This window comes from Microbacterium sp. Y356 (assembly GCF_059445355.1).
The window spans coordinates 335550-392086 of the sequence record NZ_JCAIUE010000001.1; the positions used below are offsets into that span (position 1 = coordinate 335550).

57 protein-coding genes (2 of these 57 cut by a window edge) are annotated in these 56537 nt (G+C 64.5%); 24 read left to right on the forward strand and 33 right to left on the reverse strand.

The genetic code is table 11. From position 1 onward, the window contains the following. Positions 1–45 carry the 3' portion of a MerR family transcriptional regulator gene (locus AC1C2Q_RS01730; RefSeq protein WP_495448764.1) on the forward strand. The gene continues 1077 nt to the left of window position 1, outside the view, so the window shows 45 of its 1122 coding nt (coding positions 1078–1122); its start codon lies off the left edge, out of view; it ends in the stop codon at positions 43–45. 14 nt (positions 46–59) lie between these two features. Then, positions 60–1259 (forward strand): MFS transporter, encoded by a 1200-nt coding sequence (locus AC1C2Q_RS01735; RefSeq protein WP_495448765.1) that lies wholly within the window; start codon positions 60–62, stop codon positions 1257–1259. Positions 1260–1294: 35 nt separating this feature from the next. Here the strand turns inward: AC1C2Q_RS01735 and AC1C2Q_RS01740 are convergent, their stop codons facing one another. From AC1C2Q_RS01740 to AC1C2Q_RS01785, 10 genes are all read right to left on the reverse strand, one after another. Beyond that, positions 1295–2188 carry an LLM class flavin-dependent oxidoreductase gene (locus AC1C2Q_RS01740; RefSeq protein WP_495448766.1) on the reverse strand — a complete coding sequence of 298 codons (894 nt, stop codon included), beginning with the start codon at positions 2186–2188 and terminating at the stop codon, positions 1295–1297. Continuing rightward, complete coding sequence (locus AC1C2Q_RS01745; protein ID WP_495448767.1) at positions 2185–4452, reverse strand: LLM class flavin-dependent oxidoreductase; 2268 nt, start codon at positions 4450–4452, stop codon at positions 2185–2187. Before AC1C2Q_RS01745 ends, AC1C2Q_RS01740 begins: the two co-directional genes overlap by 4 nt. A gap of 197 nt (positions 4453–4649) precedes the next feature. Beyond that, on the reverse strand, positions 4650–5189 hold the full coding sequence (locus AC1C2Q_RS01750) for a histidine phosphatase family protein (protein WP_495448768.1): 540 nt from the start codon (positions 5187–5189) through the stop codon (positions 4650–4652). Further along, on the reverse strand, positions 5186–6265 hold the full coding sequence (locus AC1C2Q_RS01755) for an ABC transporter ATP-binding protein (protein WP_495448769.1): 1080 nt from the start codon (positions 6263–6265) through the stop codon (positions 5186–5188). Before AC1C2Q_RS01755 ends, AC1C2Q_RS01750 begins: the two co-directional genes overlap by 4 nt. 2 nt (positions 6266–6267) lie before the next feature. Next, on the reverse strand, positions 6268–7944 hold the full coding sequence (locus AC1C2Q_RS01760) for an ABC transporter permease (RefSeq protein WP_495448770.1): 1677 nt from the start codon (positions 7942–7944) through the stop codon (positions 6268–6270). Beyond that, the gene (locus AC1C2Q_RS01765; RefSeq protein WP_495448771.1) at positions 7944–8987 is read right to left on the reverse strand and encodes an ABC transporter substrate-binding protein; all 1044 of its coding nucleotides are present in this window, start codon (positions 8985–8987) and stop codon (positions 7944–7946) included. The genes AC1C2Q_RS01760 and AC1C2Q_RS01765 overlap by 1 nt, the downstream gene beginning before the upstream one ends. Before the next feature lie 7 nt (positions 8988–8994). After that, complete coding sequence (locus AC1C2Q_RS01770; RefSeq protein ID WP_495448772.1) at positions 8995–9792, reverse strand: metallophosphoesterase family protein; 798 nt, start codon at positions 9790–9792, stop codon at positions 8995–8997. Further along, positions 9789–10460 carry a tyrosine-protein phosphatase gene (locus tag AC1C2Q_RS01775; protein ID WP_495448773.1) on the reverse strand — a complete coding sequence of 224 codons (672 nt, stop codon included), beginning with the start codon at positions 10458–10460 and terminating at the stop codon, positions 9789–9791. The genes AC1C2Q_RS01770 and AC1C2Q_RS01775 overlap by 4 nt, the downstream gene beginning before the upstream one ends. Positions 10461–10637: 177 nt before the next feature. After that, entirely contained in the window at positions 10638–11456 is an 819-nt protein-coding gene (locus AC1C2Q_RS01780) for a MurR/RpiR family transcriptional regulator (RefSeq protein WP_495431672.1), read from the reverse strand. A gap of 70 nt (positions 11457–11526) precedes the next feature. After that, complete coding sequence (locus tag AC1C2Q_RS01785) at positions 11527–12204, reverse strand: DsbA family protein (protein WP_495448774.1); 678 nt, start codon at positions 12202–12204, stop codon at positions 11527–11529. 115 nt (positions 12205–12319) lie between these two features. Between AC1C2Q_RS01785 and AC1C2Q_RS01790 the strand changes: the two genes are divergently transcribed. Then, on the forward strand, positions 12320–12931 hold the full coding sequence (locus AC1C2Q_RS01790; protein WP_495448775.1) for a Pr6Pr family membrane protein: 612 nt from the start codon (positions 12320–12322) through the stop codon (positions 12929–12931). Here the strand turns inward: AC1C2Q_RS01790 and AC1C2Q_RS01795 are convergent. Next, entirely contained in the window at positions 12925–13872 is a 948-nt protein-coding gene (locus tag AC1C2Q_RS01795) for a LysR family transcriptional regulator (RefSeq protein ID WP_495448776.1), read from the reverse strand. The two genes, AC1C2Q_RS01790 and AC1C2Q_RS01795, sit on opposite strands and share 7 nt — an antisense overlap. A 72-nt stretch (positions 13873–13944) precedes the next feature. On the opposite strand from AC1C2Q_RS01795, the gene AC1C2Q_RS01800 reads away from it, so the two are divergent. The 3 genes from AC1C2Q_RS01800 (at position 13945) to AC1C2Q_RS01810 (ending at position 17030) form a co-directional block, all read left to right on the forward strand. Then, a complete protein-coding gene (locus AC1C2Q_RS01800) occupies positions 13945–14889 on the forward strand; it encodes a DMT family transporter (protein ID WP_495448777.1) in 945 nt (314 codons plus the stop codon). A gap of 73 nt (positions 14890–14962) precedes the next feature. Continuing rightward, positions 14963–16387, forward strand: coding sequence for a threonine synthase (gene thrC, locus AC1C2Q_RS01805; RefSeq protein WP_495448778.1), 1425 nt, complete (start codon positions 14963–14965; stop codon positions 16385–16387). Between the two features lie 10 nt (positions 16388–16397). Further along, entirely contained in the window at positions 16398–17030 is a 633-nt protein-coding gene (locus tag AC1C2Q_RS01810; protein ID WP_495448779.1) for a GyrI-like domain-containing protein, read from the forward strand. Here the strand turns inward: AC1C2Q_RS01810 and AC1C2Q_RS01815 are convergent. Genes AC1C2Q_RS01815 through AC1C2Q_RS01830 form a run of 4 tightly spaced genes read right to left on the reverse strand, consistent with a single transcriptional unit; the run spans position 17023 to position 19914 of the window. Further along, positions 17023–17415, reverse strand: a complete 393-nt coding sequence (locus AC1C2Q_RS01815) for a DUF1304 domain-containing protein (RefSeq protein WP_495429356.1) — start codon at positions 17413–17415, stop codon at positions 17023–17025. The two genes, AC1C2Q_RS01810 and AC1C2Q_RS01815, sit on opposite strands and share 8 nt — an antisense overlap. Before the next feature lie 30 nt (positions 17416–17445). Further along, complete coding sequence (locus AC1C2Q_RS01820) at positions 17446–18324, reverse strand: CPBP family intramembrane glutamic endopeptidase (RefSeq protein WP_495450525.1); 879 nt, start codon at positions 18322–18324, stop codon at positions 17446–17448. Positions 18325–18338: 14 nt separating this feature from the next. Then, complete coding sequence (gene trmB / locus AC1C2Q_RS01825) at positions 18339–19064, reverse strand: tRNA (guanosine(46)-N7)-methyltransferase TrmB (protein ID WP_495448780.1); 726 nt, start codon at positions 19062–19064, stop codon at positions 18339–18341. A 16-nt stretch (positions 19065–19080) separates the two neighbouring features. Continuing rightward, entirely contained in the window at positions 19081–19914 is an 834-nt protein-coding gene (locus tag AC1C2Q_RS01830) for a DUF3097 domain-containing protein (protein ID WP_495448781.1), read from the reverse strand. Between the two features lie 123 nt (positions 19915–20037). Between AC1C2Q_RS01830 and AC1C2Q_RS01835 the strand changes: the two genes are divergently transcribed. From AC1C2Q_RS01835 to AC1C2Q_RS01850, 4 genes are all read left to right on the forward strand, one after another. Further along, entirely contained in the window at positions 20038–22080 is a 2043-nt protein-coding gene (locus tag AC1C2Q_RS01835; RefSeq protein ID WP_495448782.1) for a TPM domain-containing protein, read from the forward strand. Between the two features lie 67 nt (positions 22081–22147). Then, positions 22148–22882 carry a PspA/IM30 family protein gene (locus tag AC1C2Q_RS01840; protein WP_495448783.1) on the forward strand — a complete coding sequence of 245 codons (735 nt, stop codon included), beginning with the start codon at positions 22148–22150 and terminating at the stop codon, positions 22880–22882. Positions 22883–22942: 60 nt separating this feature from the next. After that, on the forward strand, positions 22943–23740 hold the full coding sequence (locus tag AC1C2Q_RS01845) for an arginase family protein (protein WP_495448784.1): 798 nt from the start codon (positions 22943–22945) through the stop codon (positions 23738–23740). Next, complete coding sequence (locus AC1C2Q_RS01850; RefSeq protein ID WP_495448785.1) at positions 23737–24168, forward strand: Fe-S oxidoreductase; 432 nt, start codon at positions 23737–23739, stop codon at positions 24166–24168. Before AC1C2Q_RS01845 ends, AC1C2Q_RS01850 begins: the two co-directional genes overlap by 4 nt. A 55-nt stretch (positions 24169–24223) precedes the next feature. Here AC1C2Q_RS01850 and AC1C2Q_RS01855 read toward each other — a convergent pair whose 3' ends face one another. The 3 genes from AC1C2Q_RS01855 to AC1C2Q_RS01865 are packed head-to-tail and all read right to left on the reverse strand — an operon-like array spanning position 24224 to position 25923. After that, a complete protein-coding gene (locus AC1C2Q_RS01855) occupies positions 24224–24694 on the reverse strand; it encodes an SIP domain-containing protein (RefSeq protein ID WP_495429363.1) in 471 nt (156 codons plus the stop codon). A gap of 48 nt (positions 24695–24742) precedes the next feature. Further along, positions 24743–25450, reverse strand: coding sequence for a tyrosine-protein phosphatase (locus tag AC1C2Q_RS01860; RefSeq protein WP_495429364.1), 708 nt, complete (start codon positions 25448–25450; stop codon positions 24743–24745). Further along, a complete protein-coding gene (locus AC1C2Q_RS01865) occupies positions 25447–25923 on the reverse strand; it encodes a carboxymuconolactone decarboxylase family protein (protein WP_495429365.1) in 477 nt (158 codons plus the stop codon). Before AC1C2Q_RS01865 ends, AC1C2Q_RS01860 begins: the two co-directional genes overlap by 4 nt. Positions 25924–26082: 159 nt before the next feature. Between AC1C2Q_RS01865 and AC1C2Q_RS01870 the strand changes: the two genes are divergently transcribed. From AC1C2Q_RS01870 to AC1C2Q_RS01895, 6 genes are all read left to right on the forward strand, one after another. Beyond that, positions 26083–27003 carry an alpha/beta fold hydrolase gene (locus tag AC1C2Q_RS01870; RefSeq protein ID WP_495450526.1) on the forward strand — a complete coding sequence of 307 codons (921 nt, stop codon included), beginning with the start codon at positions 26083–26085 and terminating at the stop codon, positions 27001–27003. Positions 27004–27110: 107 nt separating this feature from the next. Continuing rightward, positions 27111–28628: an ABC transporter substrate-binding protein gene (locus tag AC1C2Q_RS01875; RefSeq protein ID WP_495448786.1), complete on the forward strand. Its 1518-nt coding sequence runs from the start codon at positions 27111–27113 to the stop codon at positions 28626–28628. Positions 28629–28634: 6 nt separating this feature from the next. Continuing rightward, positions 28635–29585, forward strand: coding sequence for an ABC transporter permease (locus AC1C2Q_RS01880; RefSeq protein WP_495429367.1), 951 nt, complete (start codon positions 28635–28637; stop codon positions 29583–29585). Continuing rightward, positions 29585–30451 carry an ABC transporter permease gene (locus tag AC1C2Q_RS01885; protein ID WP_495448787.1) on the forward strand — a complete coding sequence of 289 codons (867 nt, stop codon included), beginning with the start codon at positions 29585–29587 and terminating at the stop codon, positions 30449–30451. Before AC1C2Q_RS01880 ends, AC1C2Q_RS01885 begins: the two co-directional genes overlap by 1 nt. Continuing rightward, positions 30448–31239, forward strand: a complete 792-nt coding sequence (locus AC1C2Q_RS01890; RefSeq protein WP_495429369.1) for an ABC transporter ATP-binding protein — start codon at positions 30448–30450, stop codon at positions 31237–31239. Before AC1C2Q_RS01885 ends, AC1C2Q_RS01890 begins: the two co-directional genes overlap by 4 nt. Further along, the gene (locus AC1C2Q_RS01895) at positions 31236–32048 is read left to right on the forward strand and encodes an ABC transporter ATP-binding protein (RefSeq protein WP_495448788.1); all 813 of its coding nucleotides are present in this window, start codon (positions 31236–31238) and stop codon (positions 32046–32048) included. The genes AC1C2Q_RS01890 and AC1C2Q_RS01895 overlap by 4 nt, the downstream gene beginning before the upstream one ends. On the opposite strand, the gene AC1C2Q_RS01900 is transcribed toward AC1C2Q_RS01895, so the two are convergent. Genes AC1C2Q_RS01900 through AC1C2Q_RS01910 form a run of 3 tightly spaced genes read right to left on the reverse strand, consistent with a single transcriptional unit; the run spans position 32008 to position 34151 of the window. Continuing rightward, positions 32008–32619, reverse strand: coding sequence for a GNAT family N-acetyltransferase (locus AC1C2Q_RS01900; protein ID WP_495429371.1), 612 nt, complete (start codon positions 32617–32619; stop codon positions 32008–32010). The two genes, AC1C2Q_RS01895 and AC1C2Q_RS01900, sit on opposite strands and share 41 nt — an antisense overlap. 5 nt (positions 32620–32624) lie before the next feature. Continuing rightward, the gene (locus AC1C2Q_RS01905; protein WP_495431675.1) at positions 32625–33353 is read right to left on the reverse strand and encodes a uracil-DNA glycosylase; all 729 of its coding nucleotides are present in this window, start codon (positions 33351–33353) and stop codon (positions 32625–32627) included. A 9-nt stretch (positions 33354–33362) separates the two neighbouring features. Further along, the gene (locus tag AC1C2Q_RS01910; RefSeq protein WP_495448789.1) at positions 33363–34151 is read right to left on the reverse strand and encodes an SDR family oxidoreductase; all 789 of its coding nucleotides are present in this window, start codon (positions 34149–34151) and stop codon (positions 33363–33365) included. A 137-nt stretch (positions 34152–34288) separates the two neighbouring features. Between AC1C2Q_RS01910 and AC1C2Q_RS01915 the strand changes: the two genes are divergently transcribed. Beyond that, positions 34289–35611, forward strand: coding sequence for a bifunctional o-acetylhomoserine/o-acetylserine sulfhydrylase (locus tag AC1C2Q_RS01915; RefSeq protein ID WP_495429373.1), 1323 nt, complete (start codon positions 34289–34291; stop codon positions 35609–35611). A gap of 138 nt (positions 35612–35749) precedes the next feature. Next, a complete protein-coding gene (gene metX / locus AC1C2Q_RS01920) occupies positions 35750–36958 on the forward strand; it encodes a homoserine O-acetyltransferase MetX (protein WP_495429374.1) in 1209 nt (402 codons plus the stop codon). A 1-nt stretch (position 36959) separates the two neighbouring features. Here the strand turns inward: metX and AC1C2Q_RS01925 are convergent, their stop codons facing one another. The 5 genes from AC1C2Q_RS01925 to AC1C2Q_RS01945 all read right to left on the reverse strand — a co-directional run bounded on the left by AC1C2Q_RS01925 (position 36960) and on the right by AC1C2Q_RS01945 (position 41264). Then, entirely contained in the window at positions 36960–37586 is a 627-nt protein-coding gene (locus AC1C2Q_RS01925) for an NUDIX hydrolase (protein ID WP_495429375.1), read from the reverse strand. A 26-nt stretch (positions 37587–37612) separates the two neighbouring features. Beyond that, the gene (locus AC1C2Q_RS01930) at positions 37613–38791 is read right to left on the reverse strand and encodes an MFS transporter (RefSeq protein WP_495450527.1); all 1179 of its coding nucleotides are present in this window, start codon (positions 38789–38791) and stop codon (positions 37613–37615) included. 72 nt (positions 38792–38863) lie between these two features. Then, positions 38864–39181 (reverse strand): thiamine-binding protein, encoded by a 318-nt coding sequence (locus AC1C2Q_RS01935; RefSeq protein WP_495448790.1) that lies wholly within the window; start codon positions 39179–39181, stop codon positions 38864–38866. Positions 39182–39213: 32 nt separating this feature from the next. Next, positions 39214–40437 (reverse strand): hypothetical protein, encoded by a 1224-nt coding sequence (locus tag AC1C2Q_RS01940; protein ID WP_495448791.1) that lies wholly within the window; start codon positions 40435–40437, stop codon positions 39214–39216. Continuing rightward, on the reverse strand, positions 40434–41264 hold the full coding sequence (locus AC1C2Q_RS01945; RefSeq protein ID WP_495448792.1) for an ADP-dependent NAD(P)H-hydrate dehydratase: 831 nt from the start codon (positions 41262–41264) through the stop codon (positions 40434–40436). Before AC1C2Q_RS01945 ends, AC1C2Q_RS01940 begins: the two co-directional genes overlap by 4 nt. Positions 41265–41313: 49 nt before the next feature. Here AC1C2Q_RS01945 and AC1C2Q_RS01950 point away from each other — a divergent pair, with 49 nt between their 5' ends. Further along, complete coding sequence (locus AC1C2Q_RS01950; protein ID WP_495448793.1) at positions 41314–42381, forward strand: NADH:flavin oxidoreductase/NADH oxidase; 1068 nt, start codon at positions 41314–41316, stop codon at positions 42379–42381. Positions 42382–42422: 41 nt separating this feature from the next. Here AC1C2Q_RS01950 and AC1C2Q_RS01955 read toward each other — a convergent pair whose 3' ends face one another. From AC1C2Q_RS01955 to guaB1, 3 genes are all read right to left on the reverse strand, one after another. Next, on the reverse strand, positions 42423–43484 hold the full coding sequence (locus tag AC1C2Q_RS01955; protein WP_495429380.1) for a hemolysin family protein: 1062 nt from the start codon (positions 43482–43484) through the stop codon (positions 42423–42425). Then, complete coding sequence (locus tag AC1C2Q_RS01960; RefSeq protein ID WP_495429381.1) at positions 43481–44800, reverse strand: hemolysin family protein; 1320 nt, start codon at positions 44798–44800, stop codon at positions 43481–43483. The genes AC1C2Q_RS01955 and AC1C2Q_RS01960 overlap by 4 nt, the downstream gene beginning before the upstream one ends. 130 nt (positions 44801–44930) lie before the next feature. Then, positions 44931–46400, reverse strand: a complete 1470-nt coding sequence (gene guaB1 / locus AC1C2Q_RS01965) for a GMP reductase (RefSeq protein ID WP_495429382.1) — start codon at positions 46398–46400, stop codon at positions 44931–44933. A 155-nt stretch (positions 46401–46555) separates the two neighbouring features. Here guaB1 and AC1C2Q_RS01970 point away from each other — a divergent pair, with 155 nt between their 5' ends. Together AC1C2Q_RS01970 and AC1C2Q_RS01975 are read left to right on the forward strand one after the other, a co-directional pair. Further along, the gene (locus AC1C2Q_RS01970; RefSeq protein ID WP_495448794.1) at positions 46556–50239 is read left to right on the forward strand and encodes a multifunctional oxoglutarate decarboxylase/oxoglutarate dehydrogenase thiamine pyrophosphate-binding subunit/dihydrolipoyllysine-residue succinyltransferase subunit; all 3684 of its coding nucleotides are present in this window, start codon (positions 46556–46558) and stop codon (positions 50237–50239) included. Between the two features lie 2 nt (positions 50240–50241). After that, positions 50242–51150, forward strand: coding sequence for a diacylglycerol kinase (locus tag AC1C2Q_RS01975; RefSeq protein ID WP_495450528.1), 909 nt, complete (start codon positions 50242–50244; stop codon positions 51148–51150). Here the strand turns inward: AC1C2Q_RS01975 and AC1C2Q_RS01980 are convergent. From AC1C2Q_RS01980 to AC1C2Q_RS01990, 3 genes are read right to left on the reverse strand one after another with little or no spacing between them, the layout of a single operon-like run. Continuing rightward, the gene (locus AC1C2Q_RS01980; protein ID WP_495448795.1) at positions 51147–52439 is read right to left on the reverse strand and encodes a GNAT family N-acetyltransferase; all 1293 of its coding nucleotides are present in this window, start codon (positions 52437–52439) and stop codon (positions 51147–51149) included. The genes AC1C2Q_RS01975 and AC1C2Q_RS01980 overlap by 4 nt on opposite strands. A gap of 43 nt (positions 52440–52482) precedes the next feature. Beyond that, positions 52483–52728 (reverse strand): zf-HC2 domain-containing protein, encoded by a 246-nt coding sequence (locus tag AC1C2Q_RS01985; protein WP_495429385.1) that lies wholly within the window; start codon positions 52726–52728, stop codon positions 52483–52485. Further along, the gene (locus tag AC1C2Q_RS01990; RefSeq protein WP_495429386.1) at positions 52725–53330 is read right to left on the reverse strand and encodes a sigma-70 family RNA polymerase sigma factor; all 606 of its coding nucleotides are present in this window, start codon (positions 53328–53330) and stop codon (positions 52725–52727) included. The genes AC1C2Q_RS01985 and AC1C2Q_RS01990 overlap by 4 nt, the downstream gene beginning before the upstream one ends. A gap of 105 nt (positions 53331–53435) precedes the next feature. On the opposite strand from AC1C2Q_RS01990, the gene aroA reads away from it, so the two are divergent. The 3 genes from aroA to bcp are packed head-to-tail and all read left to right on the forward strand — an operon-like array spanning position 53436 to position 56327. Continuing rightward, positions 53436–54761 carry a 3-phosphoshikimate 1-carboxyvinyltransferase gene (aroA, locus tag AC1C2Q_RS01995; protein ID WP_495448796.1) on the forward strand — a complete coding sequence of 442 codons (1326 nt, stop codon included), beginning with the start codon at positions 53436–53438 and terminating at the stop codon, positions 54759–54761. Beyond that, positions 54758–55840 carry a ribosome small subunit-dependent GTPase A gene (gene rsgA, locus AC1C2Q_RS02000; RefSeq protein WP_495448797.1) on the forward strand — a complete coding sequence of 361 codons (1083 nt, stop codon included), beginning with the start codon at positions 54758–54760 and terminating at the stop codon, positions 55838–55840. Before aroA ends, rsgA begins: the two co-directional genes overlap by 4 nt. A gap of 10 nt (positions 55841–55850) precedes the next feature. Then, a complete protein-coding gene (gene bcp / locus AC1C2Q_RS02005) occupies positions 55851–56327 on the forward strand; it encodes a thioredoxin-dependent thiol peroxidase (RefSeq protein WP_495429389.1) in 477 nt (158 codons plus the stop codon). A gap of 11 nt (positions 56328–56338) precedes the next feature. Here the strand turns inward: bcp and AC1C2Q_RS02010 are convergent, their stop codons facing one another. Then, positions 56339–56537 carry the final stretch of a hypothetical protein gene (locus tag AC1C2Q_RS02010; protein WP_495448798.1) on the reverse strand. 224 nt of this gene lie beyond the right edge of the window, so 199 of the gene's 423 nt are visible here — the last part of the coding sequence; the start codon falls outside the window, past its right edge; the stop codon is at positions 56339–56341.

Here is a 56537-nt window from a genome sequence, read left to right on the forward strand (position 1 = left end):
GCCCAACCTGACTTCGCTGCGCTGGTCATGCCGCGCCACGTATGAGACCGCAGGGCGCCATGAGACCGCAGCGGATGCCGAGAGGGTTCAACGCCTGGGTTACGGCAACAGTCGGCTCTGAACTCGGTGCCAGTGTCCTCGCATTCGCCTTGACATGGACAGCATCCGGATACGGCCCACACGTCGCATCCGCAGTTCTCACGCTGACTGTGGCACCCGCGGTGCTCCTGGGACTTCTTGGCGGCGCTGTCGCTGACAGGTTCGGACCGCGCCTCGTCATGATCTTCGGCACGATTGCGATGCTGGTCATCAGTGCATGCCTCGCCATCGCCGTCATGTTCTGGGGTGTTCCTCCTGCGCTGTTGATGATCACCGCGGCGCTGATCGGCACCATCGCGGCATTCCATCGCCCGGCTGCGGGTGTCTTCCCACGGCTCTTCGTCACAGACGAGGCTCTCGGAGCAGCCATGGCGCGCGTGGGCATGGCGAGCCAACTCGCGCGCACGATCGCGCCACCCCTTGGCGGGCTGCTCATCGGCGTCATCGCGTTGAGCAGTGTCGCGTTGCTCGACGTACTGGCGGGTGTTGTGATGCTGTCGACGCTCCTGCTGATCCGCCCGCCTCGGGAACGGAAGCCGGAGTCCGAGGCAGTCACGCTCAGCGGGATCATCGCGGGCATCACAACGGCCAGAGCCACCAATGGTGCGCCAGCGCTGTTGGTATGCGTGGCGATCGTCGCAGGCGCAGTGATCCCGTCGGTTCTGCTCGGGATTCCCCTTGCCGCCCGAGAGCGAGGATGGTCAGCGTCCGAGGCGGGACTGATCGAAGCAGGCTGGATCGCCGGCGGTCTCATTTGTGGCGCATGGTTCGCATGGCGAGGCACCGCGTCCAAGGCGTGGCGTCCAATGGCGGCGGGCCCACTGATCGTCGCAGTTGGACTTGGAATCCTCGCGATCGCATCGAGTTGGATCTCTGCTGCGGCAGGCACAACACTGGTCGGGGTAGGGGTCGTAGTGTTCACCGCGCATGTCTTTCCGACATACATCCTGCTCGCGCCGCCGTCGATGGTTTCACGGTTCCAAAGCCTGCTGATATTCGTACAACTGGCCCCGCAACTCGTCGTGACCCCCTTGATCGGCGTCTTCGTCGCGGCCGCTGGTACCGCACCGATGATCGCGGCGTCAGGATTGATCGCGACGGTCGCCTCGCTCGTGGTCGTCACGGACAGGACGCTGCGAGCGTTCTCCACGGGCGGATGAGATGCGAGGCATCCCCATCGGACGATGGAGAGCGCTCAGCGCTGCGCGGCGATGAGTTCCCTTGCCGCTGGCGCGACCTCGGCGGCGTAGTACTCGATGGTGTTCGGATCATCGGCCACGAGGATGAAACCGGTGATGCCGTAGTCGTGAGTGAGGGTCGCGGCCTGCTCCGCCCAGTCTTTCGGCGGCCCGGAGAACAAGCCGCGGCTGGATGCCGTGAACTGGCCCGAGATATTCAGCAGCCGCCGCACCGCGCGCGGATTACGACCGGCACGTTCGGCTCCCTCGTCAATGTACTTGTTCATTTCGATCAGGTCTGAGGGCCCACCCTGCATGTATGCCAGCGAGGGAAGCCACCCGTCCCCGGCTCGCCCTGTGAGCCGCAGCATCCGTGGTTTGTATGCGCCGATCCACACGCCAATGTCGTGAGCGGGAGCCGGTCCCCGTTTGGCGCCGTTGGCCTGATAGAACTCGCCGTCGACGCGGACACCGCCGCGCTCCTCCGCATCCCAGATACCGCGGATGATCTGGATCGCCTCGTCCAGCGCTTGTACGCCCTGCCCAGGAGTGAGCCGGCGTCCACCCATCGCCTCGATAGCGTCCCAGAATCCGCCGGAGCCGATACCCAGTTCGAATCGACCGCCGCTGAGCAGATCGAGGCTCGCGGCGCTGCGGGCAAGCACAGCCGGCTGCCGCAGCGGCAGGTTGAGCACGTTTCCGCTCACACGGATGTGCTCGGTGCGGGCCGCGACGTACGACAACAGCGTCCAGGTGTCATGAAATCTCGGCTGGTACGGGTGATCTTGGAACGTGACGAGGTCGAGCCCCGCCCGATCCGCGACAACCGCCAGATCCACGGCCTGCATGACCGGCTGGTTGGTCGGTGTGATGAAGACCCCGAACAACGGGTCGTGTCCGTAATCCGTCATGATGCGCTCCGTACTTCGTTGTCGACGACGTTGAAGTTGTCATTGAACAGGTTGTCGGGATCGTACTCAGCTTTAAGACGACGAAGCCTGGCGAGGGTTCTCGGCGGGAAAGCGTCTTCGATGCGCGCAGGGTCCTGGTCGGTTTCGAAACTCAGGTAGAGCCCCTCGAAGTGCGGGTACAGCTCCGCCCACTGCGCATCCAGCCGTTCCCGCCGCGAGGCGAGGGCCACGACGGAGAAGTTCGCCGACCGGTGGGCATACGCCGTGGCATCCGGATCGACGTCAGAAATCGCGCCGCCGACGGAGCGCACCTGGAAGAAGTGGGTTGCTCCACTGTGGATGAGCCGCGACGCCGATCGGGCGAATTCGGGCGTGATGTGCTCGATGAATCCCGAGCGGGAAATGGGCTCGCCTTGGCCCTGGTTGCTCTGCCCAGCCGCGTTGGACATGACTGCGCGGTAGGTCGTCAGCTGCACCGACTGCTGATGCAGGAGCGAGATATTGGCGAATGGCTGCAGTCGCTGCACGATCACTTCCGGATCACCGGAGTCGACCATCGTCATCACCGATGCGATCGCCGGCTCACCAGGGCGCGGGGCACCGAGAATGAGGAAGCTCGTAGTGTCACGCGGTGCAGCCTCGACCGTGGCTCCCCATTTCTGCAGGAAGTCCGCGGTGTCACCCGCATCCATTACGAACTGGGCCCACCCGACATCGGCGACCTCGTCGACCTCGAACTCGAATGCCGTGACGATGCCGAAGTTCGCACCGGCGCCGCGGACGGCCCAGAACAGGTCCTCGTTCTCGGTGGCATTTGCTCGCACCACCGCGCCGTCCGCCAGCACGATCTCGACCTCACGCAGATGGTCGATGGTGAGTCCATGCTCGCGCCCGAGGAACCCGATACCGCCGGTCGTGGCGAGCCCGCCGACGCCCACTCCCCCGTAATCTCCCGAGCTCAACGCCCAGCCATGCTCGGACAGCACGGCAGCGACATCCATCCATCGCGCTCCGGGTTCGATCCGAACGAGGCGCGCCTCGACGTCGAGCACCTCGATTGCGTTCAGCCGGGACACGTCGATGACGATGCCATCACGGTTCGTCGAGCGTCCGCTGATCCCGTGTCCCCCACTGCGGATTCCGAGCGGGAGATCAGGATGCTTCCGCGCGAAGCGGATGGCGTCGACAACCCCCGCGGTGTCGCGCGGCTGGATCACGAGTCCGGGTGCACCTCCTCGCAAGTAGGTGGAACGCACCGCCCCATAGCCCACGTCGCCGGGCTCGATCACGTGATCGGCAATGCTCACTGGCACTTCTTCGTATGCAATGCCAGGTGCACGACGTGCGCGCACGGATGCGCGCCGTATCTTGCCACCGGCGAGGCTGCCCGGCAACGCAAGATCGGCCGCAGTACGAAGGCCCGGGATCACTTCCTCGGCGAACTGCTGCATCGTCGCCGGATCATCCGTTTCGAGGATGAATGTGCCCGCCCCATCGTCTACGACGAACGGCAGCAGCTCCTCGACCCACTGTGTGCTGGGGCCGACGAGGAACCCCGTTCCCGAGGAGCGGAAGTCGCCGGAGATGTTCACCAGTCGACGGATCTCGCGGGGATCCCGTCCCGCCTGCTTCGCCGCTTCGTCGATCGCCTGGTTCGCGGCCGCGAACTGGCCGGGGATCATTTCCGCGGCTGATGACAGCCAGCCATCAGACTCGCGACCGACCAGCCGCAGCAACTGCTGATCCAGGCCGGCAAGCCAGATCGGCACCTCATGTGCCGGCTCCGGACCGCGAGGCGTGCCCTCGACGCGGTAGTAGTCACCGGAATATCGCAGGTTTCCCTGCTCGGAAGACCACATGTTGCGGATGATCTCGACGACCTCTTCGACCGCGTCTGCGGCCTGAGTCGTCGTAAGTATGTGATCAGATCCCCGCGCATCCCACGCCGTCCCCGCGCCAAGCGCCAGCGAGAAGCGACCTCCGGACAGGAGATCCAGGCTTGCCGAGGCGCGCGCAGTCACCGCCGGAGTGCGAATGGGCGTGCTCATGACGTTCGCGGAAATGCGGATGCTGTTGGTGCGGCCCGCTATCCACGACATGAGCGTCCACGCGTCGAGGAGCTCAGGTTGATCGGGTTCCTCCCGCACCGTGACGATGTCGTAGCCGTACCGCTCGCTCAAAACTGCGCGCTCCACCACCGCGCCTGAGGATGCAGATGCCGGGTTGATCAGCGTGCCGAATTCCAGCGGATGACCGTAGTTCATGAGGAATGTACCTCGTGCGAGACGATGTGAATCAGAGCGATAGGCATGTATTCAGTTTCTTGAGAGGGCGGCAACTTCGCGGGCTTGCGCGACGATCAGCTATTGATCTCAACAGTTCCAGCCCTCGCGTATTCCATGTCCGCGCATGCACTACCGAGGACCGATCTCCGAATGCATCGTCGCGCGGGGCCACCCGCTTAGTTCTCCAGAATCTGCGCCGAACACGCGCCGTCAATCCCGGCGGTGAGCATCACAACCTGCCCATTGAGGATGCGCGGGCAACTGGCACCCGTGGCCGCTTCCACGCCAGCACGGATGAAGGTGCCGTGAGCAACGACCACGGTCAGCCCTTCCCTGCCGAGGACTGATTCCAGTGCCGCTCGTGCACGCTGCTGGAGGTCATCCCATGACTCTGCGCCTGGGTAGTCGCCCGACACCCAGCGCTCGCTCGCCTGACTCACCAGCATCCCCTCGGCGTCGCCGAAGTCGCGTTCCACGAAGGCGTCATCGATCTCGAGGCCGGGCACACTGATGCGGGACTGGATGATCTGAGCCGTCTCAACTGCCCGCTGTAGTGGGGAACTCACGATTCGGTCCCAGCTCCCCCGCGCCAGCAGACGACCGGCCACGTCTGCCTGATCACGTCCGTGATCGTCCAGAGGGATGTCTGTGCGACCCTGCAGCCGCCGCTCCTGATTCCACGCGGTGCGGCCGTGCCGCACGAGCGCGACCGTCACGACGCCACCGAATTCAGAGCGGCCGCATGCGCGCCAGTATCGCGAGGATAAAGATGGGCCGATCGAATACTCATCGACACACGATCGCCCACGGCGAGGCGGACGCCCGTCGTCTGTGCCCGGAGCTTCAGTCCGCGCCACTCAACGACGATGTCGCTCCCATCGCGCAAGAACAGAGCAGAGCGCACCGTGGCGTCGCCTGCACCGTCAAGACGCACGTCGATATCGGCTGGCATGATGGCGGCACTCACCTCACCGCGCATCGTCTGTGTGGTCGAGTCGAGCGGAAAGTGAAGCGGATGCTCTGTAGCGGCGAAGCCCGTCGCATCCGCTGTTCCCTCCACAATGGTTGCGTCGGAGAGGAACTTCGCGACGAATGCCGACGCGGGTCGAGTCAGCAGAGCCTCGGGAGTGTCCACCTGCTGGATCCGCCCTGAGTCCAGCACCACGACACGATCCGCCAGCGCGAGAGCCTCAGATCGATCGTGGGTCACATGCACGACCGTGAGTCCCAGCTCGCGCGTGAGAGTGCGCAACTCCAGACGAAGCCGGTCGCGCAGCGGCTCGTCCAAGGCCGAGAGAGCCTCGTCAAGCAGGAGTACACGCGGCTGCGCCACCAATGCACGCGCCAGTGCGACCCGCTGCCGTTGCCCGCCGGAGAGTGTCGCGGGGTCGCGTCGCTCATATCCGGCCAGACCCACGAGTTCTAACGTCTCCGCGACACGGCGAGTGCGCTCGGGCTTTCGGACACCGGCTCGCCGCAGCGGGTAGTCGACGTTACGGCCGACGCTCCAGTGCGGCCATACGGCGTGCTGCTGAAACACCATGCCGAGTGAGCGCGACTCTGGCGGCACGAATGCGTCACCGCCGGCGACCTGCTTCTCGCCGATGCGGATGCGACCGCTCGTCGGCGACAGAAACCCTGCAACGGTGCGAAGCAGTGTGGTCTTGCCAGACCCGGACGGACCCACGAGGGCGAGAAACTCACCATCGGCGATCTCCAGATCGATGTCGGCCAGACCCTGCGCCCCGGACGGGTAGCGCATGGAGACGGAATCGAGAGTGACGGATGCCACGATCAGCCTTTCGCGATGGCGGAGCGGCCGGTGACCACTCCGATGAAGGCGACGCCGAGGACGGCGACGACGAGGGACAGGGCAGATGCCGTGTTGAACGCACCCGATTGCTGCAGGTTGAAGATCGCCACGCCGAGCGTCTGCGAACCAGGGGAAAGCAGCAGCACCGAAAGGGTGAGCTCGCGCACCGCGGTCACCGCGACGATCACGGCACCTGAGATTGCCGCAGGCAGCGCCAGTCGAGACGAGATGTCGATCAGGGATCGCAGACGACCAGCACCGGAGATACGGGCTGCCTCTTCCGCGCTTGTCGGCGTGCCGGCCAGCGGCGCGGTCACCGACTGCAGCACGATCGCGGTGAACGAGGTTATGTATGCGCACAGGATCAGCCACGGCGTGTTGAACAACCCGATGCGCGGGGCGAGCACGAGCCACGCGACCGCGAGGACGATTCCGGGGATGGCCTGGGGCAGCATCGTGAGCGCATGCAGCGCACGTGAACCACGCACGCGGGTGCGAGTCGCAATGACACCGATTCCGAGGCCGAGCGCACCGCAGATGATCGCGGCGAGCGTCGCCAGCATGATCGAGTTGGATGCTCCGGCGAGCGCGTTCGCGGAGGTGACCGCCGTGACGAGGTGATCGAGTGTGAGGTTCTCGAAGGTCACGGGAACGCCCGGCGCTTTCAAGAGGGTCTGGGTGAGCAGGGCGAGCAGCGGCAGCACCGTGACCGTGAGCACAACGACCCACATCGTCAGGCTGACAGGTCTGCGGGCCCGGCCGAGTTCGAGCTCCTGAGGTGGGGATGCCGAAGCATCCAACTCCCACCCTCCCCTGCCGATGAGTAGATCCAGCAGCAGCCCAAGGAGCGCAATCACAAGAAGGACGACGCCGATCGCGGAAACGACAGCCAGCGGATCGTCGACCGTGCCCGATTGCAGGAACCGGTAGACGAGTGTCGCAAGCGTGGTGAACCGTTCCGGCAGGCCGATGATCGACGGGATCCCGAAATCAGCGAGGTTACCGACGGCGACGAGCACAAACGAAGACAGCAACGCGGGGCGCAGCAGGGGCACCGTGATGGCGAACAGGCTGCGCAGTGGCCCCGAGCCCGCAATGCGGGCGGCCTGCTCCAGGTCGGCAGGCACGCGGCGCAATGCCGCCGTGACGATCAGCATCACGATCGGATAGCTGTGCACAGTCAAGAGGAGGATGACGCCGTCTGCGCCGTAGATCGACCAGAGCGGGCCACCGAACATGTCACGCCACCAAATGTTGATGGGTGCTGTTGGGCCGGCAATGCCGAGCCAAGCGATCGCCCCGACAAAAGGTGGCATGAGCAACGGCGTCATCGCCAGCAGACGCAACGCACGTCGCCCGACGAGGTCCGTACGCTCCAACAGGATCGCGAATGCCGCGCCCACCACCATTGCCGCCGCGGCGGACGCGACCGCAGAGACCAGACTGTTGACGCTCGCCTCTAGCACCTCATCATCGAGCAGGATCCCGAATTGACTGCCCGCGAAGGCGAGCACGAGGATCGCGCCGAGAGGGACGAGCACGACGGCCGCAACTGCCACCCAGAGCACAATCGCCAGCGCGCTGATGCCGTCCGGACGCGCGGAACCGCGGGCACGGCGTTGCGCCGTGCCCGCGGTCGTGGTGATGCTCGTGCTCACTAGAGGAAGAGCGACCGGAAGAGCTCGACCGCGCTGTCCTGGGTGGACTGGATGGTCTCCAGCTCAGGGCTGAGGATGGCGATCTCGTCCATCGCCGGCGCGCCCTCAGGCGTTCCCGCGTCAGCGCGCACCGGCAGGTAGGACTGCGCGACCGCGAGTTCCTGTCCGGCCTTGCTCACGAGGAAGTCGACAAACGCCTGCGAGGCTGCCTCATCATCGGTGTCAGCGAAGATGCCGACCGGCTGCGAGACGTACGGCACGCCCTCCTCCGGGTAGGACACGGCGATGGGTGAGCCCTGGGCCGCGAGCTCGCGCACCAAGTAGTCGACCACGACACCCACCGGCTGTGCACCGGTGGCGACGGCCTGCGAGACAGGGCCATTGCTGTCGGCAATGACCGGACGGTTCTCGGAAAGGGCGGTCAGCCATTCCTCACCCAATGCGGGCTCGTCAAGCCACACAGCTGCGTTGTACGCCGCGGCACCCGAGACATCCGGGTTCGGCATGACGATCTTGTCTGCGTACTCAGCGTCTGTGAGCTCTGCCCACGAGGTCGGCGGCGCCTCGATCATGCCGGTGTTGTACGCAATGACGGTGGGGATGATCCGGGTGCCGACGTAGAAGCCCTCCGGGTCGACGACGTCAGGGTTGATGGCGTCGATGTCTGCCGGGGTGTACTCCAGCAGAAGGTCTTCGGCCGCGTAGTTCTCGAAGGTCGCGGCGTCAGCGGCGAGGAAGACGTCGGCCTGGATGCCGCCTGCGGTCTGCTCGGCGGCGACGCGGGTGGTGAGGTCGCCGGTGCCAGCGCGGAACACCTCGACAGTGATCTCGGGGTGAATCTCGTTGAAGGCGGCGACGAGCTCGTCCGCCTTCTCCTGCGGTTCCGACGTGTACAGCGTGATGGTGGTCGGGTCAGGCGCTGCCGATGTTGTCGGAGCGGGATCCGTGGTGGGGTCGGCAGCTGGCGTGCTGCTGCATCCCGCCAGGACGATTGCGGTCAGGCCCATCGCGGTCAGGGCTGCGGTCTTCCGGTACTGGAACATGTGATTCCTATCTGGTGGGTACGGATACAGGAGAGGAGAAGAGCGGAGAGGGAGAGGTGAGGCTGACGGCTGTGGCCGTCACAGCCCCAGGAACGAGGTGCACGAGCGAGAACATCGCCTGGTCATGACCACTGACCCGGTGCGGGCCGGCATCCATGACTTGGTGATAGGCCAGGGACGGCCCGACCGACACGCTGATTCCGCGCATGGTGGCGGCCAGCGTGTGGTGGAAGTGGCCAGCGAGCACGACGCGGACGTCTGTGCCCTCGACGATGTCGAGGAACTCTTCCGCATCACGAAGACCTGCCTTCGCCAGTGTCGGCATTGGCGATCCCAGCGGCGGGTGGTGCATCGCCACCACCGTTCCGGCGCCGTGCGCGACGCGCAGCTCGCCGATCAGCCAGTCGCGCTGCTCCTCGCCGAGCTCGCCCGCCGAAGAGTCCAGAAGGATCACTCGCAGATCCTCAACGAAGACAGTGCGGTAGTGACCCTCCTCGTGCCCGGACAGGATGCGGGATGCGCCCCGCTCATCGTGATTTCCCAGCACGGTGAACACAGGAACGCCGGTCCGATCTTCGAGTCGTGCGAGTTCACGCTTGAGTGCCGGATATGCACCCGCGTGTCCACGCTGGATGAGATCACCGGAGATCACGATGGCCTCCGGTGTCATACCGGTCTCGCACGCGTACTCGCCGACACGACGCAGTCGCTCAAAGCCGTCGACCGCGCCGTACAGCAGTTCGCCCTCGGTCGCGTGCACGTCGCTCACGTGGAGGATTGTCAGGCGACCAGTCTCGTGGCTCATCGCGTCGCCCCGTCCTTGCGCCGGAGCGCGGCGAGTTGGCGAGCTTCGAGGCCATGCGAAAGGAGATAGTCGGCTGCACCGCCGAACTCATCGACAACCGCGAGGGCGTGTGCAATGGCCTCCGGCGGGCTGTCGAGATGAAGACGCAAGATCTCGGCGTATTCCGCGTCATTCGCGCCCTCGGCCACGCGGTGCGCGTGATCGACACGGGCGTCATAGACGTGAGGGCCCGACAGCGAGTAGTCCTCGACGACGGCGGCTGCGGATGCGCCGGCAGCGAGGCGCGCAAGAGCGACCACGAGGCCGGTGCGGTCCTTCCCCGCTGTGCAGTGCACCAGAACCGCACCCGAAGCATCGGCGATGACGCCCACTGCCTCCGCCAACGCCTCGCCGCGATCGCGGATCAGGGTCTCGTAGATATCCTCAAGGCGACCGATCGACGGCGGCTGCTTACCGTAGAGCGGCACAGAGCGCACCGGGATGCCGTGCTCTTGCGATCCGACCTCGACTTGCTCGCGCAGGTCGAGGATCATCGTCACGCCGAGCTCTCGCAGCCTGGCGGTGCCCGTCGGTCTCAGCGCGTCCGTGGCGCCTGAACGAATGACCCATGGCGCGTTGCCACGCGTGGCTCGAACGTTGAACAGACCGTCGATCCGTAATGCTTCCACGACGACCTCCCGGGTATTGGTGCGCTGATTCCGACGTGCTGGTTTCAGCCGTTTCATCGCGTACGAAACGTTGTTACACCGAGGAGTGTCGTCGCCCACAGTGAACGGCAGGTGACGTGCACGCAACGTCAACGCGAACCATCGCCCACCGCAAGGTGTCGAGGTTACGGGCGACGATCAGTCGTCGATCAGGGCTTCGGCGACGACCGCGCGCATGCCTTCGACATCACGCTGCGAGGTGGCCTGTGCCAGACCCGCGTGGAGTGACTGCAACACGACGAGGTGGCTGAGCCGAGCGAGGAAGGGATCGACCTCGTGCGATGTAGCGATCGGCCCGGTGGTCACAATGATGTCGGCCAGGCGCCCGATCGGCGAACGCGCGTAACTCGTGATGAGCACGATGGTGACGCCTCGTTCGGCCGCCGCAGCGCAGGCGCGCAGCGTCTGCGAGTTCGCGCCAGAGTAACTCAGTGCCAGACACACGTCGCCGGGCGCGAGGGATCGCACCGCGAATTGCTGTCCGAGTGCGTCGATCGGCGCCTCGACTGACCGGCCGAGCGTACTCAGCCGCATGGCGAAATCGTGCAACGGTGGGCCGGAGAATCCGCTTCCTACCAACACGATACGTGCAGCCCGCCGCAGCGCCTCTGTCGCATTCTCGATTTGACGCGGGTCAACGCTCTCCTGCGCAAGGCGGATCGCGTCAACCGCGGCGTCGAAGGATGCGTCGGCCGAATCCGTCCGCTGCTGCGGAGCAAGCGGCGCTGCGCGTGCGACCTCCAGACGCAGGTGCTGAAAGCCGCGAAAGCCCAGGCTCTGACACGCTCTGATGACCGTCGCCGTCGACGTACCAGCCGCCTGCGCAAGTTCGGCAGTCGACCATCCGACGACGTCGTCTGGTCTCGCAAGGATCACTGCGGCGACGCGGCCTTCACTCGGTCCCAGCGCTGATGCTGCCGCCCTGACCCGCGCGAGCGCACCCAGCGGTTGCCGCATCACACTCACGTGTTCTCCCGACGTTGTCCCACACGTCGACGATACCGGTCGGCCACGGGCGGAGCGTACGTCAGCCCTGCAGGCGATCGACGATATCGGCATCGACGTCGCCGGTAATCGCAATGAATTCGCCGTTGACGACCAAAGCCGGCGTTCCCAGTCCCCCGGTTTCGGGGTTGGTGGGCAGTTCGCTGGCCTGGGCGACGACGAACTCCCGATAGGTTCCGTCAGCGATGCACTCTGCAGCAGCCGTGGCGCCGACATCCGCCGCGAGATCAGCCAACTCCTCATCGGTGAGACCGGCCCCTGTCGGTTTCGATGCGAACAACTGCTGGAAGAACGACAACGTGGCATCTGGCGCCTCGCTGGCCACGCAGTAGAGCGCACTTCCCGACCGTTCGGAGAACTGCGTCCCCGACGCCGTATTCAGCCTCGCCAGCGCGACGGGATGCAGCTGAAGGCCGATCTCACCCTCGTCAACCAGTGACTGAATCTCGGGTCCATAAATGTCTTCGAAGTCCTGGCAGTGCGGGCAATAGAAGTCGAACCAAATGGCGACCCCATCCGGACCATCACCGATCGTGATCGCGCCCGAATCCGAATCGATGATCGATCCCTGCGGCGTCACCGAATCGTCGGAGGAATTGTTGAGCCAGACCACGAGACCGCCGAGGCCGACCAACACGACCAAGACACCGATGGAAATCCATAGCGCGAACGCGTTCACGCCGCTTTTCGCGCTGGCCATGCTCGTCCTCTTCTACGCGTTTGTACACGTCTACACGTTGTCTACGCACTGTCGGAACGCACCCGATGCGGTGATGCGTTCCGCGACACGATAGCGCATCCGATACTTTCAACAAGTGACTTCAGCGCAGATCGTGGGAATCGCGCGCATCGCAGGTGCGACGATGATCCTCGGCATCCTCGTCTACGCATATCTGTTGCGCATCGCCGCCGGCGACAGCAACCCGTTCGACTACTTCGGGTACTTCACGAATCAGACGACGCTGCTCACCTGCGTCATTCTGATCGCAACCGGGTCGTTAGCTCTCGTCCGGCGCCCGGTGCCCTCCTGGCTCATCCACGCCAGAGCGATCGCGGTGACCTGTCTCATCATCGTCGGGGTGATCTACAACCTGCTGGTACCGGGCACCGGCTCGGCGCCGCCGTGGGTGAGCTTCATCCTGCACGCGGTCTTCCCGATCGCCGCGCTCCTCGATTGGATGCTCGTTCGCGACCGGCCGTCACTGACCTGGCGTCGGCTGTGGATCGTGCTCCCCTACCCGGTGATCTGGTTGATTGTCGTTCTCGTGCGCGGCGTCACAGACGGGTGGGTTCCGTACGGCTTTCTGCTGCCAGAGCGTGGCGCGCTCTCGCTTTGGCTTCACATCGCGGGCCTGCTGCTCGCGCTTCTCGCTGCGGGCGGCGTCGTGTGGGCTGCGAGCAGGATGCGAGTCGTCGACGTTCAGTGATTTGGCGAGTCGAACTGCTGTTCGGCACGGAGCCGCGTTTCTTCCGCAATCCTCACGAATCGATCGATCACGGTGCGTGTGCTCGCTCTCGCCTGCGCTTCCGGTCGGGTGAGGATGTCAATGTGCCGCCCCATCGCCAACCCTTCAATCGGGCGAAGCACCACATGATCTCGAAAATGTGAGACAAGGCCGGTGTAACGAGGCAACAACCCGACGGCGCGCGTCTCGGCGATGATCGCCGCGACCAGATTGAACTCGTTCACCCGGTGAGCAATCCGGATCGGGGCGCCCGCACTCGCCGCCAGTGCCTGCACGATGAGAGGTTCGAGCGCGTATCCCTCGTGCGCCGCTACCCACGTCTCGTCTGCCAGGTCAGACAGACGCACCGTCCTACGTTTAGCGAGCGGATGCTCGCGATGAAGCGCCACGTCGATCGGCTCCTGCAACACAGGGGTGACGTGCACGCGGCTTGCGGGCCACAGCTCTGCCGTCAAGGGGCGGTGAGCGATCACGATGTCGTGCTCGCTGACCAGGTCGACGAATTTCTCGACCGACACGTCTTCGTCCCGGCAACGCACCATCGGTCCCTCTGGATCAGCAAGGCTGCCCGCGATCAACGACGGAAACCATGCCAAGCCCGCGCTGTGGAAGGCGGTGACGGAAACGAGCTCCTGGCGCGCCTCAAGGTAATCGGCCACCGAGTTCTCCGCGCGCGCCAATGATTCCAGCACCTCACCACCGGCATCTGCAAGCCGTTCACCCGCAGGAGTGAGTACCAGCACTCGGCCTCGCTGCTCGGTGAGCGCAATCGGCACTCCCCTCTGCAACGCAGCGAGCTGCTGTGACACCGCCGAAGCAGACAAGTGCAGGGCCGCGGCCACCGCGGTGACCGATCCCCTGTCTCTGAGTTCGCGCAGTGTCCGGAGGTGATGCACTTCCATGAAGCCCACCTTATGGGATGGTGAAGACAGTGCCCGTTGTTCTGCATGGATCACCATCAGTACCGTGACACGGTGACCCTCTCAGCCTCGCCCCTTCGCCGACTGCTTCCCGACGCAGTGCTCCTACTCGTGGCGATTCTCTGGGGAGGCAGCTATCTCGCCACGCAAGACCTGGCGATGGCCTCATCAGCGGCCGCCGTGATGTGCGCGCGCTTCGTGCCGGCCGCTGTGATTCTGGTAGCCCTGAGCTTCGCTCGCCCACGCACCACGCTTCGACAATCCGCTCTCCCCGGCATTCTGCTCGGATCTCTGCGTGCCGCGACGATCGCGCTGGAGACGATCGGGGTCACCCTCACGAGCGCTACAAACGCAGGCTTGATCATTGCACTGTCTATCCTCCTGATCCCGATTCTCGAATCCACTTTCACCCGGAGGCGTCTTTCCGCACCGCTGATCGGAAGCATCGTGCTCGCGCTCGCGGGGATCGCGCTTCTGGTCAGTGGAAATGGATTCATCACTGTCAACCTCGGCGACGGGCTCATCCTGGTCGCTGCGGTGACGCGGGCGCTTCTCGGTGTGGCAGAAGCGCGGTTCACCGTGGGCAGGGATGCCGATGTCTGGGGGTTGACGACCGTCGAGATCACCTTCGGCGCGATCATCTTCGCGATCTGGGGTGGGAGTTCCCTGCTGGAGCACATGCCTGACTTCACCGCGACGAACTGGCTCGTGGTCGTCTACCTCGTACTGGGCTGCACGATTGTCGCGTTCCTCGGACAGCTGTGGGCCACCAAACACACCTCGGCCTCGCGCGCCGGCATGCTTCTCGGCACGGAACCCGGATGGGCGCTTGTGGTGGGAGTGCTCATCGCCGGAGACCGGATCGGGCCGCTCGGGTTTGTGGGCGCGGCGATACTTCTCTTCGCGACGTGGTGGGGTGCTCGAGCCGAACGTCGCTGGCGTGAACAGGCCACCGGCCCCCTAAGGGAGGACTCGACGGCGCGAGAGAACGCGACGTAATGTCACCATCCCACGCTCTACGATAGAAGCGACGTCCTGGCATCCATCCCCCAGCACAATCGAGGTTCGAGACTTGCAGTACATCTCCACACGCGGCGGCACTCTCGGGCAGTTCTGCGATGTCCTCCTTGAGGGGCTAGCCCCGAACGGCGGACTGGCCGTTCCCGAGCACCTTCCGCAGCTGAGCACCGACGACCTTGAGCGGCTGCGGCTACTGACCTACCCCCAGCTTGCGACCTCGATCATCGGCCTGTTCGCCACCGACATCCCCCGTGAGGATCTCGCTCGGCTCTGCGAGGCGGCATACGGTGGCGGCAAATTCATGGCGGACGAGATCGTCCCCCTGAGCGACATCGGCGAGGGCATGACTCTCGTCGGGCTGTCTGAGGGGCCCACCCTGGCGTTCAAAGACATGGCGATGCAGTTCCTCGGCGAGGCACTGGAGTACGTGCTCGAAAAGAGCGACCGGGTACTAAACGTGCTCGGAGCCACCTCGGGTGACACCGGCTCTGCCGCAGAGCATGCCCTGCGCGGACGCGAGCGTGTCTCCGTCTTCATGCTCTCCCCACAGGGACGCATGAGCGCATTCCAGCGCGCACAGATGTATTCATTGCAAGACGAGAACGTGCACAACATCGCCGTCGAAGGAGTCTTCGACGACTGCCAGAACCTTGTCAAGCGCCTCTCAACCGACCTCGATTTCAAGCGCGCACACAGCCTTGGCGCGGTGAACTCGATCAACTTCGGCCGCATCTCGGCCCAGATCGCGTATTACGCGTGGGCATGGCTGCGCGTCACGGATACGCTGCCGGAGGCCGAGCGCGCCGGCTTCGAGGTGTCTTTCGCGGTGCCATCTGGCAACTTCGGGAACATCCTCTCCGGCCACTATGCCAAGAGCATGGGCGTCCCCATCCGCAAGCTCGTGCTCGCCTCGAACGAGAACAACGTGCTCGACGAGTTCTTCCGCACCGGCCACTACCGCCCGCGTAACGCCGAGAACACTCTTGCGACCTCGAGCCCTTCGATGGATGTCTCCCGCGCCTCCAACCTGGAGCGCTTCGTCTTCGACCTGCTCGGACGCGATCCGGAGCGCACCGCCGCCGCGTGGCACGAGCTCGAAGAGCGCGACGAGATCAACCTCTCCGCCGAGCTTGATCGCTTCCTCCCCGAGTTCGGCATCGTCAGCGGCACCAGCACGCACGACGACCGCCTCGCGACGATCCGTGAATTCTCCGAGAAAAGCGGGGTCATCCTCGACCCGCACACCGCCGACGGCGCCAAGGTCGCCCGCGACCACGTCGAACCCGGTGTACCCATGCTTGTTCTCGAGACGGCGAAGCCTGCGAAGTTCGCGGAACTCATCGCAGAGGCGCTCGGCACTACGATCGAGCCAGATGCGGAGACTCGCGCACTCCTCGATGCCCCGCAGCGTGTGGTGAAAATGGCCGACGACGAGCAGCAGCTTCGCGCCTATATCTCCGAGCACGCGCTCGGCTGAGGCTCGGCTCATGGGCGACAAGGTCGACTTCAAGAAGACGATCGATGCATACCGAGCCCACAAGGGTCGATTCGACGTCGTCGATGTTCCCGCGCTGAACTACCTCATGATCGACGGGCACGGCGATCCGAACACCTCTGCCGAGTTCACCTCGGCCATCGAGGCGCTCTACCCCCTCGCATACGCGCTGAAGTTCGCCAGCAAGAACACGCTCGACCGTGACTACACCGTCATGCCCTTGGAAGCACTGTGGTGGGCGGACGACCATGCATCATTCACGGCATCGCGTGACAAGTCGAAGTGGGACTGGACGCTGATGCTCATGCAGCCCGACTGGATTGATCACGAGATGTTCGCTGATGCCGTCGCGAGGGCCGCGGCGAAGAAGGCGGAAGCACGCTTTCATGAAGTGCGCTTCGGGTCATTCACCGAAGGAACCTGTGTACAGACTTTGCACGTCGGCGCTTTCGACGACGAGGCCATAGTCCTCGCCGAAATGCACGACGTCGTCATCCCTCAGCACGGGCTGCAGATGACCGGCAAACACCATGAGATCTATTTCAGCGACCCGCGCAAGGGCGATCCGACCAAGCGCCGCACACTCCTGCGCCAGCCGGTCGCACCTGTTGCTCCGCTCAGCTGATCGCAACCGCCACAGCAGTGACGATGATCGCGAGCAAAGGCATCCCACCCTGCATCGCCGCTGACTTCGCCAACTTCGGGTTCGACAGCACCAGCACGAGAGCCGCCGCCACCATCATTCCGGTGCCAGCGAACACCAAAGTCAGGCCGACTGTCGCCTGCCCCGAGAGCAGAAGCGCGATGCCGAGCAGCACCGTGAGCGCCAGGAAGAGATTGTAAAAGCCCTGGTTGAATGCCAGTGGCTTCATGGTCTCGGCATCCTCTTCACTGGCGACGCCGAAGATCTTGCGAGTTTCCGGCTCCGTCCACCTCAGTGACTCGAGGGCGAAGATGAAGACGTGGAATGCGGCAGCCGCCGCAGCGAGGACCAGACCGATTATGAGCATTGTCTGATTGTCCACCATGACGGGTGTGTTTCAGAGCAGGAAAATAGACAACATTCCTGGATTGTGCGCGTGCACCAGCACCGCGAACACCACCGCGTCGAACAGCAGGTGCACCGTGACGACGTAGGCAAGCGAGTGCGTGCGCAGGAAGATGTAGCCCTGCAACAGCGCGAACGGGATCGTCAGCAGCGGCCCCCACTCGCGGTAGCCGAGCTCCCACAGGAACGACACGAACACGACCATCTGCAGCACGTTTGCGAGAGCGTCCGGAAAGTGTCTGCGCAGCAATGCAAAGACAGTGCAGATGAAGAACAGCTCATCCCAGATTCCCACCGCGCCGACCCCGACGAACAGTCGCGCGATCAGCTCGGGCGAGTCGACTACCGGCCAGTTCTCGTACACCCCACTGGTGATGAAGTAGAACGGCAGGATCAGCCAGCCAAGGACCAGCACCGCGATCAGCCACCCCCATTGCAACTTCCCCCAGCGCTTGCGCGTTCGCCACGGGAAGCTGATCGCGCGGTCACGGAATACGAATCGTGAGATCAGATAAGGCACGGCCACGGCGCCACCGAGCGCGAGCGTGAATCGCAGCATCGCCATGTTGTCGAGTTCGGCCGCCAAGGGGATGACGCTGACGATGAGCATGCCGATCGCGATGAGCGAGAGGTCTCGTGTAAGCGAAGGGGATGCCGAGATGTCGCGCGCGGATTCCAGACGTGACCCGACACGCACCGTCGGCCGCTGCACGGGCCAGCGCCGTTCGACCACCCAGGCGGCGACGATTCCGACCGCAAGCAGTACCCAGCCCAGCCAGGTCCACTGTGCGACGAAGAACGCAGGCGCTGCGAGGCACACCAGTACGGCGGGGACGAGTCCTGGCCCCCACCCGGTCGAGGCGCGCGTCACGCCCGAGACACGCGTCACGCCCGAGGCTTCCGCCGGTAGACGAGGTCGCGGATGTCGCGTCCCTTGTCGATTCCCTTGCGTTCGAAAGAGGTCATAACACGTCCGTCGAAACGCCCTGCCCAGTCGCCTTCGAACGCACGCTCCAGCTGCGGCTCGGCATCCAGTACCTGACGCATCTGGCGCGCGTAGTCCTCCCAGTCCGTGGCGAGTCGGAGCAGGCCACCGTCTTCGAGCGCGCGGGCAGCGGTGGCGCCGAAACCCTCGCGGATCAGCCGACGCTTGTTGTGGCGTGACTTGTGCCATGGGTCGGAGAAGAAGATCCAGACCTCCGCAGCGCTGCCCTCCGGAAGGTAGGTTGCCAGGACTTCTGGCGCATTCGCCTCGACGAGTCGAAGGTTTCGCACCCCCGCCTTATCTGCATCGAGCATGGTGCGCGCAATTCCCGCACGGAACACCTCTACAGCCAGGAAATCATCGTCAGGACGAGAGGATGCCGCTGAGATGATCGCGTGCCCCTGGCCGGATCCGATCTCGACGATCAGCCGGGCATCGCGGCCGTACGTCGCGGCAACATCCAGACTCGCATCCGTGTGGACGCTTGTCTCGGCGTCTCCACGCGGGACGTCTAGGAAGTACTGCGGTGCAAGTTCGGTGAACGCTCGCTCCTGAGCCTCAGACATCCGCCCGCTCCGGCGTACGAAGGAGACCGGCTCATCACGGAAAGTGCGGGGATCATGCATACCTCAAGGGTATCTGTCAGGGAGCGGTCACGAAGTCGATGAGTTCCTCGACGCGGCCGAGCAGCGCCGGCTCCAGATCACGATAGGAGTTCACCTTGCTGAGGATGAATTGCCATGCGCGACCCGTATCGCCCTGAGTCTCGTACGGCCAGCCGAATGCCTTGCAGATTCCGGTCTTCCAGTCTGTGCCCCGCGGAATCTCGGGCCAGCGAGCAATTCCGAGTGTTTTCGGAGTGACGCACTGCCAGACATCGATGAACGGGTGCCCGACGATCTTCAAGTGCCGGCCATGCGGCCCGCGCATGATCGCATCCGTGATCCGCGATTCCTTGGAACCCGGCACCAGATGATCCACCAGCACCCCGTAGCGCCGCGTCGGGTTCGGTGGCGCGCTCGCCAGCAGCTCGTCGAGCTTGTCGACCCCCTGCAGGAACTCGACGACGACGCCTTCGATTCGCAGGTCAGCGCCCCACACCTTCTCGACAAGTTCCGCGTCGTGCTTTCCCTCCACCAGGATGCGGCTGGGCAGTGCAATGCGCGCACGCTGGTCGGCGACTGCAACCGAGCCGGATGCCGTGCGCTTGGTCGTTTGCTTGGCCAGAGCGGGCGGGATCAGACGCACCGGTTTGCCATCGATCATGAACCCGCCACCGAGCGGGAAAAGTCGCTTTCGTCCATGGAAATCCTCAAGTTCCACATTGCCGCCCTGGACTCGCGTCACAGCGCCGCAGAAACCGTCCTGAGCCACCTCAACCACTAGGTCGCGCTCTGCGGCGACGGTCGCCACTTGGGCTGCCCCACGCTCCCGCCATCCCGCAGCGAGCACATCCGAGCCATACATGTCGTCCATGCCTTCCAGCGTATGTGTCTGCGCTGATGGCGAACGGAGTTCACGCGTTGGATGCTGTCGCGTGTCGGTCGCTGTGCATAGACTCGTTGCATGGGGCACGGCGGCCGGTCGGAGGGAATGCGTATGAAGACGAGGTGGCTGACTGCGGCCGCGGTGACGCTCGCCGCTCTGCTCGGAGCATTCTCCGCGTCTGCGGCATTCGCTACTGACCCACTCCCCCTCGATCCTGGCTACGTCACCGATGCTGCCGGCGTGTTGAGCGCTAGCGAGAAGCAGTCGGCTGAAGACCGCCTCCAGGAACTCACCGAAAATTCGACGGCAGATCTCTTCGTCGTCCTCGTGGATGACTTCACCTCTCCGTCGGAGTACACCGCATGGGCCGACCGGGTCGCCGAGATCAACAATCTCGGCCCGGAGCAGTACCTGCTGGCGATCTCAACCGAGGGACGCAACTTCTATATTTCTGCGGCTGAAGACGGACCGCTGAGTTTCAGCAAGCTCGACGACATCGAAGACAAGATCCAGCCCCTGCTCGCACAGAGCGACTGGCATGGCGCGATCATCCTCGCTGCCGATGAGGTTCAGGGCGACGGCGGAGCCGGTGCCTTGCGGGTCTTCTTGATCATCGCGGGCATCGTGGTCCTTGCGCTCGTAATCTGGCTGGTCGTCGCGCTGATCAGACGCGCTCGCAAGAATGCCGAGATTCGCAGACGCGGCGCCATGCCGGAAACCCCCGACCCCAATGACCCGTTCTCGACGTTGACCGACGAGCAGGTCGAGACTCAGGCGGGTTCCGCGCTCGTGCAGGCTGACGATGCGATCACCTCGAGCCGTGAGGAGCTCGGCTTCGCTGTGGCGCAGTTCGGAGAGGGCGCGACCGCTGCGTTCAGCGGCGCAATCGAGGCGGCAAGCGCCAAGATGTCAGAGGCCTTCGACCTCAAGCAGAAGCTCGATGACGAGATCGAAGATACTGTTCACGATCGTCGGGCCTGGCACATCCGCATCATTCAGCTGTGCGATGAGATCGATGATCTCCTCGATGACAACACCGAGGCGTTCGACGCGCTCCGCAAACTCGAGCAGAACGCGCCGCAGGAACTCGAACGTGTCCGTGGCGAACGCGCACAGTTGCAGCCGGTTCTGGACGGTGCCGCACCCGCGCTGGCCGCACTGTCTGCCGCTTATGACGCAGAAGCGCTGAACACAGTCGCCGACAACCCCACACAGGCGCAGGAGCGTGCGGCCCTCGCTGACCGCTCCATCGATGCCGCAGCGCAGGCGATTGCTGCAGGCAGCTCAGGCGAGGCAGCATTCGCGATCCGCACGGCCGAGCAGTCCGTCGCCCAAGCCGCGCAGCTGGCACAGGCAATCGACAAGCTCGGCACAGAGCTCGCCGAAAGCGAGAGGCAGTCCAGGGCACTGATTACCGAGTTGCGCAGCGACCTCGCCGCCGCTCAGCAGCTGCCTGATACTGCAGGAGCAATCGCCGCGGCTACTGCGGCGACTGCCGTCCAGCTGCAGCAGGCAGAGGCGAATCTCACCGGTTCCGCACGTAGCCCCCAGCGAGTGCTCGAAGCGCTCACCGCTGCGAACACCCAGATCGACGCCGCAATCGCCCAGGGCAGGGAGACGGCCGAGCGCGCGCACCGCGCGCAGCTGATGCTCGAGCAGACTCTGACGCAGGCGACCTCAGAGGTCCGCGGCGCTCGCGACTACGTCGAGACCCGGCGTGGCTCGGTCGGATCCACCGCCCGCACGCGATTGTCTCAGGCGCAGGCCGCGCTCACGCAGGCGGAGAGCCTTCGTGCGAGCGATCCCCAGGCCGCCCTCGCAGAGGCGCAGCGTGCCCTCGATCTCGCCCGACAGGCACGCTCCTCAGCGCAGTCGGATGTGAACGGTTACGACCGCGGCCAATACCAGGACGACAACTGGGGCGGTGGCATCTTCGGGGGCTCGTCACGGGGGTCCAACAACTCTGGCCTAGGCGGCGACATTCTCGGTGGCATCATCGGCGGTCTGCTCGCCGGCGGTGGCAGTGGCGGATCATCGCACCGCAGCAGCTGGCGTTCCAGCGGCAGCAGCGGCGGCGGATTCCGCAGCTCCGGCTTCGGTGGTGGCAGTCGCTCCAGCGGCCGCAGCGGACGCTCCGGAGGGGGGCGCTTCTAACATCTCTCCCCTGTTCTCACGACGTGCACAACTTCAAAAGACTCCGTCTCAACCGAAAGGAAACACAATGACCAAACAGTCCATCTTCGGTCGCATCTCCACGCTGATGAAGGCCAACATCAACTCGATGATCGACTCTGCGGAAGACCCGCAGAAGATGATCGATCAGCTCGTGCGCGACTACACGAACAATGTCGCCGACGCCGAGGCAGCGATCGCCGAGACCATCGGGAACCTGCGCCTCCTCGAGCGTGACCATGAAGAAGACGTCCAGTCTGCAAAAAACTGGGGCAACAAGGCTCTTGCCGCGAGCCGGAAGGCCGACGAGCTGCGCGGAGCGGGCGACGCCAGCGACGCCGACAAGTTCGACAGTCTCGCGAAGATCGCGCTGCAACGCCAGATCGGCGCCGAGCGTGAGGCGGCCGGGGCAGAGCCGACCATCAGCTCGCAGACAGAGGTCGTCGACAAGCTCAAGAGCGGGCTGAACGGCATGAAGGACAAGCTCGGCGAGCTCAAGGCGAAGCGCAGCGAGCTGCTCGCTCGCGCGAAGGTCGCCGAGGCGCAGACCAAGGTGCAGGATGCCGTCTCGTCGATCAACGTGCTCGACCCGACCAGCGAACTCGGCCGCTTCGAAGACAAGGTTCGCCGCCAGGAGGCACTTGCAGCCGGCAAGGTGGAGCTTGCAGCATCCAGCCTCGACGCACAGTTCGAGAGCCTGGAAGATCTCGGTGAGCTCACCGAGGTCGAGGCCCGACTTGCCGAACTGAAGGCCGGCAGGCCGCAGTCACAGCTCGAGTCCTGAGACTCCGGATGTCCCGGGCCGACGTGCCCGGGACATCCCCATTCACTTTTGGAGGTCCCTGTGGCCCGCTTTCTCGTGGTTCCACAATGGCAGGGCTCTCCTGCCGCGCGCGCGATGCTGCTCGTCGACGGCGCATCTGCAATCGCGGGTGATCTACCCCGCAATGCGACGACCGTTCTCGACGTGCCGATTGAGGCGGGCGATTCACTCGGCACCGGTGTGCACCGGCTGAGCTCGATCCAGCGAGTTCGTTCTTTGGTCGCCGATGCGATGGCACCAGACACAGTCATCGTCGGTGGCGATTGCAGCGTGACGGTTGCCGCATTGAGTGCGATCGATTACGACGACGTCGCTGTCGTGTGGTGCGATGCACACCCAGACCTGCACCTCCCAGAGTCCTCGCCCTCTGGTGCGTACTCAGGTATGGCACTGCGCAGCATCCTCGGCGAAGGCGAACCGCAGCTCGCACTCTCCCCCGCAATCTCGCGCGATCGTGTGATCGCCGTCGGCGCGCGTGTCATCGACGACGCCGAGGAGGCGTCGCTCGCGACACTTACCCGGCTGAGCGTCGACGATCTGAGCGACCCTGACGCTCTGGCTGACGCCGTCGCGGCGACCGGCGCGAAGCGGGTCTGGGTGCATATCGACGTCGACGTGCTCGACCCCGCCGAAATCGCGGGCGTCTCTGACGCGGCACCGTTCGGCATCAGTCCTGCCGCGCTGGCTGCCGCTGTTCGCGCGCTCCGCGCGCGCGTGCCTCTAGCTGGTGCGACAATCGCCGGTTTCGCGCCACGGTCACCGGTGGATGCTGTCGATGACCTCGGCACGATCCTGCGACTCGTCGGCGCCATCGCATGAGTTCAGACTGGCAACCAGCCGCCGAGGCGTCGCTCGCGCAGGGGCGACGCTTCGACCGACGCATCCCCTCGTTCCTGCTGCGTTCGCCGATCAGTCGACTTGGCTACGCCTGGGGCACCGGCGTCGGCTGGCTATGGGGAGGGCTGTGGAGCACAGGCCCCATCGAACGCAGACAGGGTCTATGGGTGTTTCGCGGCATGCCGAAGTGGACGTTCAATCGCGGTGGTGTGTGCGTCGGCGGATGCTTTCTGACCGGAGACACGAACCCGAGCGAGGCCATGCTGCGACACGAGGCGGTGCACAAGGCGCAGTGGCTGCGCTACGGATTCCTGATGCCGGTGCTCTACCTGTTCGCGGGCCGCAACCCGCTGCGCAACCGCTTTGAGATCGAAGCGGGGCTGGAAGACGGGAACTACGTGCGTCGCTGACGTTGTTCAGCAGTCGGCGCGGAGTGACTACCAGTCGGCACTCAGCGGCAGGCGCTCAGTGGTCAGCAGACAGCAGACCGAAGCGCTCGGGCGTCTGGATCATGGAGACCGGCACCTCGAGTGAGTCAGTGAGGTGCTCGACGATGTCGGCGGTACCCAGGTATCCCCCGAAAAGTGTCACCCGCGTGGGCGTCGCATCGTCGCACAGCATCTCATCTGCCCATGCGCAGGTGGCTCGAGCCAGAGCCGCACCAGGTGCACACGAGCGCCCGGTGCCCGGGGCGCCGGAACGCGATGAGCGTGCGAGCCAGGTGACCGTCATCCGAGCCGGAACATCGACAACGCTGATGTCGCTCACCTCGGGAACCTCGATGAAGACGCGGCCAGAGGCGCACATCGGGAGCGTGGCCAGGAAGACCTCGAGTTCGACCAGAGAGTTCTCGTCAGCGGTCACCAGGTGATGCGCGCTCAGACGTGCGGCTCGGCGCTGGGCGCGTCCGCTGCGAACGAAGGTGGAGGTCGTCATGATCCCCAAGCATAGCACCGGTGAAGGGTTGCCTAACCTTGGTCGCTTTCAGTCTTCTACAAGTGCGGTTCGCAGATCTGCGAGTTCGGCATCCGTGAGCCCATTCGCGACGAGGTACTCAGCTGCCGAACCCCAACGTGCATCCACCTCGTCCAGCAGGCTCCGCATGACTTCGGCAGGCGACAACGTGGCCAGAGCCACCGCGTGCTTGGCCTCGGGATGCTGCGTCTGCAGGAACGTCACGATCTTGCGATTTCGTTCCTGGGGCAACTGCGACGCCGTGAGCGCGTAGTCAGCGATGATCGCTCCCCGATCTGCGCCGACCGCCGCGAGGGCGAGCGCGACAGTGACACCGGTGCGATCCTTGCCAACCGTGCAGTGCACGAGCGTCGACTCACCACGTGCGATCACGCGGATCGCATCCACAAGTCGTTCGCCGCTCTCCTCGAGCAGTTGGCGATACATCTGATCGAGGCTGAGGTCGTCGTCGAAAAACGACGCAACCGATCCGAGAAAAAGCGGCAGATGGGTCGTCGCGATGGCCTTCGTCGCTGAGGGCGCTGCAGCCACCTCCTGTCCATCGCGCAAATCGACAACGTGAGTGACGCGTCGCTCCAACTCAGCAACGCCCGCATCTGTTGCTGCGACGAGATTTCCCGATCTCAGAAGCTTGCCCTCGCGAATCCGCCCATGCTGAGTCGGCATCCCGCCGACATCGCGGAAGTTGAAGACACCATCGACCTGGATGACGGTCACGCGGTCACCTGCGCACCGCGCGCCGGAACCGGGTAACGGCCGGCGATGACAACGCGATTGAAGGCGTTGATCGAAATGCACGCCCAGCTCAGCGCTGCGTACTCCTTCTCAGTAAAAACACTGCCGACCCTGTCGTATACCTCGTCAGGGATGCCATCCTCGTGAATGAAGGTGAACGCTTCAGCGAGCTCCAGGGCAGCGCACTCACGATCAGAGAAGACTCCGCTCTCTCGCCAGGTGGGGATCTGCGTGAGGGTGTCTGCGTCGATTCCTGCCGCGGCAGCGCGATCGACGTGCACGCGCGTGCAATAGGCGCACCCATTGAGCTGCGAACTGTGGATCATGACGAGCTCCTTCAGCCGGTCATCAATCCCGTTCTCCGCACAGATCTGCCCCACAGTCCGCGAGAACGCATCCAAGGCCTGGTAGGCCGTCGGCTCGGTCTTGGACAGGTGCACCCGCGTCTCGCTCATGTCTCAATGATAGGACGGCACGCTGACAGACTCACCCTCGAGCGAGATTCAATATGACAAGCAAAAACCAAGCATGTACATATATTTGCATAGCAATTGCGAACTTGTACTTGTTGCTTTGCTCTTGCATTTCCTGCGCCAGGGTTTGAGGGTCAGAATATTGCCGTGGCGACAGAAATCGATGAGTTCAGCTACCTTCCGCACCAGGCACGGGCGCTCGGAGTGGAGGTGGCTACTGTCACGCGCCTCACGCTGACACTTCCAGACGGCCGCGTGCTGAGTGCGCTCCGCTACGGAGAAGATGCTCCGACCGTCACGCTGCTGCACGGCGCTGGCCTCAATGCTCACACGTGGGACACAACTGCACTCCTGCTGCGCGAACCGACTCTCGCGATCGATCTCGCTGGCCACGGAGATTCAAGCTGGCGCGATGACGTGGACTATTCCGCCCGCACTCTCGCCGCCGATGTTGTCATCGCGCTTGAGCAGTGGACCTCAGAGCCGCAGGTGCTGGTTGGCCAGTCTCTCGGTGGGCTGACCGCGGCCGCCGTGGCATCCACTCGTCCTGACTTGGTGCGCGAACTGATCACCGTCGACATCACGCCGGGTATCGACACCTCCGGCGGCCCAGCGGTCCTCCGCAAGTTCTACGAGGGCCCCACCGATTTCGCCACCCGCGATGAACTGGTCGATCGCGCGATCTCACTCGGCTTCGGCGGTTCGCGCCCCGACACCGAGCGGGGAGTCTTCCTCAACACCCGCGTACGTCCGGACGGTCGCATCGAGTGGAAGCATCACTTCGCTCACCTCGCATCCCGTGCACTGGCCGCGCCCGCTACCGACAACGCGACGCCGCCGATCCTCGCCACCACCGGCTGGGATGACCTTGCCGGGGCAAAAGCACCCATCACGCTCGTGCGGGCCACCTCAGGTTTCGTCAGCGAAGCCGATGGTGTCGAACTGCAGCGTCTCGTGCCGACCGCGCAAGTGATCAACGTCGTCGCTACCCACAATGTGCAGGAGACAGCGCCCAAAGAGCTCGCCGATCTCATCCGCGCTTCGGTGAAGGCGCCCGCCTGAGGAATGTGACGCCGCATTCCACTGTTCTGAGTACACAGTCCGCCCTTCCCTAGGCTCTACCCGAACCGGCAACACAGCAGCTGCCACCCGAGAGGATCCCGCACTTCATGTTCCGACGTCCCAGACGCCTTGCCGTCATCTCCGCCCTCGCCGCGACCGTCCTCATCCTGACGGCCTGCGCGGGTTCCACCCCGGAGCCGGTGGAGACCTCCACAGGCGAGCCCGATCCCGACGCAACGCTCACGGTCGGTCTCGTTCTCGAACCGACGAACCTCGATATCCGTCATACCAGCGGCGCAGCGATCGAACAGATCCTGATCGACAACATCTACGAGGGCCTGGTGACGCGCACGCAGGACAACACCATCGAGCCGAGCCTGGCCTCCGAGTATGAAGTCTCTGACGACGGCCTCACCTACACGTTCACGCTCAACGACGGCATCACGTTCCACAGCGGCACGGCGCTCACCTCAGCGGATGTCGTGGCATCCTATGAAGCCGTCCGCACGGACGAGACACTGCAGGGCTTCTCTGATTTCGCGAGTATCGCCTCGATTGCGGCGCCGGATGCGACATCAGTGGTCATCACACTGACCGCGCCGAACCAGAACTTCCTGTTCGCGCTCACCGGTCCTGCTGGGCTCGTCTTCCAAACCGGTGACACCACCGACCTGCAAACCGCAGAGAACGGCACCGGCCCGTTCACTTTGGAAAAGTGGAGCAAGGGAAGTGCAATCACCTTCGCGCGCCACGATGCCTACTGGGGCGAACCGGCCAGTGTCGCCGAGGTGGTGTTTGAATACATCCCCGACTTCACCGCTGGTGTCAACGCCGCCCTCGACGGCAGCCTCGATGTTCTCACCGCAGTCGACCCCAACCTCGCCCCCGAGCTTGAAGACTCGGGAGATTTCCTGCTGACCCAGGGCCGCACCACCGACAAGGCAACTCTTGCATTCAACAACGCGAAGGCGCCGCTTGACGACGTGCGCGTGCGTGAGGCGCTGCGACTCGCAATCGATCACGAGGCACTCATCGAGGCGGTTGGTTCCGGCCAGGCACAGTATGGTCCGATCCCCGAACTCGACCCCGGGTACGAAGACCTGTCAGATGTTGCCCCCTACGACCCGGAGCGCGCGAAGGAACTGCTCGCCGATGCCGGGCAGGAGGACCTGGAGCTGACGCTCACCATTCCGTCCTTCTATGGGACCACCGTGCCCACCGTGTTGATCTCCGACTTCGCAAAGGTCGGCGTCACGCTTGAGGTCAACTCGGTCGAATTCGCGACATGGCTCGAGGACGTCTACACGAACAAGGACTACGAACTCAGCTTCGTGCTCCACGTCGAGCCTCGTGACTTCGGTAACTTCGCAAACCCGGACTACTACTTCAACTACGACAACCCCGAAGTGCAGCGACTGTACGCTGAGGCACTCGCCGAAATCGATGAAGACGCCTCCGCCGCACTTCTCGCCGAGGCCGCGCGTCTCGTCTCCGAGGATCATGCCGCCGATTGGCTGTACACGGGTGAGACCATCACCGCTGTGCGCCCGATCGTCGCCGGGTTCCCCGAAGACTCGATCAACTCGCGAATCAACCTCGCGGGTGTCACCGTCGCCGCAGAGTAATTCCGGGTGCTTCGCTACACGCTCACACGAGGAGTCCTGCTGATCGCAGGGCTCCTCGTGTCGAGCGTGCTCATCTTCCTGACGTTGCGGGTCTTCCCCGGAGACGTCGCGCAGCTGATCGCCGGCACGCAGGCGACGCCGGCGACGGTGGACGCACTGCGCGAGTCGCTTGGTCTGAATCGTCCGCTGATGGCGCAGTACGGCGACTGGATCGGCGGAGTGCTCACCGGAGATCTCGGCACGTCTCAGCTCAGCGGTGCATCCGTCGGTGAAGAACTGGCCGAGAAAGCACAGGTAACAGTTCCGCTCGGAATCATGGCCCTTGTGATCGCGCTACTGATAGCCATCCCGTTCGGAATTCTCTCTGCCCTGCTGCGCGGGCGCGCGAGTGGCACTGCCCTCAGCGTCACGGCACAGGCACTGGCCGCCGTCCCCGTCATCTGGGCGGGCATGATGCTCATCGTGGTGTTTGCGATCTGGCTCGGCTGGCTGCCTGCACAGGGCTTCCCCCGTGGCGGTTGGGACCAGCCGTGGCAAGCGTTCCAATCGTTGCTGCTCCCCGCCCTGACCATCGGTATCGTCGAGGGCGCAATGCTGCTGCGTTTCGTTCGCAGCGCGACCCTGCAGGCCCGCGGCCAGGATTTCGTCCGCACTGCGGCCGCAAAAGGGCTGACCCGCAATCGGGCGCTCATCCAACACGGCATCCCTGCCGTGGGTCTGTCGATCGTGACGGTGCTGGGGCTTCAGGTGGCAGGCATCATCGTCGGCTCAGTCGTGATCGAGCAGCTCTTCACTCTTCCCGGCATCGGGCGGATGCTGGTCGCCGACGTCGGCACGCGCGACCTGATCAAGGTGCAAAGCGAGCTGCTCGTACTCACTGGGCTTGTGCTCATCATCGGTTTCATCGTCGATCTCGTCCACCATTTCGTCGACCCTCGACAGAGAGAGGCCGCCTGATGCCCCGCTGGCTGCGTGCGCTGTGGCACAGCGCGACCGGACGATTCGGTTTGATTGCTGTCGCCGTGATCGCGATTGTCGCGCTCGTCTCAGTGTTCTGGACGCCATTCAACCCGCTTGAGACCAATATCCGCGCCCGCTGGGCTGCGCCAGGATGGCCGCATCTGTTGGGCACCGACAACACAGGCCGAGACATCCTCAGCCTCATCATGGCCGGAGCGCGCACTACGGTCTTCGTCAGCCTCGGCGCCGGCATCATCGCCACAGTCGTCGGCATCGCCCTCGCCGCGCTCGGTGCTCTCACCTTCCGCTGGATGCGGGAGACCATCGCTGTCCTCGTCGACATCCTGATCGCCTTCCCCGTACTGATCATCGCGATGATGATCTCCTCGGTCTGGGGCGGATCGCTTTGGGTCGTGATCTGGGCGGTCGGCATCGGGTTTGGTGTGAACATCGCCCGTGTCACCCGCCCAGAGCTGCGCCGCGTACAGCAGAGCGACTTCGTGCTCGCCGGGCGGGCCTCAGGCCTCACCACCTCGCAGAACCTCGTGCGTCATCTGCTGCCGAACGTCGCGCCGGTCTTCATCGTGCAGCTGTCGTGGTCGATGGCAGTCGCCGTGCTCGCCGAGGCCGGTCTGTCCTACCTGGGCTTCGGCGCCTCGATCGTGGAGCCTTCATGGGGCATCCTGCTGGCAGACCTGCAGCGGTACATCAGCATCCACCCACTCTCGGTCATCTGGCCAGGACTTGCCATCACGATCACCGTGCTGGCATTGAACCTGCTCGGTGACGCGCTGCGCGAAGCCACCGACCCGACTCTGCAGCATCGCGCAGCGGAAACTCACACTCCGGCGGTCATCGCATGAGCCTCGTCGTGCAAGACCTCGTCGTCGACATTGACGGACGCCGCGTGATCGACGGCATCTCCTTCGAGGTGCCAGACGGCGCGCGCCTCGGTCTCATCGGCGAATCCGGATCTGGCAAGTCAATTACCGCGCTCGCCATCCTTGGTCTTCTCCCCGACGGTGCCACATCCAGCGGAAGCGTCCTCTGGAATGACACCGAGCTGATCGGGATGCCAGACAAGCAGCTGGCACGCTTCCGGGGCGACGACATCGGCATCGTGTTCCAGGAGCCGCGCACAGCGCTGAATCCGATCCGCACCGTGGGCAGGCAGATCGCCGAGTCTGTGCGCATCCACACCGGCGTAAGCAAACGCGAGGCGCGCGAACGGGCGATCGAAGAGGCGGCGCGCGTGCACTTGCCCGATCCGGAGTCGATCGTCCAGAAATATCCACATCAGCTCTCCGGCGGGCAGCGTCAGCGCGTCGCGATCGCAATGGCTCTCGCCTGCCGTCCCCGGCTGCTCATCGCCGATGAACCCACCACCGCACTGGATGTCACGATCCAGGCCGAGATCCTGCGTCTACTGCTGTCGCTTGTCGAAGAAAACGGCATGTCGCTGATGTTCATCACACACGACCTGGCCGTGCTCGCCCAAGTTGCCACACACGGCGTCGTGCTCGAACATGGCCGGGTGATTGAAGCGGCCCCGGTCTCGACGCTGCTCACCGCTCCGGTCTCTCCGATTACGCAGGGTCTGCTGCGCGATGCCACGGCGACGTTGTGGCGTCCGGATGGCGGTGACTCATGAGCCTCATCGAAACGCGTGGCCTGCGCCGCGATTTTGCCGTGCCGAAGCGCACGATGTTCGACCGCGCCGAGGTTCAGACGGCTCTGCATCCGACAGACCTGAGCATCGAGGCCGGCGAGTCCATCGGTCTCATCGGCGAGTCAGGCTCGGGAAAATCCACATTGGTCCGTCTGCTGCTGGGACTGGACCGCCCGACGGCAGGCTCGGTCTCGATCGATGGCAAGGCGGTGGATGCCACGGCCTCTGCCCGTTCGCTGCATTGGCTGCGCCGTCAGACCGGACTGGTCTTCCAAGACCCCTATGCCTCGCTCGACCCTCGGATGAGCGCCGGTCAGATCATCGCCGAGCCGCTGTGGGCACTCGGCATCGAAGGCGATCGTCGCGCACGGGTGCACGAGGTTCTCACCCAGGTTGGGCTGGAACCGGAAATGGCCGACCGCTATCCGCACGAATTCTCCGGCGGCCAGCGGCAGCGCGTCGCGATCGCACGTGCGATCGCACACAGGCCACGCATCCTGATCGGCGACGAACCGATGTCAGCGCTGGATGTCACGGTGCGCGCTCAGGTACTGGAACTGTTCGCACGGCTTCTGACGACGGAGGATCTGACGCTGATCATCGTCTCCCACGACATCGGCATGGTGCAGAATCTGTGCGACACGGTCGCAGTGATGAAAGATGGTCATATCGTGGAGCGCGGCACGACCAAGGACGTCCTGCTGCACCCAAAGCAGGACTACACCAAGCGACTGCTGGCGGCGATACCGGTCATCCCTCACGCTGCGCGAGGCGGCGACGCTTCGGTTTGAGTGACTTCTGCAGGTAGATCGTTCCCAGCGAGCGTCCGAACTTGAAGCCAACTCTGCCCATGCGCCCGACCTCGACGAAGCCGAGCTTCGTGTGCAGGTGAATAGATGCTTCGGCGCCGCTGTCACTGATGACTGCCACGATCTCGCGCAGGCGGATCTGTTCGCACGCCTCGATCAGTGCCTGCAGCAGCGAGGAGCCGAGACCCTTTCCGCCGGCGCCCGGCCCGAGATAGATCGAATCCTCGACGGTGTATCGGTATGCCGTCTTGCTCGCCCACGGCTGCACCAGCGCATACCCGATGACCTGATTCGACGGGCCTACGGCGACGAGGAAAGGAAGTTTGAGTTTGGTCAGCATGGCGAACTTCTCGCGCCAGTATCGATGTGTGCTGCGCTTCTCGTCAAAGGTCACGACGGAGTTCGCGACGTAGTGGTTGTATATTTCACGGATGTCTGGCAGATCACCGATTCGGGCCGGCCTGATCACGAACGAGAAGGTGTCCGGCGCAGGTTCAGGTGCCCTTAGATGACGCGGTAGCCGTCGACGTCGGTCGCCGGGTTCGAACTGCATGAAAGTCAGAATAGTGCCGGAGCGGGCGCCGAGCGTGCATCGTCGCCACCGACATGCCAGTCAATCGGGTTCGCTCCCTGCTGAATGAGGATTTCGTTCGCTCTGGAGAACGGCCGCGAGCCAAAGAATCCGCGCCGCGCAGACAGTGGCGAAGGATGGGCAGATTCGATGATCGGAGTCTCATCGAGCATCGGCCGCAGACTCCCGGCATCCTTCCCCCAGAGAATCGCGACAAGTGGATGCTCGCGCGCCAGGAGCGCGCGAATCGCGAGCTCGGTCACCTGCTCCCAACCCCAGCCGCGGTGGGATCCTGCCTCCCCCTGGCGCACCGTGAGCACCCGGTTCAGCAGCAGCACTCCCTGGTCGCTCCACGTCGTCAGATCACCGTGTGGTGCGGGTGGAATACCAATATCGCTCTCGCGCTCGGCGTAGATGTTCGTCAGGCTCCTCGGCAACGGCCGCACGTGGCGATCCACTGCGAAGGACAACCCGATCGGATGACCGGGCGTCGGATAGGGATCCTGCCCCACGATCAGCACGCGCACGTCCGCGAAGGGCTGCTGGAAGACGCGCAGCACCCGATCTTCTGACGGCAGATACTCTCGACCTTCGTCCTTCTCCAGACGAAGGCGTTCACCAAGCTCACGGATCAGGTCGGCAACAGGTGCAAGCGCATCAGCCCACCCGCGGTCGATCAGTCCTTCCGCCGCCAGCTGGGCCAGTGGCCGGCTCAACACCGAGAATCAGTCCTCGGACTCGATGCGCACCCGCAGCTCGCCGCGCGCGAGAAGGTGCTGTGCCGACTGAGCGACCGGACGCATCGTGATCAGGTCGAGGTTCACATGACCCGGCGCATCGAGCGCGTAGCCGATGACGTCGGCGACGTCGTGAGCCGTGAGCGGCTCATCGACACCCGCGTACACCGCTTCGGCCCCGAGCTGATCGCCGCGCAGACGGTTGAGGGTGAACTCCTCGGTGTGCACCATGCCAGGAGCGACCTCGACCACACGCAGCGGCTCTCCGTTGAGCTCCTGACGCAGCACCTTGACGATCATTGACTGCGCAGCCTTTGCCGCGTTGTAGCCGCTGCCACCGGGGTAGGCGGTGTATGCGGCCGTGGAAGTCACGAACACCAGGTCGCCATGGCCATCGGATGCCGCGGCACGGCGCAGCAGCGGCAGCAGAGCAGCCACGAGACGCTGCGTGGCCAGCACGTTCACGTCGAACATCCACTGCCAGTCGTCGACGCTGCCGTCTTCAACTCGGTCAGTGCCGCGAGCGCCACCAGCGACCTGCACGAGTGCGTGCACCGGGCCTGCGGCCTCAAGTTCCTTGATGAGAGAAGCGACGGCATCCGCGTCGGTGAGATCGCATGCGATGGCCGATGCGCCGGTCTCATCGACCAGCTTCTGAAGTCGATCTGCGCGTCTGGCGACGCCGACCACATCCCACCCGCGCGAGCGAAGATCACGAACTGTGGCCTCCCCGATCCCGGAACTCGCACCTGTCACGACTGCACGCCTGATCACCATGCCTCAACCGTACGACTTTTCCGGGTCTGCTGATGTTACGTAACATGTCCGGCGCGTTGTTGACATCGTGGCTTCTACGTACCCTCACATAAGCGGCATCCGCCGTACTGACCTCAATCCGATCCAGGGAGAACAACATGTCCGCAGCTGAGACCTGGCGTTTCGAGACCAAGCAGATTCACTCGGGTGCCGCACCCGACCCGGTCACCAAGGCGCGCGCCACACCGATTTACCAGACCACGTCGTACGTGTTCGACAACGCAGACCACGCCGCGAACCTGTTCGCGCTCGCCGAGTTCGGAAACATCTACACACGCATTCAGAACCCGACGCAGGACGTCCTCGAGCAGCGCCTTGCCGCGCTCGAAGGCGGCACAGGAGCATTGGTGCTCTCCAGCGGACAGGCAGCGTCGACGTTCGCCGTGCTGAACATCGCGCAGGCCGGGGACCACATCGTTTCGTCCAGCTCGATCTACGGCGGCACGTACAACCTCTTCAAGTACACGCTCGCCAAGCTCGGCATCGAGGTCACTTTCGTCGAGAACCAGGACAACATCGAAGAGTGGCGCGCCGCTGTGCGCCCGAACACCAAGCTCTTCTTCGCCGAGACCATCGGCAACCCGAAGATCAACGTGCTCGACATCCGCAGCGTCGCCGACGTCGCGCACGCCGAAGGCGTCCCGCTGATCGTCGACAACACGATCGCCACGCCGTACCTGATCCGTCCTTTCGAGCATGGCGCCGACATCATCGTGCACTCGGTCACCAAGTTCCTCGGCGGCCATGGCACCACCATCGGCGGTGCGATCATCGACGGCGGGAAGTTCGAGTGGACCAAGAACGCTGCGAAGTTCCCCGGCCTCACAGAGCCTGACCCGTCGTACCACGGCGCGGTCTATACCACGGCGGTCGGCGACTCGCTCGCCTACATCATCAAGGCCCGCGTTCAGCTGCTTCGTGACCTCGGCTCGGCCATCGCACCGCAGAGCGCCTGGAACCTCATCCAGGGCATCGAGACGCTGTCGTTGCGCATCGAGCGCCACGTGCAGAACGCGCAGGAGATCGCTGAGTGGCTCGACAACCACGCCGACGTCGCGACCGTGAACTACTCAGGGCTCCCTTCATCCCCCTGGTACGCCAAGGCGAACGAGTACGCGCCGAAGGGCGTCGGCGCTGTCCTCTCGTTCGAACTCAAGGGCGGCGTCGGGGCCGGTCGCGAGTTCGTCAACAGCCTGTCGCTGTTCAGCCACCTGGCGAACATCGGTGATGTGCGCTCGCTCGTCATCCACCCGGCATCCACGACGCACTCGCAGCTGACGCCAGAGCAGCAGCTCACCTCAGGCGTCACGCCTGGTCTCGTGCGTCTGTCTGTGGGACTCGAGAACATCGAAGACCTGAAGGCCGATCTGGAGCAGGCCCTGGCCGCGGCACGTCGCGTCTCAGAGGCCGCTCGCGCCTAGTTCTCAGCCCGTCGGATACGGAAATTCCCTCCCCAGCCTCGCTGTCGGAGGGAATTTCCGTATCCCCGCGTTGGGCACCCACTCCAGCCCCGCCGTAACGTTCGCCGCGCATGCGCAGAACCAGGCGAGAATGGATGCATGGACTGGCAGAGCACCTCTGAAGACACCGTGCCATCGGCGCGAGTGACGGCAGCGGATGCGCGCCTCCTCCGAGCACGCCCGCCGGTCACGGGCGCATGGCGTGACGGCGACCCGGTCGGCGACCGGAAGTTCGCCGCCTTTGGCCCGTTCCGCACCGAGAGCGAGCAGGAGCTGCCCAGCATCCGCGTCGCGTACGAATCGTGGGGCGAACTCAACGCCGCTCGCGACAACGCCATCCTCGTGCTGCACGCGCTCACAGGCGACAGTCATCTGCGCGGCGGCGCAGGGTCCGGGCATCCCACCGCAGGATGGTGGGAAGACATCGTCGGTCCCGGCGCTCCGCTGGACACAGATCGCTGGTGCGTGATCGCGCCGAACATGCTGGGCGGATGCCAGGGCTCCACCGGCCCCGCCAGCGTTGCGCCGGACGGCTACGAGTGGGCCTCCCGCTTCCCCTACCTGACGATCCGCGACCAAGTCGCCGCACAGGTGCTGCTCGCAGATGAGCTGGGCATCGACCGCTGGGCCAGCGTTATCGGTGGATCTATGGGCGGCATGCACGCGCTCGAATGGGCGGCCACGCACCCGGAGCGCGTCGAACGACTCGCGATCCTCTCTTCTCCCCCGACCAGTACCGCCGACCAGATCGCACTGAACTCGGTGCAGCTCGAAGCAATTCGCATGGACTCACGGTTCCAGGGTGGCGAGTACTACGACCTCGATGACGGCGACGGGCCGCACCGCGGGCTTGCCCTCGCACGCCGAATGGCGCTGTTGAACTACCGCAGCCCGATCGAGCTGAACCAGCGCTTCCAACGCTCCTGGCAATCAGGCGTCTCGCCTCTCGGCCACGGTGGTCGCTTCGCTGTGGAGAGCTATCTCGACTTCCACGGCAACAAGTTCACCCGCCGCTTCGATGCGAACAGCTACATCACAGTCGTCGAGGCCATGAGCTCGCACGACGTCGGCCGCGACCGTGGCGGTGTGGAAGAAGCGCTCCATGGCGTCACCGCCACAACGCTCGTGCTCGGTATCGACACCGACCGGCTGTTCCCCGTCGACGGACAGCATCGCATCGCGCGAAGCATCCCGAACACCCTTGATGGCAACGAGGCTGTGGTCCTCACCAGTGATTTCGGCCACGACGGCTTCCTGATCGAAACCGAAGAGGTCGGCGCGCATCTGCGCCGCCTGCTCGACAGCTGAATCAGTCGCGCAGATATCGCCACGGGCGGTTAGCGGTTTCCAACCTGTGCCGCCCCTCGCCGCCTTCTGGATGCTCGGCGTCCCCACCCCAGACGAAGATTCCGTCGCCAAGAATGTGCGTGGCGTAGAACTCAGGAGCGGATGCTGCGGCGAACGCCGCTTCGATGCTGTGCACCGCCTGCAGCGCGTTCAGCGTCACCCAGGTCGGCGGAAACAGGCGCAGATCGCCCAGCGCATGTAGCCTGAGCGCCGCTGCAGGCGCCAGCCAGCGCGACTCTTCCACTTCGTCAGGCGACAGCGTCAGCTCGCCCTCTGGCGCAGTCGAGAGAAAGAACCAAGTACGCACGCGTTTCGGTGCTTCCACTGGTGGCACCCAACACGACAGGGTGACCAGTTCCACCGGCCGAAGCCCCACCTCTTCTTCGCACTCGCGGATGGCAGCACGCGCCGCGGTCTGCTGCTCGGATTCACCGTGGACCGCATCCGGGGATTCGACCATGCCACCGGGAAACACCCACGCCGCGGCGAAGGATCCGCGGTCCGGACGTCGTGTCAGCAGAACTTCGGGTCCATCTGCGCGATCACGCAGCAGTACTGCCGTTCCGGCAACGTGCATCGTCGCATCCATGCCCTCACTTTAGAGCTCTGCAATGATCAGGCCGCGACGGCGACCCGCTCGACGCGGAACGCGACCACAGTTATTGCGAGGCCTACCAGTGCGAGTGCTGCTCCGACCCACGCGGGCGCGGTGAAGCCCCACCCGACAGCGATCACCATTCCGCCGAGGAAGGCACCGAGGCTGTTGCCGATGTTGAGCGCGGAATGATTCATCGCGGCGGCGATCGACTGATTGTCCCCCGCAACATCCATGAGCCTCGTCTGGATCGCAGGGCTCAGCACAGAGGACACCAGCCCCACCGCGAACGCGAAGAATGCCAGCAGGATGATCTGGAACGACAGCAGCGCCAACAGAACGAGAACCAGCGCAAGCGCGCCCATACCGATCAGCAGCGTACGCCGGAGGTCCCGATCTGCCATGTACCCACCGAGCAGGTTGCCGACGGTCATGCCGAGACCGACGAGCACGAGCACGATCGGAACTGCCCATTCGGGCGAACCGGCGACCTCTGTCACCAGTGGCGCGACATAGCTGTAGACGGCGAAGAAGCCGCCAAAACCGATCGCTCCGATCCCGAGCGTGAGCCACACCTGACCGACTCGGAACACGCCGAGCTCTGACCGCATGGTGCGACCAGGCTCCCCCGGGTGCTTCGGCACGAACCTGGCGATGCATACGGTCGCCACAGCGAAGACGACGGTGACGATCAGGAACGCCGTCCGCCAGCCCCATTGCTGCCCGAGGTACGTGCCGAGCGGCACACCGACGACGTTCGCGATGGTGAGGCCGGTGAGAATGAAGGCAACGCCTTTGGCGCGCTTGCCTGGGCCCAGCACATCTGCCGCGACGAGCGCGCCGATCCCGAAGTACGCGCCATGCGGCAGCCCCGCGAGAAAGCGCGACATCCCGACCAGCTCGAACGTTGGCAGCACGATCGTCAGTGCGTTGAACAGGGTCAGCGCCAGCGCGAGCCCGAGCATCACATGGTGGCGCGGGAAACGCGCGACGAAGCCAGCGATTGTCGGCGCACCGATGACCACACCGAGCGCATACAGCGAGATGAGGATGCCGGTCTGCGCGATCGCTTCTTCGTGCGACGCCGCCCACACATCTGGGAGCAGATCCTGGGCGATGTCTGGCAGGAGCCCCATGACGACGAACTCGGTCATACCGATGCCGAAGGAGCCGATGGCGAGAGAGAGGAGCGCCGTCATCGCCGCACCCCTCGAGAGTGTCGAGGAGTGGTTCACCCGTCAATGCTACTGGTCAGATGTCAGGGCCAGATCTCACTGATCGGCGGCATCTTCGATCGCGGCTTCCAGCCGGTCAAGCTTCCCGTCGAGTTCATCGGAGTATCCGGGACGAATATCTGCCTTGAGGACGAGCGATACACGGGAGCCGAATGGCATCACCGCTTCGGTGGCCCGCTTGACGACATCCATCACCGTGTCCCAGTCAGGGCCCTCGATCTCGGTGAACATGCTGGTCGTGCGGTGCGGCAGACCGGAGTCGCGGACGACCTTGACTGCGGCCGCGACGGCGTCATGGACGGATCCGTCCTCGCGACCGGTGCCGGATGGTGCTACGGAGAATGCGATGAGCATGATGTTTCCTTTCGGTTCGATGCCTGGGGCGTTCAGCGTCTGGTGGATATGCGGCTGATGGGTACGCGCACCAGGGCGCGCGCGGCGATGACGAGCAGCCCGACGAGCAGGAGGTTGCGCACGGTCAGCAGCAACAGTGGCAGCAGGTCCGTCCGCAGCAGCGCGTCGTAGGTCAGCGGGTAGATCAGGCAGGTCAGTGCGCACAGCGCAAGCACGACACCGGCGGGCACGCCCGATCGGGTGCGGTCGAAGATGATCCAGAGGATTACGGGAGCGATCAACCAGGTCTGGAACTGCGGCGATCCCACCTTGTTGGTGACGATCAGCGTCGCCACGATCGCGAGGGCGAGCGGTGGGAACAGCCGCGGGAAGGATGCTCCCCGCATGGCCTTGACGGCGCCGAGCGCGACCACTGCGAGCGTCACCAGCATCATCAGCGGGGTCAGGAACGCGGCGAGCACATCAACGCCAGGCGCGCCGATCTGGAAGGTCAGGATGTCGAAGCTGTAGTCGACGGATGCTGCGCCGAAATGCGCCATCCACATGAACGGCGTCGCCGTGACTGCCTCGACCTGCAGCCCGCGTCCGGTCTGTTCGGTGAGGAATCCGAACAGATGCCGATCAGCGCCGAGGAGGAACAGCGCTGCCACGGTCACTGCAGAGACGGCAACGGCCGTGAGCAATACCCGCATCCGACTCTTCGCTGCCACGACAGCTGCGAGCACCAGGGCACCCGGCCAGATTTTGATCCAGGCTGCGATCGTCAGCAGCACCGTCGCGACGCCAGGACGCTTGACGAGCCAGAACCCGCCGATGACAGCCAGCGGCACCGTGACCGCGTCGATGCGGTACATGGCGATCGGCCCGAGCAATAGAAGCGCTGCGGCCCAGAACCATCCGGCAGAACGGCGCGATGACGAGCCAGTGCGACCGACGAGTACACCGAAGGCGACAGCATCCAGAGCGGTGATCAGCACTGCCCACCCGATCAGGTACGCGCCGGGCACGCCGACCAGGCCCGTCAACGGCCAAGCGAGCAGTTGAGTAAGCAGCATCGGAAGCAGAGCCAGCTGGGGGTACACCCACGGCTCCGTGATCCCGACGATGGAGCCGCCACTGAGGGCAGCAGCTGACCAGGGTTCGTAGACGAGGACGACATCGCCCATCGGCTGACTCGGATACACCCAGCCCTGCCAGGCGATGAGTATATGCACTGCGAGGAATGCGCCCCACAGACCGATTGTCCGAAACTTCACGACAGCAGATCTCCGATCGCGGCGGGAAGAGCCTCCGCGACGTCGAGCGCCACGATCGGATGCCCGACGCCCCCCTCGATAGTGCCGGATGCCAGACGCGCCGCGTATCCATGCAACCAGGCGCCGGCCGCCGCAACCTCGGCAACTGGGGCTGTCGGGTTCGCGGCAACCAACGCACCGAGAATTCCGGCGAGCACGTCGCCTGCTCCGGCCGTCGCAAGCCAACTTGGCGCGGATGAAACTGAGATGACCGTTCCATCTGATGCCGCGACCAGCGTCGTAGCCCCCTTCAACAGCACCGTGCAGCCAAGGGCGTGTGCAGTCTGAACGGCATCCGCGACGCGGTCGCCAGACTCTCTCAGCCGAATCTGAGCGCGCAGTCGCGCGAATTCCCCCGCGTGTGGGGTAATCATCATGGGCGCCCTCACCTCCGGCACGAGATCGAGTGCCCCGGCGTCGACAACGACGGGGGCGGTCCCGGAGAGGATACTGCGCAGCGCCGCCTCTTCGTCTGGTGTGCGCTCCGCGGCAGAGGTACCGGAGCCGATGACCCAGCAATCCACCCTGGTCGGACCAGCATCTGCCGCAGCCACCGTTTCCGGTCGGCGGGCGATGACAGCGTCCGCTGCCCGTCCTTCACCGACGAATCGGACGAAACCTGCACCGGTACGCCAAGCCGCCTCGACACCCAGTACCGCGGCTCCTGGATACTCGTTCGATCCTGTGCGTAGCGCAACGACACCGCGTGAGTACTTGTCACCCGTTGCACCCGGCACCCGCAACAGGGGTCTGGTGTCTGCACGGGACCATTCACGGACGTCGACCATGGTTCCACGCTAGCGCGCCGCTGCCGTCTGAGCGCGATACGGTCAACGAGTGAGTCTTCTCTTCTCCCCACTCGGCCTCCGCTCCGTCACGTTCTCGAACCGCCTCTGGGTTTCCCCGATGTGCATGTACAGCGCCGTCGACGGGGTGGTGCAGGAATGGCACCACACGCATCTCACGCAATTCGCCGATGGCGGCGCAGGGCTCATCGTCGCCGAGGCGACCGGCGTCACCCCCGAAGGACGCATCTCTCCGCGCGATGCCGGACTGTGGAACGACGAACAGCGTGATGCCTGGGCGCCGATCGTACGAGCCATCCACGAACGCGGCGGGCGTGCCGGCATCCAGCTCGCACATGCCGGACGCAAAGCATCGACCTGGTGGCCATGGGCAGATGAGCGCGGGTCGGTATCTGTCGCCGATGGTGGCTGGCAGACGGTCGCGCCGTCAGCGATCGCTTTCGAGGGGTTCGACGAGCCCGTCGCGCTGGATGATGCGGGCATCGAGCACCTCGTCAACAGTTTCCGTGAGGCCGCGCACCGCGCCCTGGAGGCGGGCTTCGACGTGCTGGAGATCCACGGTGCGCACGGATATCTGCTGCATCAGTTCCTCTCGCCACTTTCGAATCTGCGCGAGGACTCGTACGGCGGATCGCTTGAGAACCGTGCACGCCTCCTGCTGCGCATCGTGGATGCCGTGCGCGAGGTTGCGGGCGGTGGCGTGCCGCTGTTCGTGCGCATCTCAGCAACTGACCACGCCGAGGGCGGCTTCACTCCCGAAGAGGCGGCAATTGTGAGTGGCTGGGCCATCGAACACGGGGCCGACCTCATCGATGTCTCCAGCGGCGGGCTCGTCGCACACCAGAAGATCGACGTGCACCCTGGCTACCAGGTGCCGCTCGCCGAGACCGTGCGTCAGATCGGACGGATCCCCGTGACGGCGGTGGGGCTCATCACCGCGGCCGAGCAGGCCGAGCGGGTACTCGCTGATGGCGCGGCGGATGCGATATTCGCCGCACGCGAGTGGTTGCGCGACCCGCACTTCGGCCTGCGGGCCGCGCATGAACTCGGTGCCGATATCACCTGGCCTCCGCAGTACACGCGCGCCCGCTGGCGCTGACACACCTACACCACACCGGACGACCGGGCGGGATGAGCGCGTCAGCGGCCGTGGACCCTCCGCGTCGCATCCTGAACCTCGCCGACGAGCTCTTCCAGGATGTCTTCTAGGAACAGCACCGCTGTCGTCTCGCCCTGCGCATTTCGCACCTTCGCCAGGTGACGTCCGGCACGGCGCATGACCGCGAGGGCATCCTCGAGGTCGGTGTCTTCCTGCACAGGCACCATGTGGTGGACGCGCTTCTGCGGGATGGGCTCCACCGTCATAGTCGCCGCATCCGCACCCTCCGAAGCGCGCAGGATGTCCTTCAGGTGCACGTAGCCGACCGGCACGTTCTCCTCGTCGACGATCACGTAGCGGGAGAAACCGTAACGGGCGACCGCACGCTCAATGTCATCCGGCGTGGTGGTCTGCGGCAACGTCACCAGATCGCTCAGAGCCACGGCGACATCGCGTGCTTTCTTGTCGGTGAACTCCACAGCCTTCGCCACGGCGCCGGAAGTATCCGACAGCAGCCCCTCACGGCGCGACTGGTCAACGATCGTCGCCACCTCGTCGATCGTGAACGTGGATGCTGCTTCGTTCTTGGGCTCGACGCGGAACAACCGCAGTACGCCGTTGGCGGCCGCATTGAGCACCCAGATCACCGGCATGAACACCTTTGACACCCACACCAGCGGCGGGGCGAGGATGAGCACTGCTCGCTCCGGTACCGAGAACGCGAGGTTCTTTGGCACCATCTCACCGAACACCACGTGCAGATAGGAGACCAGCAGGAGAGCGACCGTGAATCCGACGACGTCCACCACAGTGTCCGACCATCCGAGGGCATGCATCGGCACGCCAAGGAGATGGTGGATAGCCGGTTCGGAGACGTTCAGGATCAGCAGCGAGCAGATCGTAATCCCAAGCTGCGAAGTCGCGAGCATGAGCGTCGCGTGCTCCATTGCGTACAGTGCCGTTTTGGCGGCGCGCGAGCCCTCCTCGGCACGTGGTTCGATCTGCGAGCGTCGAGCGGAGATCACTGCGAACTCGGCTCCGACGAAGAAGGCGTTCGCGACGAGAAGCACGACCAACCAGACGATTCCAGCCCAATCGTTCATCGGGTCACCTCCTCGATCGCAGCGTTGACCGGCTCTGGCGTGTAACGGACGCGGTCGATTCTGCGCCCGTCCATGCGGATCACCTGCAGCACGCCAGAGTCGAGAGCCACCTCATCACCAATGGCGGGCACGCGCTCGAGCACACTCATCATGTAGCCACCCACGGTGTCGTACACATCTCCCTCAGGAACTTGGACTCCACTTCGGCTGCGCAGTTCGTCAGGGCGCAGCTCACCCGGGAAAGTGATCGAATCGAGGCCGCGAACCACGCCGGCGCGGCTGCGATCGTGTTCATCGGAGACCTCACCGACGATCTCCTCGACCAGGTCTTCGAGTGTCACAATCCCGGCGGTCCCGCCGTACTCGTCGACCACGATCGCCAGCTGGTAACCCTTCGCACGCAGCTCCGAGATCAGTACATCGAGGTGCAAGGTCTCCGGAACACGCAGCGGCTCAGTGGCGAGCGCGCCGACGGGAACTTCGGCGCGGCGCTCGCGCGGCACCGAAACGGCCGCCTTCAGGTGTACGACACCGGTGATGTCGTCGAGATCGTCGTCGTAGACCGGGAATCGACTGTGTCCTGTGCGCCGGGCAAGCTGGATGACATCTTCCGCAGAGTCCCCGGCGAAGATCGCGTGCATGCTGGGGCGCGGGGTCATGACGTCGTCGGCGGACAGACGGGCGAATGTGAGGCTGCGGTCGAGCAGGCTAGCGGTGTCTGCTTCCAGGAAGCCGGCGCTGGCCGAACGGCGCACGAGAGACGAGAGCTCTTCCGCCGTTCGAGCACCAGAGAGCTCTTCCTTGGGCTCGATGCCCATCGAGCGCAGCACGCCATTCGCGCTTCCGTTGAGCACGACGATCACAGGTTTGAACACGGCCGTGAATCCGGTCTGGAATGGGAGCACCAGTTTGGCGGTCTGGCGCGGCAATGCGAGGGCGAAGTTCTTCGGCACAAGTTCGCCGAGAATCATCGACAACACGGTCGCGACGACCATGGCGACGACGGTCGAAATGGGGCGAACCACGGACTCGGCGATTCCCCACGAGGTCAGAACCGGTCCGAGCAGATTCGACAGTGCTGGCTCCATCGTGTAACCCGTGAGCAGCGTCGTCAGCGTAATACCGAGCTGCGCAGATGAGAGATGGGTCGACGTGTGCTTCAGTGCGCTGATCGTGAGCGCCAGGCGGGATTCTCCGCGGGCTTGACGCGCTTCGAGTTCAGCACGGTCGAGATTGACAAGCGCGAACTCACTCGCGACAAACAATCCCGTCCCTACCGTGAGCAGGAGCCCCACGCCCAACATGACGTAATCCATCAGTCGCTCCCCTCCTCAGAGGTCGGCGGCAGGCAGTGGGGCTGTGTACTTCTACTGGGAGGGTCGTCCATGGTGCATCAATTCTACAGAACCAGTTCTATCTGATCGCTGTTGATGTGGATGTTGTGCGCTACCAGCTGACCGGCAACGCCTTTCCTTCTTCGTACCCGGCGGCAGACTGGCGACCGACCAGTGCACGGTCGTGGAATTCCGGCACCGACGCGGCTCCGGCGTATGTGAACGACGAGCGCACGCCAGAGGTGATCATGTCCAGCAGGTCTTCCAGCCCTGGGCGCAGCGGGTCCAGGTAAATCTTCGACGAGGAGATTCCTTCGGCGAAAAGCTCCTTTCGTGCACGATCGTAGGCGTCGAGCCGTCCGAACCGGGCGTGCACGGCTTTGGTCGAGGCCATGCCCCAGGATTCTTTGTAGATTCGCCCGTCGGTGTCGGTCTGCAGCTGTCCTGGCGCCTCGATCGTGCCGGCGAACCAGGAGCCGATCATGACAGATGCCGCACCGGCCGCGAGCGCGAGCGCCACATCGCGGGGGTAGCGCACTCCTCCGTCGGCCCACACGTGCGCGCCGAGCGAGTGCGCCGCCTCAGCCGTTTCCAGCACTGCGGAGAACTGCGGCCGACCAACAGCGGTCATCATGCGCGTGGTGCACATCGCGCCGGGCCCGACGCCGACTTTAAGGATCGATGCCCCCGCGTCGACGAGATCGTTCACACCGTCTGATGTCACGATGTTGCCCGCCACCAGCGGGATGCCGAGATTCAGAGCAGCCACGGTAGCGATTGCGCGCAGCATCCCGTCCTGATGTCCGTGTGCGGTATCGATTACGAGCACATCGACTCCCGCGGCGGCGAGGGCCTTCGCCTTGGCTGCGACGTCGCCATTGATGCCCACGGCCGCGCCTACTGCGAGGCGCCCGTCGGCATCGAGCGCCGGAGCGTACAAAGTCGAGCGCAGGGCGCTGCGCGCGCTGAGCGTTCCGACCAGATGTCCATGATCGACGACCATGACCAACTCGGCTCCGGTCTCGGTGATGACGTCGAAGGCCGCGCGTCCGTCCCTGATGTCCTCGGCATCCAGAGCGGGCGTTCCGGAGTGCACCAGGTCGCCCAACTGCGCGTCAGGAAGCGCCACGCCGAGGCGAGTGGCCGGCAGTATTCCACGCACCGCGGATGCGTCGATCTTCGATCTCTGATCGGCGTTAGCGCCCTCAGCGACGACGACACCGTGTCCTTCGGTCGGTGGCAACAGACGCAGAGCATCGGCCACCGAAGTGGACGGAGGCAGCACGAGAGGGCTGTCCCATGCGACCGGCTGTGCCTTGACCTCGCGAATCGCGGCATCCAGATCCTGCAGCGGCATGTCCTGCGGAAGGATGCCGAGACCACCTCTCCTTGCCAGCACAGCGGCGAGCCGGGGGCCGGTGACCGAGTTCATGTTCGACGCCACGAGTGGAATCGTCGCGGGTGTGCCATCCCTGGGCGCAAGGTCCACTTCAAGCCTGCTCGTGATGTCTGAACGTCGTGGCACAAGAAAGACGTCCGAATAGGTGAGATCTACGGCGGGTTGCTCGCTGACGAACTTCATGTCTCCACGGTAGCTTTCCGCGGAGCAAAACGGGCGTGGCTACGCGCGTATTCACGTGTAGGAACACGTTAGGCTAGGACATACGGTGCACGAATCCGGCGACTCCGGTGTCGTGCACGAACCAAAGCTTCAGCGATGAAAGAGGGCGATAGCGCGTGGCGAACCAGGTGGCCGGCGTCGGGGGATCGGACGACGGGGATTTCGGAGCCAATTCGTGGCTCGTCGACGAACTCTACGAACAGTTCAAAATTGATCGCAACTCCGTTGACAAGGAGTGGTGGCCGATCCTGGAGACCTACAAGCCGGAGGCGGCCCCCGCATCTCCCACGGCGACCAGTTCCGCAGCCTCTGCGGCCGCCGCTGAACACCCTGTGACCGCACCGATCCCTGTGATCGGCTCACAGCCAGTGGCTCGCACCACCGCCAAGCCTGCCGCCCCCGCGCCGATCCCGGCCCAGGCGCCAAAGCCAGAAGCGAAGGCCGCCGCGGAATCCGCTAATGAGGACAAGGTCACTCCGCTGCGCGGCATGACCAAGACTCTCGCCGCGAACATGGACCAGTCGCTGACGGTGCCCACGGCGACCAGTGTGCGCACCATTCCCGCGAAGCTGATGATCGACAATCGCATCGTCATCAACAACCACATGTCGCGCTCGCGCGGCGGCAAGATCAGCTTCACCCACCTCATCGGTTGGGCTCTGATCCAGACGCTCAAGGAATTCCCAAGCCAGAACGTCTTCTACGCCGAGATTGAGGGCAAGCCCTCGGTCGTCGCCCCTGCGCATGTCAACCTCGGCATCGCCATTGACCTGCCCAAGCCCGACGGCACCCGTGCCCTCATGGTGCCGAGCATCAAGCGCGCAGACACCCTGACGTTCACGGAGTACCTCGCCGCCTACGAAGACCTCGTCACCCGAGCCCGCGGCAACAAGCTCACAGCTGGCGACTTCGCCGGTACCACGGTCTCGCTGACCAACCCCGGCGGCATCGGCACAGTCCACTCTGTGCCGCGTCTTATGAAGGGCCAGGGCTGCATCATCGGCGCCGGCGCCCTCGACTACCCGGCCGAGTTCATGGGATCCAGCGACAAGACGCTGGCCGAACTCGGCATCGGCAAAACAATCACTCTGACGAGCACCTACGACCACCGCGTCATCCAGGGTGCGGGTTCTGGTGAGTTCTTGAAGAAGGTCCACGAGATCCTTATCGGTCAGCGCGGCTTCTACGACGACATCTTCGCGGCCCTGCGCATCCCGTATGCGCCGATCCGCTGGAATTCCGACATCGCCGTCGACCTCGCAGAGCGCGTCGACAAGCAGTCCCGTGTGCAGGAGCTCATCAACTCCTACCGTGTGCGCGGTCACCTCATGGCCGACATCGACCCGCTCGAGTACGTGCAGCGCTCGCACCCCGACCTCGAGATCGAAAGCCACGGCCTCACATTCTGGGATCTCGACCGTGCCTTCGTCACTGGCGGTTTCGGCGGCAAGCGCGTCATGAAGCTGCGCGACATTCTCGGCGTGCTCCGCGACTCGTATTGCCGCACGCTCGGCATCGAATACATGCACATCCAAGACCCGGAGCAACGTCGCTGGTTCCAGGAGAAGCTCGAAGTCAAGTATCAGAAGCCCGGGCACGACGAGCAGCTGCGGGTCCTCCGCAAGCTCAACGAGGCAGAAGCATTCGAAACCTTCCTCCAGACGAAGTTCGTTGGCCAGAAGCGCTTCTCGCTCGAAGGTGGCGAGTCTCTGATTCCACTGCTGGATGAGATCCTGCAGGGCGCGGCCGCTTCCGGGCTCGAAGGCGCAGCCATCGGCATGGCCCACCGTGGTCGACTGAACGTGCTGACCAACATCGCCGGCAAGACCTACGGCCACGTGTTCCGCGAGTTCGAAGGCATTCAGGCGACGGGCAACCAGCGCGGCTCAGGCGATGTGAAGTACCACCTCGGCACGGAGGGAACCTTCGTCTCCGACGACAAGTCCGAGTTGCCGATCTATCTCGCGGCGAACCCCTCGCATCTTGAGACCGTCGATGGCGTGCTCGAGGGCATCGTCCGTGCCAAGCAGGATCGCAAGCCAATCGGCACGTTCTCGTGGCTGCCGATCCTCGTGCATGGTGATGCTGCTTTCGCAGGTCAAGGCGTAGTCGTCGAGACCTTACAGATGTCGCAACTGCGCGGTTATCGGGTCGGTGGCACGATCCACGTGGTCGTCAACAACCAGGTCGGATTCACGACGACACCGACGGACGCGCGCACCTCGGTTTACTCGACCGACGCCGCCAAGACCATCCAGGCACCGATCTTCCACGTGAACGGTGACGACCCCGAGTCAGTCATCCGCGTCGCCCAGCTTGCCTTTGAGTACCGTGAACGCTTCCACAGCGATGTCGTGATCGATCTCGTCTGCTACCGCCGCCGTGGGCACAACGAGGGCGACGACCCCTCGATGACGCAGCCACTCATGACAGACCTCATTCAGGCGAAGCGCTCGGTCCGCAAGCTGTACACCGAGGCTCTCGTCGGACGAGGCGACATCACCGAAGAAGAGTACGAGCAGGCAAAGGACGACTTCCAGGGTCGTCTCGAGGTCGCGTTCGCCGAGACGCACGCCGCCGAAACCGGCGCCACTCCGATCGCTCCCGACCTCGTCCCCGTGGACGAGATCGTCGGCGCGCCAGAAGTCACCGGCATCTCGGCTGAGGTCGTCAGCCTCATCGGTGAAGCGTTCGCGAACAAGCCTGAGGGCTTCACCGTGCACCCAAAGATCCAGCAGTTGCTCGATAAGCGCGTTGAGATGACGCGCAGCGGCAACATCGACTGGGGCTTCGGCGAGCTTCTCGCCTTCGGCTCGTTGCTCGCTGAGGGCACCTCGGTGCGCCTCGCCGGTCAAGACTCGCGCCGAGGCACCTTCGTGCAGCGTCACGCGGTCATGCACGACCGTGCGAACGGTCAGGAATGGTTGCCGCTGGCCAACCTGTCCGAGAAGCAGGGCCGATTCTTCGTCTACGACTCATTGCTCAGCGAGTACGCCACGATGGCATATGAGTACGGCTACTCGGTGGAGGCTCCAGAAGCACTCGTGCTCTGGGAAGCCCAGTTCGGCGATTTCGCCAATACCGCCCAGGCCGTCATCGACGAGTACATCTCGTCCGCTGAACAGAAGTGGGGTCAGCAGTCCGGCGTCACGCTCCTGCTGCCGCACGGTTACGAAGGTCAAGGACCAGACCACTCCTCGGCGCGCATCGAGCGTTTCCTGCAGCTGTGCGCTCAGGAGAACATGATTGTTGCTCGGCCGTCGACACCGGCCTCGCACTTCCACCTGCTACGTCGCCAGGCATACGCACGTCCCCGCAAGCCGCTCATCGTCTTCACTCCGAAGGCCATGCTGCGTCTGCGTGGTGCGACCAGCAAGGTTGAGGACTTCACGAGCGGTCGCTTCGAGCCGGTGCTGGACGACGACCGTGGCCTGAACCGCGATGCCGTCAAGCGCGTGTTGGTGCATTCCGGAAAGATCCATTGGGACCTGCGCAGCGAACTCGATAAGAACCCGAACCCGGCGATCGCCCTGGTACGGCTGGAGCAGCTGTACCCGACACCGATCGATGCGCTCAAAACGATCACTGCGTCATACCCCGACGCCGAGCTGGTGTGGGTGCAGGACGAGCCAGAGAACCAGGGCGCATGGCCGTTCCTCGCTCTCGAGTTCGCGAAGGTGCGCGAGCGCGGCTTCCGCGTGATCTCACGTGCAGCGTCCGCCTCGCCTGCGACAGGTTCGTCGAAGGTGCACGCCGCTGAACAGGCTGACCTGATCAAGCGCGCTCTCACACTGGGCTGACCATCCCTGCGTCGCACGTCACGGTCGTCGTCAACCCGACGGCACGTGGCGGCACGGCGGGACGCGCGGCCGTTCGAGCAATCGAGCGGCTGCGCGAGCGCGGTGCGTCGGTAACAGTCGACGGCGGTCGCTCGTTCGACGACACCCGTCGTGCGCTCGACGACGCACGCGTTGCGCGTCCCGATGCCATCGTCGTGGTGGGTGGTGATGGAACGATGCGCCTGGCCGTTGAAGCGTTGCACGGCTCCGAAATCCCTGTCACTCTGATCCCGGTGGGAACCGGGAACGACTTCGCGACGTCGCTCGGACTCCCCCGTGACCCTCTCGCCGCTGCCGATCTCGTCTTCGACGGCGGTCTCAAGACAATCGATATCGCGCGTGCCACCCGTGCTGATGGCACTGCGGAGCTGTTCGCCACGATCTTCGCCAGCGGCTTCGACTCCAAGGTCAACGAACGCGCCAACCGGATGCGCTGGCCACAGGGCCGTGCGCGTTACAACATCGCCATCGCGATCGAGTTCGCCCTCCTCAGATCGATCGAGTATCGGCTCTCGTGGACCGATGCCCAGGGTCGGCCAGGCTCGTACGACGGACCGCTGCTGCTGACCGCTGTCGCGAACACCACGACTTACGGCGGCGGTGTACCGATTTCACCGGATGCTGATCCATCTGATGGACTGCTCGATCTCACCTTCGTGCGGCCCGCATCGCGACTGCGGCTGATCCGCGTGCTCGCCAAGGCGTTCCGCGGCACGCACGTGCACGAGCCCGAGGTTGTGACGCACCGGGTGCGCAACATCCGACTCGATTCCGACGGGCTCACCGGTTACGCCGACGGCGACCCGATGGGCGCGCTGCCGATCACCGTCGATCTGTTGCCGCAGGCACTTCGGCTGCGCGTACCCGCCTAGTACCAGATGCCGAGTACCGGTGCTTCGGTGGTGCGGAACGCATCGTCGAGGGATGCCGCAACCTCAGCCGGCGCATCCAGTCGCCCCGCGGCTCGCAGCTGCACAGCGCTCACTCCCCCGGCATACAGTGCCGAGAGCGCACCGATGTCAAGTGTCGCGTCTGCGGTGTCGGCGTCAGCCGTGGCAACAGCGGCGCGCCCATCTACGACCGTCATCCGCCAGTACCCGGCGGCGAAGCCGAGCGGATCATCGACTCGCAGGACGACGTCGAGCGGAGCGCGGTAAGTACGCGCGGTGAGGGCAGCAGCGACGTCGAGGATGCGCAGCCAGCCGTGATCGTGCACGGTGACCTCGACGCCGCGGTGATCGTTCACAAGCCACGGCAGCGGGTCATCAATCGGACGCAGATCGACGCTCACTCGGTCGACCAGGTCATGCTGGAGCGCGAAGCCCCAGAGAGCGCGAAGCGCTTCCGGAGTCACCGTCGACATCTGGTAGATGGTCATCTCTGAGCGAAAAGTTCCCGGAATCTCGGCGAGCTTGTAGGACATGACGCCGCGAACCGCGCCTTGCTCATCGAGGTAGCGCACCCCGCGCACAGCGGCCGGCGCGGCATGTCCCGGTGCGAGCCCTGCAACGCGGTCCCACCGGCGATCCCATCCAGCGATCTGGCCGGAACGCTGCGTGCGCTCGACCTCATGCAACGCCGCGAAGTTGGCCTTCAACGCGTTCTTGTCGATATATTCCAGGCGACCTGCGGGCGCGCCGCCGACCCAGCCCGCACGGCGGGTATCAACCGTGATCTTTGCGACCGGAATCGCTGGGGCGAAGCCATAACGGCTGTAAATCGTCGCCTCGGAAACAGTGAGTCCGGCGATCGCCACGCCAGCGGATGCCGCGGCACGCAGCTCTCCTTCGAGGAGAGCTCGCGCAATCCCGCGGCGGCGGTGCGTACCGGATACGGTGACGGAACTGATCGCCCACATGCCGATCTCGCCGCCGGGGACGGTCAGCGGGGTGACCCACGAGTTCACCGTGGCGACCGGCCAGGTGCCGACCGGAGCGCTCGCCTCGAACACTCCGATATTGCGACGATCTGCGATCGCCGCACCGTCAGCCGCCACCACGTCGGCTGCGGGGTCGACGTCCAGGAATCCGCGTGCGTCAGCGCGGACGAAAGCCTCGGTATCCGCGTCCGATGACGTGTCGATCAGTCGATAGGTCAGTTGCTGACCCGCGAGCCGCTCGAAGGACGTGGGGTCGACGGGAACATCTCGTGCGTCGGTCATCACTCCAGCCTAAGGGCATGCCCGGGCGCCGAAGCGTGCGAGTTCAGTGCGCGGCCACCTGGGCGGCGCGCAACTTCGCGAGCACGAGATCACGCAGTTCCTCCGGAGCGGTCTCCTTGCAGGCGCGAGCTACGACCTCTGTCAGGGTGCTGGCGACGAGAGCCTCGCCCTGGCAGGACGGGCAGTTCTCAATGTGCTCGCGAATCTCGGCATGCTCAGTGCGGCAGACCTCGTTGCGGAGGTACTCTTCCAGATCCTGACGGGCTTTGCTGCAGCCGCAATCACTCATTTCTTGCTCCTTGTAGCGGCCGTGGCGATTCCTCGCTCAGCGGCATAGTCAGCCAAAAGCTCACGCAACATCCGTCTGCCACGGTGCAGACGACTCATCACGGTGCCGATGGGGGTCTTCATGATGTCAGCGATCTCCTGGTATGCGAATCCTTCAACATCGGCCAGGTACACCGCCAAACGGAAGTCTTCGGGGACCTCTTGTAGCGCGTCTTTCACAACAGAAGCAGGCATACGGTCGATCGCCTCTGCCTCGGCAGAACGGCTGTGCGAGGCGGTGGTCGACTCTGCCCCGCCCATCTGCCAGTCTTCAAGTTCATCAATCGTGCCCTGGAAGGGCTCACGCTGCTTCTTGCGGTAGATGTTGATGTACGTGTTCGTGAGAATTCGGTAAAGCCAGGCCTTCAGGTTCGTGCCCTGAGTGAACGACGCCCAGGACGCGAAAGCCTTGACGAAGGTCTCCTGCACCAGGTCTGCCGCATCGGCAGGGTTGCGCGTCATGCGCATCGCCGCTGCGTACAGCTGGTCCATGAAGGGGATCGCCTGTTCCTCGAACTCGCGCTGAGTATCGCGGGGCGTGACTGCGGGTGTCGTGTCATCCATCACAAGCCAGTCTAGGCCGGAGATGTCTTCCACCCCTCTTTCAAGCGTCGCGACCAATGCCACTCCTTCTCGGTGCTTTCGGGACCATTCACTAAGGTGGAACCGATGAGTGACACACGGTATTCCCCATCCCCCGCCCGGGGCGCCTATGCCGCGCCCGAAGCATCTAACGCTGTGAACTCGACGCTGACCATTCCGGGGTCGAAGTCACTCACCAATCGCGAGCTGATCATCGCGGCGATTGCCGACGGCCCCGGCCGTCTGACCGCCCCGTTGCGCTCGGACGATTCGCTTCGGATGATCGAGGCTCTACGCGCCCTCGGCGTCGGCATCGAAGAGGTCGAAGGCCTCGGCGAGTTCGGTCCAGACCTGATCGTGACCCCTGCTCCCCTGCGCGGCGGCGCCACGGTCGACTGCGGCCAAGCCGGCACGGTCATGCGCTTCATCGCACCGCTTGCGGGACTCGCCACACACGACGTGCATATCACCGCGCACGAGAATGCTCTGCATCGTCCGATGGGCGCCATGATCACCGCGATGCGTGACCTCGGCGTCGACATCGATGACGAAGGAACATGGTCGCTGCCGTTCACGATCCGCGGTCAGGGTCGCATCCGCGGTGGGCGCCTCGAGATCGATGCTTCCGCGTCCAGCCAGTTCGTCTCTGGCCTCCTCCTCGCAGCTCCCCGCTTCGACGTTGGCCTGCACCTGGTGCACACCGGTGATCATCTCCCGAGCCTGCCGCACATCGATATGACGATCGAATCGCTCAGCCGTCGCGGCATCCGCATCGAGCGGCCTGCAACCGGTGAATGGCTGGTCGAGGCCGGTGTCCCCCGTGCCAAAGAGATCGCGATCGAACCCGATCTCTCCAATGCTGCGCCGTTCCTGGCCGCTGCCATGGTGACCGGTGGCGAAGTGTCGATCACCGGCTGGCCGCTGCATTCCACGCAGCCCGGTGCACTGCTGCCGGACATTCTGCAGGCGATGGGCGCACACGTCGGTCGCCACAGCGGCACGATGACCGTGCGCGCTGGTGACAGCATCCGCGGTCTCGATCTCGATCTCTCTGCCGCCAGCGAACTGTCGCCGACCATCGTCGGTCTCGCTGCTTTCGCTGATGCTCCAACGACGATCCGCGGCATTGGTCATATCCGCATGCACGAAACAGACCGAATCGCCGCACTGATCGGAAACCTCACCGCGCTCGGTGGCGAGGTAGAAGAGCTCTCTGACGGTCTGCGCATCATGCCCCGTCCCCTGCACGGCGGACACTGGTCAGCGCACCATGACCATCGCATGGCCACAACGGGTGCGCTGGTCGGTCTGCGCGTGCCCGGCGTTGTCATCGATGACATCGGCACGACCGCGAAGACACTGCCGGAGTTCACCCAGCTCTGGGAACGGATGTTAGGAGGCACCACCGCGTGAGCTGGCTGCCCCCAGACGACGACCTCGAAGAAGGCTTCGAGGGCTTCGACGAGAACAGCTTCCGCACCCGCCCGAACCCCAAAGCGAACCGTCCACGCACAAAGCGGCGCCCCGCGCACGACGACGCACAGATCGGTCGCGTTCTCGGCGTCGATCGCGGCCGCTACAGCGTCATGCTCGACGAGAACACCGCGGACGAACGCACCATCACCACCACACGCGCGCGGGAACTTCGCCGCACCCCGATCGTGACGGGCGATCAGGCCCGCGTCGTCGGGGATGTCTCCGGAGCAGAGGGAACGCTGGCGCGCATAGTCGGGATCGTTGAACGCACGTCTTTGCTGCGCCGCAGCGCAGATGACACCGACCAGGTCGAGCGCGTCATCGTGGCTAACGCCGACCAGATGCTCATCGTCGTCGCCGCTGCCGACCCGGAGCCGAGAGCCCGCCTGGTCGATCGCTATCTTGTCGCAGCGCTGGATGCCGGCATCCGCCCTCTCCTGGTCGTCACGAAGACTGATCTCGCAGACCCGACGGCATTCCTGTCGCACTTCAAGGGGCTCGACCTGCGCGTATTCACGAGCGCAAATGATCAGATGCCACTGGACGAGATCGGCGCCGCGCTCATCGGCCACTCGACGGTGTTCGTCGGCCACTCAGGAGTCGGCAAGTCCACCCTCGTGAACGCGCTCGTACCGTCCGCACAGCGCGCGACCGGACATGTGAACCAGGTGACGGGGCGCGGACGGCACACGTCATCCTCGACTGTCTCGCTGCGCTATGAGGGCTCCAGTGGCACCGGCTGGGTGATCGACACCCCAGGCGTTCGTTCGTTCGGGCTCGGGCATGTAGATCCAGCGAATATCATCGCGTCGTTCACCGAACTCGCCGGCATCGCCGAAAACTGCCCCCGCGGATGCACGCATCTGACGGATGCCCCGGACTGCGCTCTGATCGAGGCGGCGGCCAGCGGCGAGCTGACCGACGCCGAGCTGGCTCGCCTGGATTCGCTGCAACGTATGCTCCAGACGTTCGCAGACAAGGCCGACGCGAGCACAGGAACTTCTTCCGGTCGATAGGCTGGACGACGTGACGAATCTGCGCCTGGAACCCGGTACGGCTGCCCCCGACTTCACCCTGCAGGATCAGGATGGCTCCTCCGTGAGCCTCTCGGACCTGCGCGGGCAGAAGACGATCCTCTACTTCTACCCCGCTGCGATGACGCCAGGCTGCACCACTCAGGCCTGCGATTTCCGCGACAACATCGCATCCTTGCAGGGGGCCGGCTACCGGGTCGTCGGCGTCTCGCGCGACGAGCCGGCGAAGCTCGCACAGTTCCGCGAACGCGATGCGATCCCCTTCACTCTGCTCAGCGATCCGGATCACTCCGTGCACACCGCATATGGCGTGTGGGGCGAGAAGATGAATTACGGGAAGGTTGTCGAGGGAGTCATCCGCTCGACGTTCGTGCTCGATGAGAACGGCGTGATCGTTCACGCGCAGTACAACGTGAAGGCCACCGGCCACGTCGCACGGCTACGCAAGACGCTCGGTCTCGACGCCTGAGCCCTCAGGCCTCAGCCTGCGGCAGGGTCCTCGGCAGCGGGGTCCTCGGCGGGCTCGGGCCGTTGGACCGCCTCTTTCCGAGTGCTGGCGACCAACAGGATGAATCCAAGGAGTCCGGGGATTCCGACGCCCAGCACAAACGCCCACGCCACCGGCTGCACAGTGAGCGTTGCGAGCGCCAGCGCGATCGCCAGCACCTGCAGCACGACT

Coding starts and splice junctions, on each gene's coding strand:
- AC1C2Q_RS01735 (WP_495448765.1), top strand. CDS start 60: ATGAGACCGCAGCGGATGCCGAGAGGGTTCAACGCCTGGGTTACGGCA.
- AC1C2Q_RS01740 (WP_495448766.1), bottom strand. CDS start 2,188: ATGACGGATTACGGACACGACCCGTTGTTCGGGGTCTTCATCACACCG.
- AC1C2Q_RS01745 (WP_495448767.1), bottom strand. CDS start 4,452: ATGAACTACGGTCATCCGCTGGAATTCGGCACGCTGATCAACCCGGCA.
- AC1C2Q_RS01765 (WP_495448771.1), bottom strand. CDS start 8,987: ATGTTCCAGTACCGGAAGACCGCAGCCCTGACCGCGATGGGCCTGACC.
- AC1C2Q_RS01770 (WP_495448772.1), bottom strand. CDS start 9,792: ATGAGCCACGAGACTGGTCGCCTGACAATCCTCCACGTGAGCGACGTG.
- AC1C2Q_RS01780 (WP_495431672.1), bottom strand. CDS start 11,456: ATGCGGCAACCGCTGGGTGCGCTCGCGCGGGTCAGGGCGGCAGCATCA.
- AC1C2Q_RS01785 (WP_495448774.1), bottom strand. CDS start 12,204: ATGGCCAGCGCGAAAAGCGGCGTGAACGCGTTCGCGCTATGGATTTCC.
- AC1C2Q_RS01795 (WP_495448776.1), bottom strand. CDS start 13,872: ATGGAAGTGCATCACCTCCGGACACTGCGCGAACTCAGAGACAGGGGA.
- AC1C2Q_RS01810 (WP_495448779.1), top strand. CDS start 16,398: ATGGGCGACAAGGTCGACTTCAAGAAGACGATCGATGCATACCGAGCC.
- AC1C2Q_RS01815 (WP_495429356.1), bottom strand. CDS start 17,415: ATGCTCATAATCGGTCTGGTCCTCGCTGCGGCGGCTGCCGCATTCCAC.
- trmB (WP_495448780.1), bottom strand. CDS start 19,064: ATGCATGATCCCCGCACTTTCCGTGATGAGCCGGTCTCCTTCGTACGC.
- AC1C2Q_RS01830 (WP_495448781.1), bottom strand. CDS start 19,914: ATGGACGACATGTATGGCTCGGATGTGCTCGCTGCGGGATGGCGGGAG.
- AC1C2Q_RS01835 (WP_495448782.1), top strand. CDS start 20,038: ATGAAGACGAGGTGGCTGACTGCGGCCGCGGTGACGCTCGCCGCTCTG.
- AC1C2Q_RS01840 (WP_495448783.1), top strand. CDS start 22,148: ATGACCAAACAGTCCATCTTCGGTCGCATCTCCACGCTGATGAAGGCC.
- AC1C2Q_RS01850 (WP_495448785.1), top strand. CDS start 23,737: ATGAGTTCAGACTGGCAACCAGCCGCCGAGGCGTCGCTCGCGCAGGGG.
- AC1C2Q_RS01855 (WP_495429363.1), bottom strand. CDS start 24,694: ATGACGACCTCCACCTTCGTTCGCAGCGGACGCGCCCAGCGCCGAGCC.
- AC1C2Q_RS01865 (WP_495429365.1), bottom strand. CDS start 25,923: ATGAGCGAGACGCGGGTGCACCTGTCCAAGACCGAGCCGACGGCCTAC.
- AC1C2Q_RS01875 (WP_495448786.1), top strand. CDS start 27,111: ATGTTCCGACGTCCCAGACGCCTTGCCGTCATCTCCGCCCTCGCCGCG.
- AC1C2Q_RS01885 (WP_495448787.1), top strand. CDS start 29,585: ATGCCCCGCTGGCTGCGTGCGCTGTGGCACAGCGCGACCGGACGATTC.
- AC1C2Q_RS01890 (WP_495429369.1), top strand. CDS start 30,448: ATGAGCCTCGTCGTGCAAGACCTCGTCGTCGACATTGACGGACGCCGC.
- AC1C2Q_RS01895 (WP_495448788.1), top strand. CDS start 31,236: ATGAGCCTCATCGAAACGCGTGGCCTGCGCCGCGATTTTGCCGTGCCG.
- AC1C2Q_RS01900 (WP_495429371.1), bottom strand. CDS start 32,619: ATGCAGTTCGAACCCGGCGACCGACGTCGACGGCTACCGCGTCATCTA.
- AC1C2Q_RS01910 (WP_495448789.1), bottom strand. CDS start 34,151: ATGGTGATCAGGCGTGCAGTCGTGACAGGTGCGAGTTCCGGGATCGGG.
- AC1C2Q_RS01915 (WP_495429373.1), top strand. CDS start 34,289: ATGTCCGCAGCTGAGACCTGGCGTTTCGAGACCAAGCAGATTCACTCG.
- metX (WP_495429374.1), top strand. CDS start 35,750: ATGGACTGGCAGAGCACCTCTGAAGACACCGTGCCATCGGCGCGAGTG.
- AC1C2Q_RS01925 (WP_495429375.1), bottom strand. CDS start 37,586: ATGGATGCGACGATGCACGTTGCCGGAACGGCAGTACTGCTGCGTGAT.
- AC1C2Q_RS01930 (WP_495450527.1), bottom strand. CDS start 38,791: ATGACGGCGCTCCTCTCTCTCGCCATCGGCTCCTTCGGCATCGGTATG.
- AC1C2Q_RS01935 (WP_495448790.1), bottom strand. CDS start 39,181: ATGCTCATCGCATTCTCCGTAGCACCATCCGGCACCGGTCGCGAGGAC.
- AC1C2Q_RS01945 (WP_495448792.1), bottom strand. CDS start 41,264: ATGGTCGACGTCCGTGAATGGTCCCGTGCAGACACCAGACCCCTGTTG.
- AC1C2Q_RS01955 (WP_495429380.1), bottom strand. CDS start 43,484: ATGAACGATTGGGCTGGAATCGTCTGGTTGGTCGTGCTTCTCGTCGCG.
- AC1C2Q_RS01960 (WP_495429381.1), bottom strand. CDS start 44,800: ATGGATTACGTCATGTTGGGCGTGGGGCTCCTGCTCACGGTAGGGACG.
- guaB1 (WP_495429382.1), bottom strand. CDS start 46,400: ATGAAGTTCGTCAGCGAGCAACCCGCCGTAGATCTCACCTATTCGGAC.
- AC1C2Q_RS01980 (WP_495448795.1), bottom strand. CDS start 52,439: ATGACCGACGCACGAGATGTTCCCGTCGACCCCACGTCCTTCGAGCGG.
- AC1C2Q_RS01985 (WP_495429385.1), bottom strand. CDS start 52,728: ATGAGTGATTGCGGCTGCAGCAAAGCCCGTCAGGATCTGGAAGAGTAC.
- AC1C2Q_RS01990 (WP_495429386.1), bottom strand. CDS start 53,330: ATGGATGACACGACACCCGCAGTCACGCCCCGCGATACTCAGCGCGAG.
- aroA (WP_495448796.1), top strand. CDS start 53,436: ATGAGTGACACACGGTATTCCCCATCCCCCGCCCGGGGCGCCTATGCC.